Consider the following 57,671-nt stretch of genomic DNA (forward strand, 5'->3'; position numbering starts at 1 on the left):
GGCCGTGCTTGGGCGCGGCTTTGTTTACTTTTGCTGTGGATACGACTTTGACTGATACCGCTTTTTCCTCGCTCGCGTTACCTGCTGATTTACTCGATAACTTAGCGACGCTGGGTTACACCGAAATGACACCGATTCAGGCGCAGAGCTTGCCGTCTGTGCTCGATGGTAAAGACATTATTGCTCAAGCAAAGACAGGTTCAGGGAAAACAGCGGCGTTTAGCCTTGGCGTGTTAGCCAAACTGAACGTGAAGCGCTTTCGCGTGCAATCCTTGGTGCTGTGTCCAACCCGTGAGTTGGCCGAGCAAGTCGCTGAGGAGATGCGCAAGTTGGCGCGTGGCCGCCATAATGTCAAAGTACTGACGCTGTGTGGCGGGGTATCGATTGGCCCGCAAATTGGCTCACTGGAGCATGGTGCACACATTATTGTCGGCACTCCAGGGCGTGTCGACGATCATTTACGCAAGGGTACATTGCGCCTCGATGATGTTGAAACCTTGGTGTTGGATGAAGCCGATCAGATGCTGGATATGGGCTTCCAAGATACCTTGGATGCTATCATTGCGCGTGTTCCCGCTCATCGCCAAACCTTATTATTCAGCGCCACCTTCCCGCGCTCGATCAATGCGATTGCCCAGCGAGTGCTGAGCCACCCTGTCTCCGTTAAAGTGGATGAGGTGAAAACGCAAAGTACAATCTCGCAGCACGTCTATAAAGTTGATGACAACACGCAGCGTTACCAAGCGTTAAAGCTACTGTTATTACACTTTCAGCCGCAAAGTTGTGTGGTGTTCTGTACGACTAAAGTCCAAACACAACAAGTGTGCGACAACTTAGAAGATGATGGTTTTAGCGCCGTTGCCTTGCATGGTGATATTGAACAGCGTGGCCGTGAGCGCACCTTGGTAAAATTTGCCAACAAAAGTGCCTCGGTGCTGGTGGCCACTGATGTCGCCGCGCGAGGCTTAGACATTGATGACATGGATATGGTGATCAACTATCAACTCGCCCACGATCCGCAAACTCACGTGCACCGCGTCGGCCGTACCGGTCGCGCTGGCAAAAAAGGGGTGGCGTGTTCGCTGTATAACGATGCTGAGCACTATAAGCTGGCGATGATTGGAGATCAGTATGACCGCGATTTTCTCCCCGAAGCCCTGCCGCCGCAGCATTTGCTCGACACTACGCCTTATCAGCCTGAGATGGCAACTTTGATGATTGACTCAGGTAAAAAACAAAAAGTACGCGCGGGTGATATTTTGGGCGCGCTGACCGGTCAAGCGGGCATTGACGGTAAGCAAGTGGGCAAAATCAATGTGCTAGATAATGTGGCGTTTATTGCAGTGTCACAATCTTGCGTTAAAGCCGCGTTGCGTAAGCTCAATGAAGGTAAAGTTAAAGGCCGCACTATTCGTGCCCGCCGGGTTTGATCTTTACCGTAAGCTATAAAAGCAGTGCCTAGGTCCTAGGATCCTAGGACCTAGGCACTTTTTCTACAGGGACAGGCACGATACGCTTTTTACTCGTTCCCACGCTCCTGCGTGGGAATGCATACAATGACAAAATTTATACATCGATGGTGCCATTGGCGACGATGACACAAGCCCCAGTACGATGATGGGTATGTGCACATTGTCAACGGGCGCCTGTCACAATCGGTGCCAAATTTACCACCAATGTCGGATGACGCGCGGCCCATATCGTGATAATGATTGGCATTGTGCTGGCGCTTATGCCGACCTACGCCAGGTTTATATATCGATGGTGCCATCGGCGACGATTGCTCGTTCCCACGCTCCTGCGTGGGAATGCATACAATGACAAAATTTATACATTGATGGTGCCATCGGCGTAGGTGACACAAGCCCCGGGACATTGTTGGATAAGTGCACATTGTCAACGGGCGCCTGTCACGATCGGTGCCAAATTTGACATCGAGGTTAATCTTTGGCTTTGATGTCGGATGGCGCGCGGCCCATATCGTGATAATGATTGGCATTGTGCTGGCGCTTATGCCGACCTACGCGTACTTTAATATCAATGATGCCATTCGCGATTGGCACCAATTTGATCTACGATGTCGGAGGCGCCGTGCAGCGGGCGCGCCGGCTGCACCGAGTGACAAGTTTAATATCGTCCCAGCGCTTATGCCGACCTACGCCTGATCTATATATTAACGCGCCTGTTTATCCAACGTCTGTATAGACGATGGCGCGTTACCCCAACAAAGTCTGCAAATCATGGGTCGCTTGGTTGAGCGCCCCAATGTGCTCGCGTACCCAATCAGGGTTGTAATGGGTGTCTAGGTAGCGCTCGCCGCTGTCACATAGTAAGGTGACGATAGAGCCTTTCTCGCCGTTGGCGCGCATTTCATTCGCCAGCATCAAGACGCCGTACAGGTTAGTACCCGTGGACGCACCGGCTTTGCGGCCAAGCTGGCTTTCTAACCAGTGAATGGTGGCGATACTGTGAGTGTCCGGCACTGTGGTCATTCTATCAATCACGCCGGGAATAAAGCTGGGCTCGACACGTGGCCGTCCAATCCCTTCAATCCGACTGCTCTCATCCGTCGTTAAGTTTTTATCGCCGGTGAGGAAGTAATCGTGAAATACCGAGTGCTCAGCATCGGCCACCATCAGTTGAGTGGGTTGGCAGCGATAGCGAATGTAGCGGCCAATGGTCGCTGAGGTGCCACCTGTACCCGGGCTCATCACAATCCAGCGAGGGATCGGGAAGCGCTCGTACTGCATTTGATCAAAAATACGGTTGGCAATGTTGTTATTGCTACGCCAGTCCGTCGCTCGCTCTGCATACGTAAACTGGTCCATGTAATGGCCATTGAGCTCCTTAGCAAGGCGGCGAGACTCGGCATAGATCTGGTCTGACCGCTCGACAAAGTGCGCTTCACCGCCATAAAAACGAATTTGCTCAATCTTCTTACACGCAGTGTTTTTGGGCACCACAGCAATAAACCGTAAGCCAAGTAGGCGAGCAAAATACGCTTCGGAAATGGCAGTACTGCCTGATGAGCTTTCAATGATGGTGGTGTGTTCATCAATCCAACCATTACATAAGCCGTACAAAAACAAAGAGCGCGCCAAGCGATGCTTTAGGCTACCGGTTGGATGGGTACTTTCGTCTTTCAGATAGATATCGATATCCGCGAAGCTAGGGAGGTCGAGCTTGATTAAATGGGTATCTGCAGAGCGTTTAAAGTCCGCTTCAATCAGGCGAATCGCGTTACCGACCCAAGTATGGCAAAGAGGTGGGGTTGTCATCATGCGTCTCCGAATACGTGATTAGTACCAGTTTACGCAAAGCGCAGGATAAAAACCTTGCTATTTTTGCTCTATAATGACGCCAAAAGAGAAAATAAAACTCATATAAAAAGATTAAAGAGAATATATTTTTATGGTTGTCACATTAGATGAGATAGATCGTACTTTACTCGCGGCGCTGCAGGAAGATGCCAACTGGTCTGTGTCCGCGCTGGCCGAACGGGTGAATTTAACCACGACTCCCTGTTGGAAGCGGCTGAAACGGCTGGAATCACAAGGCGTGATCCGTGGTCGGGTGGCATTGCTTGACCCGGAAACCGTTGGCCTCGCATTTACCGCCTTCGTCCATATCAAAACCAATGACCATAGTGAGCAGTGGTACAAGACCTTTACGGAGGTGGTAACCGAGTTCCCTGAGGTGATGGAATTCTACCGCATGGCAGGCGAGTATGATTACATGATGAAGGTGCAGGTGGCTGATATGACTCGATTTGATCATTTTTATAAAAAGCTGGTCAATTCTGTGCCAAGTCTGAATAATGTGACATCAACATTCGCCATGGAAGCGCTTAAGTACACCACCGCCTTACCGATCCGATAGGTCGTTGTGATGATAAAAAGGCGGGGATAAAAAGGAGACCTCATGAAGGTGTTTTGGCAGTTAGGCTGGTTCTTTAAACGTGAATGGCGTCGTTATCTCGGCGCCATGATTATTTTGGTATTTGTCTCTGTCTTCGAGCTGATCCCACCGATGGCCGTGGGTCATGTGGTTGATGGCGTGGTCGCGGGAGAGATTTCTACTGAGCTACTGATGTGGCTACTGGCAGGCATGCTGGCCATTTGGGTAGTAGTGTATGTGCTACGCATTGTGTGGCGAGTGTGGCTATTTGGTGCCGCGGCCGAGCTTGGTACTGTGCTGCGCAATCGGCTTTATGATCACTTTACTCGCCAATCTCCGCATTTTTTCCGTCGCTATCCGAGTGGCGATATCATGGCGCGCTCCACTAATGATGTGAAAGCGGTGGTGATGACCGCCGGAGAGGGAGTCCTGACCGCGGGTGATTCCATTATCACAGGTGCGGCGGTATTGATTGTGATGGTAAGCCAAATCAGCTGGCAGCTGACGCTTTTAGCGCTGCTACCGATGCCGGTGATGGCGGTGCTGGTTAATCGCTTTGGTCGTCGTTTGCATCATACCTTCACCGAATCACAAGCAGCATTTTCTGAGCTGTCAGAGGTGAGTCAGTCCTCACTGTCAGCAGTGCGTATGGTGCGTGCATTCGGCTTAGAGCAGCATCAAATGAATCAGTTTGATCAAGTTGCCGATCGTACTGGGGAGAAAAACCTTGCGGTGGCGCGGGTTGATGCGCTGTTTTCGCCGGTGATCCAAGGCACCATTGGCGCCTCGTTTTTCCTAACCGTGTCTGGCGGCGGCTACTTGGTCGCCACTGGTGAGATTTCGCTTGGGGATCTTACCGCATTTACTTTGTATCAAGGCCTGATGATTTGGCCGATGCTCGCGGTGGCGTGGCTATTTAATATCATTGAGCGTGGGCGTGCCGCTTGGACGCGGATTGATGCGTTGCTGCAAGAGCAGCCAGACATTGTTGGCGGTGACACGTCGCTGCCTGACACCATGCAGCCGTTGACGCTGGCCATTGAGCAGTTTAAGTGGCAACCGGATGACAGTTTTGCCCTCAAAGATATCCATGTGATCCTCCCGCCTGGGGCAATGCTGGGGATTGCGGGCCCGGTTGGCAGTGGCAAATCCACCTTGTTACAACTTCTATTGCATCTGACTAAGTTGGAAAAAGGCGATATTCGTTATGGTGATGTATCGATTGCGAACGCTGATTTGTCGTCGTGGCGACAACGTTTTGCGGTGGTGACGCAAACACCGTTTTTGTTCTCGCGCTCGATTGCGGAAAACATCGCCCTCGGTCGCCCCGACGCAACTCAAACGGAGATTGAACACGCGGCCCATTTGGCTTGTATTGACGAGGATATTCGTCAGTTGCCGCAGGGTTATCAAACGGCTGTTGGAGAAAAGGGGATTACTCTGTCCGGTGGTCAAAAGCAGCGCATTTCGATTGCTCGCGCATTATTGGTGGGTGCCGAGTGCTTGATTTTGGATGATGCCTTGTCGGCGGTTGATGGTGACACCGAACATCGGATTTTGCAGAATCTACAACAGCATCAACAAACGCGTACCACGATCGTGATTGCTCACCGCTTATCGGCCTTGGAAAGCGCCGACGAAATCGTGGTGCTTAGTCATGGCCAAATACGCGAGCGCGGTCAGCATCGTCAATTGATTCAACAGCCAGGATGGTATCAAGAAATGCATCAATATCAGCAGCTGGAAGCGGCACTGGATGCCGATGAGGAGCCGCGCAATGACTAAGCGAGAGATTTTATATCGGCTATTAAGCTATATGCGTCGCGATCGTCGCCAGTTTGTGATTGCCGCCATTTTCTTATTGGTAGCCGCGGTGGCGGAAGTGACCGGCCCTTATTTGGTGCAAATCTTTCTTGATAGCTATGTTGCCAAAGACCATTATCCGGCGATGATCATGTGGGCGCTTGCGGTGGGGTACATTGTATCCACCATTGTTTCGGCCGGCTTCCAGTATCAGTACGAGTTACGCTTTAACACCATGGCGGTGGCGATTATTCAGCGGATTCGAAAAACCGTGTTTGCCAACGTTATCAAACAGCCGTTATCCGCGTTTGACTATGTGCCGATGGGGCGGATTGTCTCGCGCTTAACCAATGATACCGAATCCTTGAAAGAGCTGTATGTGTCGGTGCTTTCGACTTTTTTACGCAACATCGCCTTGATTAGCGTGATGCTGGTGGCGATGCTGCTGCTCAGTATTGAACTGACGCTAGTCGTGCTGGTGTTATTGCCCTGTGTCATCTTGGTAATGGTACGGTATCAAAAACGCTCAGCGCCCGCCTATCGCCGAGCGCGAGACCGACTTGCTGATATCAACGGGGTGATGAACGAGTCGGTACAGGGCATGAATCTTATCCAATTGATGCAGCAAGAGCAGGCGTTTTCTTCCCGCTTTCAAACGATGACCGCGGATCACTTGGATGCCATGGTCACGATTCAGCGTCTCAATGGTATTTATTTGCGTCCCTTGATTGATTTGCTCTCCGGTGCCGCCTTGCTGTCCTTAGTGGCAATTTTCGGCGTCAGTGGAATGGAAGTGATTGGCGTCGGGGTGCTCTATGCTTTTTTGAGTTACCTGGGTCGAATCACTGAGCCGCTGATTGAGATGATGCAACAATTATCACTGTTGCAGCAGGCGATTTCAGCGGGAGAGCGATTGTTTGAAATGATGGATACGCCGCCTGAGCAATATGGTCATGACAGTACACCGATTCCTGACGGTGCCATTGCACTGCGTGATATATCCTTCTCTTATGATGGCGAAACGCCAGTGTTGTCCGACGTGAATGTAGACGTTCCTGCGGGCGGCTTTCTGGCGTTGGTCGGTCATACGGGGAGCGGTAAATCAACCTTAGCGTCATTACTCATGGGGTTTTATCGCCCAGGAGAAGGCACGTTAACGCTGGGTGGTTTGCCGATTGAAACCTTAAGCCATCAAAGTTTGCGCGAGGGCGTGGCGATGGTGCAACAAGATCCGCACATGTTAACCGGCAGCTTAAAAGAAAATATCGCGCTGGGACAGACACTGGACGATGCTGTGATTTGGCATGCATTAGAGCAAGTAGCATTGGCAGAGTACGTGAAAGGCTTACCTGCTGGTTTAGAGACTCCATTGGGCGAGGGGGGGATGACGTTCTCAGCTGGGCAACGTCAGCTATTGGCTCTAGCGCGGGTGTTAGTCCGTCAGCCTAAAATATTGATCCTTGATGAAGCCACCGCCAATATCGATTCCGGTACCGAAGAGCTTGTTCAGCAAGCATTAAATAGGTTACGTCAGCAGATGACAGTGGTAGTGATTGCGCACCGTTTATCGACTATTGCCGAGGCCGATAACATCTTGGTCTTGCATCGCGGCCGCGTGATTGAGCAAGGGCGTCATCAAAGCCTGCTACGCCAGCAAGGGCGTTACTGGCAGATGTACCAGCTTCAGCAAGCCAGCGCTCACTTGGCGGCGCTTGAGGAAGAAGCGCAGGCTTAGTCGTGTCATAGGTAAGAGAATTATAAAGGGGCTGAGGCCCCTTGTTTGCCGCGAATAGCGTCGCTGAGCGCTAGGAGAGCTTACGCATTAACCCTTCTTGAGTAGCAGAAGCTACTAGGTCACCTTGTTGGTTAAAAAGCTCTCCGCGAACAAATCCACGTGCACCACTGGCGGAGGGGCTTTCAATCGCAAACAGCAACCACTCATCCATTCTAAACGGGCGGTGGAACCACATAGAGTGATCAATAGTAGCCACTTTCATGCCTGGGGTCAGTAATGTTACCCCGTGAGGTTGTAGCGCAGTGACCAAAAACCCCCAATCCGCCGCGTAGCCCAGCAAGTATTGGTGGACATGGTAGTCATCGCCGACTTCACCGTTAGCACGGATCCAGAGATATTGCTTCGCTGGGGCCGTCTCTGGCTTCAGTGGATTGATCACAGTCGCAGGGCGAACTTCTATTGGTTTATCACTGCCAAACGCTTTGACAACATTGGCGGGTAGTTTATGGGCAATATCTGCGACCAGTGATTGCTCCGAGCGCAAAGTTTCCGGAGCGGGCACGTCTGTCGGCATCGTGTTTTGATGCTCGAAACTTTCCTCTTCCTCTTGATACGATGCGGTAAGATAGAAAATCGGTTTGCCGTACTGTACGGCTTTTATTCGTCGAGTACTGAAACTTTTTCCATCTCTGAGTATCTCAACATCATAGATGATCGGTTGTTCCGGGTCGCCTGGACGCAGGAAGTAGCTGTGAAATGAGTGCAAAAAGCGATCGGCTTCGATGGATGTTTTCGCGGCAGAGAGCGCTTGACCAATCACTTGCCCGCCATACACTTGTGGCAGTCCAAGATTCTCACTTTGGCCGCGATATAGGCCGGTGTCTAATCGCTCAAGCTGCAGCAGTTGTAAGAGTTCTGTCAGTGGTTGGCTCATAAGTCCTTGATTCATGCTATGCTTCCATTGTTATTGTTCAAGCTATCATAACCTTAGCGTTTTTGCCGCATTCAAACGCGTTTCGGTGAGGATTCTTTAATGAAGAAACTAACGTTTCTGTTGTTCGCCTTATTTACTGCTCTAGTGTTTACCGCTTGCTCTGGTAATAGCCAACCCAATGATTTAGCGAATATTTCTGGTACTTTGGTCTATCGTGAGCGCCTTGCTTTACCCGAGACTGCCAGTGTCACTGTGCGTTTGGTAGAAATAAAAAAAATGGACTCGCCGGGTAAAGTGATTAGCCGACAGTCTTTTGTGACTGAAGGTCAGCAAGTGCCCCTCCACTTCGCGCTAAATTACGATCCAAGCCAAATTTCTGCTTCTCATGATTATGTGATCACCGCGCAAATTGATGTCAGTGAACGCCCGTTATTTATCACCAATACGGTTAATAAAGTGATCACGGATACGAATCACACCTATGATCCAACCATTACGCTGGTACGATCCGACAACTAGTCGCTACACTGGGAATCATGACCACAGCACAAGGAGTGTGCATGCGGATTTCCTCATTAGTTTGGCCCGCGATCGTGCTAGCGATTGCTATTGCTGCGAGTATCAGTGCCGGCGATGCCTTACATGGGTTAGCGATCATGGCGCCTACGTTGTTTTTCTTCTACCCAGACAAATTGGCGAGTTGGTTATTGCTGTTGGGAATGGCGGCCTTGGCCCTTTCTTTACCGCAGTTACCTGCTTTGCTTGCGGCAAGTACTTTGCTGATCTTGCCAGCGTTATCTTTATGGTTTAATCCTGACCGACATCCCCATGTTAAGTGGTTACTTGGGGCTGTGATGCTCGCTATTTTCGCAGGGATAATGGCTTTGCAGTCGGAAGCAAAATTAGGCGGGGCTCCCTGGTTTTTGGCTCTTCAACTTGCGGCGTTATGCGGGTTATGGCTATCGATGCAATATTGGCCGGGCTACCAACCACCTCGCCGTGGCGCTTGGCTAGTGCTTCCCATTCTGGCCGCGGCGGTTGGGTGGCCATCCGCGCTGTGGAGCGTGGCAGTGGTTGCGATGATTGGGCTGTTACAGTGGGTGGCGCTTACACCGCGTTTAGCCGCTTCACGTCACCTTGCGATGCACATTTTGCCGTGCGTGCCGTTTTTAGTTATTGCTTGGCGTGTTCCCTATCAATTAACGATGTCGTTACTGGTGGCGTGGGCCACTATGCTGGCGGCTATCTGGGTAGGTGAGTATTTACTCTTGGAAGACTCAGACGATAATTAAGTGATAATTGCTTATAAGATCAACAGTTAATCGGTAAGAAAACGAATCCTCCTTGCATTGCATCCAGCCTTGCCACATAATGCCCCGCAGTTAAGCAAGCTTAACGACATATCGATGGAGGCCTCCTTGGTTCTCCCGCAACACTATCTTGTGTACTGGGTCAGGTCCGGAAGGAAGCAGCCCGCGCTTGGGACGTGTGTGCCGGGATGTAGCTGGGGAGGTCTCCGCCCTTTCTGTCCCCCCCTAAAATCAAATGCTTCTCGAACAATACACCATCATTTTCCTGTGAATTCCACCGCCTATTTACACGACAAACTGATATGTGCACAACCAACTGATTTTTTGGGATGATATGAGAGTCTGTCTTCTATTATCGTCTGTTGACACCTGGGTGACACAGCTTGGCATGACTCGACTATGATCATTAAATATACAGGCAGCAGTGGGCCCAATGGAGGCGTGACGTGGTGATAAGGCGAATGTGGGTGGCATGGATAGCTATCTTGGTGAGTAGCCAAGTGATGGCGAGCGATCTACAAACGCAGCTTAAGGGGTTTTACGATGAAGCGTGGCAAGCAGGGACCCTGATGGTCGCTCAGCCGGCTTTAAACGCTTATCCTCAAGCGCTTTTAGTGAGCCAGGCACAATATCCAGATTTTGAACATTTTGATTGGCAAGATCTGAGCGCTCTCTACCAGGTCGTTCAAACCTGCCAACCTAATCCGCGCATTGTGGTACCAAGGCTGTTAGTTGCTCAGCGCTTCGAGCTTGCGCTTTGTCGAGAACAGCCTTTACCGGTTGAATGGTTTGAAAAAAATCCGCTGCTTCATCCTGCTGGGGGGAGTTACGCCGAGCGTTATTTAAGCCATTACGCAATAAAGACACCACCGCCTGAACTGGTAGAGCGTGTGACTCTCGCCAATAAAAATCACCCTTTGCATGACGCACTGGCCGCGCTTAGTCAGTCAGGGCGTGATGCCTTGCTTAACGGTTATCGTGCCTATTTGGATGGAGACCGTCTGTGGTTAAATGGGGAAGAAGGGTGGAAAGCGTTACCTCGCACACAATGGACGTCGATCGCCGATAATTATCGTTTGAGCCTATCGACCCACTCAACGGGCTGTGACTACCGATATGGTAATATTTGTAATCAGTTACATCCCGCTTATCGAGGCGTCATGATTGCTATTTTGGTGGCTATTTTTGGGGCGCTAGTGCTGGGGTTAGCGCGCAGTGTTTATGATAGGTACCAACAGCGGCGCGAGCGCCAGTTTATCCTCCAGTTACTCACCCATGAACTGCGAACACCCATTGCCAGTTTGGGTCTGACGGTTGAGATGTTGCGCAATCAATTCGATAAGCTGGATGACTGTACGCAAGATGTGTTGTGGCGTTTATTGGCCGACCATCAACGGCTCAACCAACTGACGGAAACCAGCAAGGGATATTTAAGTACCGATAAAAGCGAGCAGTTTAAAACGCAAACAGCCTCGTTATCCGAGTGGTTAGATAACGTGTGTGACTGCTATGACATTGACTACACGTTAAACCAAGATAAGACATTAACATTGCCTTTCTACTGGCTCTCTATTTGTTTGAAAAATCTGATACAAAATGCGCATCAACACGGTGGCAATAAAGTTTGGATCCGAGTACATGTCGGCAAGCGAATTCGAGTGTGTGTCTATGATGATGGCGCTTTTCCTTCATGGTGGCAACGCGTTTGGCGCCGCTGTAAAGCACCAAAGTCTGAGCACAATATGGGGATTGGATTATTTTTAGTCGCGCGGTTAATGCGGCAAATGGGGGGTAAACTTTTGATTAGACGTCATCCTACTTGCTGCATGTTGGAGTTACCCCAATGAGCCATTTGCTATTGATTGAAGATGACACCTTGTTGGGTGAGGGCCTACGTCAATTTTTTGAGAGCTACGGTTTCCAATGTACTTGGTTAGTTGATAGCCACAAGGTAGAGAAGCACTGGTATCACGCCGATCTCGTTATCTTAGACCGGCAACTGACCGACGGTGATAGCTTGATTCAGCTTCCTCACTGGCTTTCCTTAAAAGCGCTCCCTGTTATTGTACTGACCGCGAAAATTGAAGTAGAACAACGAGTTGAAGGGCTCATGGCAGGAGCAAAAGACTATGTGGTTAAACCTTTTTCACATCAAGAGTTGCTCGCGCGAATTTATGCCCAGCTTCGACCTTTGGGCGAGAGCCAGCTTTTGTATGGACCGATCAAGGTTGAGCCGGGATCGCGGAATGTTTATTGGCAGAATGAATCCGTGATGTTGAAACCGAAAGAATTTGACCTGTTATTATTGTTAATACAAAACCCAGGGCGAGTTTTTCATCGTGAAGAATTACTCAACAAGATTTGGGGTTATCAAGCGTTTCCCACCACTCGTACTGTGGATAATCATGTGTTGCGGTTACGACAAAAATTGCCCGATTTAGCAATAGAGACGCATCGAGGAGTGGGCTATCGATTGGTGATGCTATGACACGATGGGGACGCTTGCTGGTTCTCGGATTCGCGATGCTAAGCGTAAAAGTAAACGCTGAGCAAGCCTGGTTTGGTGATACGCCCATGCAACAGACCTACCAGGCATTAGCCGCCGACCGACCTACTGTTGCTTGGCAGGAGCTTATTTTTGCACTATCGCAAGAACAGATTGCTACCCAGCATTGGGCCGCGCTCAAACATGCGATCATCAATCAAACAGATTGTGGTCAACGCCTGACTGAGCCGAATGGAAAGGATATTCCACAAGGGCTTACCATTTCTTTTGTGCGACGCGCAGGAGCATCAAGCCTAGGTTATGAAATCAAACTATCGGCTGAGCATGTATCGCGTGCAATTTTGGTTACGCTCACTGATCCCAATGGTCAGACGGTGATCAGTGAAATATTAGGCGCTCAAACTGGATTTCAAGAAATTGAATCAGGACAACTTTTTACCCAAGTGGATCCAGGTGTTTACGAACTGCGTTTAGGTGGGCAGCACTACAGCTTGGTCGTTTACGGATTACCGCGGCGCCCTTGGGTGAAACTAATCGGCCATCCTGATCAACAATTAACGGTGGATTTGCCCAACACGCCAACCAGTTGCGCGCCGGCAGCCGCTTATTGGCTATGGCTAGATGATGCGTACCGATGGATCGAGCAAACGCCAATTTATGTGACAAGTAGCGCGGAAAACACACCGAGCCCGGTGAAGGTCTCGCTTCCCGTTAAACGTCCCGCTAAATCGGAACACTTGAGCGCGATCGTGACGCATTTTGAGTACCAAGGCGCTATCAAAGTGAATTACGTCGAACGGCTAGCTTTGCCTTTACCAGAAACACCTTACACCGCTGAATCAGTTAACGCCAGGCGAGTTAAATGACGCTAGGCGAGCGATCTATCAAACGTGTTTAAAGGCGAGAGACATAAAAAAATAGCCCGACAAAGCGGGCTATTTTTACGTTATCGAACAGGTAATTAGTTCAAGTATGCGTTGAACATCCACAGTAATTTTTCTTGTTCGCGGATGTAATCGCTCATTAGTGCTGATGTGCCTTCGTCGTCAGCTTCACCAGCAAGGCTCATAATGTCACGTTGTAGGCTAATTAATACACTAAACCCGTCAACAATGGCGCGTAGACCGGCTTGACCGTTCGCCTCTGGTGCATGCTCTTTGATTTCACTGATTTTCAAATATTCACTGAAGCGGTGTTCAGCGGTACCACCAATAGTAAGAATGCGCTCGGCTACTTCATCGATCTTAGTTTGCAGATCGGTATAGATCTCTTCGAATTTTACGTGTAGCTCAAAGAAGTCGCCGCCTTTGATGTTCCAGTGAAAACCACGCACATTGGTGTACAGCACTTGGTAGTTTGCTAATAGCGTATCTAGGCGAGCTGCTAAATCTGCAGCTTTGGTGCTGTCCAATCCGATCAATGCTGATTGTTTACTCATCTAATGCCTCCTTAGTGGCAAAATCAATGTGTTAAATCGTCGCGCTATCGCGAAAATTGAACACTGGAAACTGTGTTGTTTCGATTGATGAAAATAGAATAACGTCCCGAATTAAAAAAGGAAAATGGAGTTAACCTATATACCTGATAGGTTAAGCCTATGATGTGATCGATGTATCGTCATGAACAATAAAATGCTCAGGAAGACGCTCGAGACCTGCGATTAACGCTTGTAGGCAGCGCGCGTCGATTGCCGTGCCAGTTTCTTCTTTCATGATGGATAAGGCTTTGTTCATTGGGATAGGGCCACGATAGGGACGCTCAGCAGTGATAGCATCAAAAATATCTGCGGTGGTAATAATGCGAGTGAGCAGGGAAATGTCATCGCCCTGCATGCCGTCTGGATACCCTGAGCCATCGAGCTTTTCATGATGGGCGCTAGCGAACTTGGCGAGGTGATCGAATTGGTGGATTTTCGATAAGATGGTTTTACTCAGTGCAGCATGGCGTTTAACGTGCTCCCATTCCTCGTCATCCAGTTTTCCCGGCTTATCGAGCACATTATTGCTTACGCCGAGTTTGCCAATATCGTGCAGTAACGCGCCACGCTTTAGCCATTTTTTATCATGTTCACTGATGTTTAACTCGTCAGCAATTAAGCTAGCGTATACGGAGACACGTTCACTGTGACCCGAGGTGAAAGGGCTTTTGGCATCAACAATACGCCCAAAGGCAGCTGCAATGTCATCCATATAATCATCATCGACCCAAATGCATGTGTTGGCAGGCGTCATCGACAGGACTTCTTCTTTTAATGTGGGGCTATCCAGTTGCCGCCAAAATTGCGGTTCGTGAGCCAGCTGTAAAAAGGTATCGACGAGGTCGGGGTCAAACCAAGTGCCGCGACGGTTTTTCAGCTCGCGGAGTGCGGCGTCGACACCGGACTCGGTTCGGAAGACATCAATGACTTGCGTCATCAATGCGATGCGCGAAAACAAGGGGATCTGATCGGCCTTTAACTGATCAGGACGCCCACCACCATCATAGTGTTCATCCAGCGCGTAGATGGCTTCAGCAACGCTTTCACTAAAACGTAAATCGCGTGCGACATCGGCACCACGGGTACATCGCGTTTCGATCAGCTCTTGCGCATACATGTCGCCATGACGAATGATATCGAGTGTGGTCGAGAGCTTCTGCATAAACCCACGCTTTACGCCGGTATTTTTTAGTACGAAATTCAGTACGCTGGATAAGCTACCGTCCACTACCTTGTAGCTTTGTTTAAATGCTAAATCATTGGTGAGGTATAGTTCGCAAATACGTGCAGCATTACTACTACATCCGGCATCTTTTAGCAGAAGGGAATAAAATAAGTCATGACGCTGTTGGTCGTTGATTTGCAACGTATCTGCGAGCTTCATCCCCATCCATGCACAACGCATACAGTGTTCGGGTGGCTGTCCTTCAGTCATATCGAGCGCCGTACTCAAGGCTAGGATTAGCTCTGACAACTTTAACGAAGTCACGTCATTTATATGGGGTTGCATCTTATTTTCTCATCCACTTTATTCGTCCATTACGCGTTGGTGGTGAAGGTCTACTTTTAATGTGTGAGACCGCGAACGGTTGCCGACACTTCTTCTGCACCTGCGTGAATATCACTCATCACGTTATCGGCTGCGGTGACTTTTTCTTGCCCCATGGTTGATTGTTCAGTGACTCTTTCCATTGCCTCACTCACCCCTTTGATCAGTTGTAGGTTTTCATCGACGACATCGGCAATTTCTGTGGTGGACTTGCTGGTGCGTTGTGATAAACCTCGAACTTCGTCGGCAACAACCGCGAATCCACGGCCTTGATCACCCGCGCGCGCTGCTTCTATCGCTGCATTGAGTGCGAGCAAGTTAGTTTGTTCGGCGATTTGTTTGATCGTGGTGACGATGTTTTCAATGCTCTGTGCATGCTCACTGAGCTGATTTACCTGATTAGCGGCTTCGACAGCTTGGTCGGTGACGTTTTGCGATCGCTGAACGGCTTCTTGTAGTAAGGCGCTACCGTTTTCACTATGCTTGAGTGTTTGTTCTGATGATGCTTGAGCAAGCTCTGCCGCCTGATTAACGGCTTGATTTTTCTTCACTGTATCAGTGATTGCAGTCGCGAACTTGATCACGCGATAGACTTTACCATTGACATCAAAAACGGGGTTATACGTTGCTTCGAGCCAAACTTCATTACCATGTTTATCACGACGCAAGTATTGGCCAGACGTGAATTGGCCGCTGGCTAGTGATGCCCAGAAGTTTGGGTTATCTTCATAAAACGCGTGATCACAAAATATCTCATGATGCTGGCCTGCAATTTCTCGTGCTTGGTAGCCCACCGCGGCCAGGAAATTATCATTTGCACGAACAATTGTGCCGTCAGGTTCAAATTCAATCACCGCCAATGAACGATCGATAGCAGCCAGAATAGATTGTTGTCGTAAGCTCTCTTTGTGCTGTTTAGTGACATCCGCTGCCAATTTTCGAACGCTGACTACTTTGCCGCTGGTATCTTTGATCGGTACATAAGTCGCTTCCATCCAAATTTCTTGTCCATGCTGATGGCGGCGACGAAATACGCCTTTCTGTGGTTTACCTTGCGCGAGTGATTGCCAAAATTGTTGGTAACTTGGGTCATTAACGGTTTCTTCGAAACAAACCGCGCGGTGATGCTGGCCGATAACCTCATCACGACCGTAACCAATAATACTTAGGAGTTTATCGTTTACACTCGTAATGGTGCCGTCAGGCGAGAAGGTAATAGTCGCAATATGTGTATTGATGGCATCGAGCTCAGCTTGGAGTGCGGCTTTTTCCGTTTGGCAGGTATCCAATTCTCGCTGTGTCTTTTTGAACATGGCAGCAAACTTCCTTCTGTTCATTGGTTAGGCATGAGCGTATTCAACTTGTTGTGCATAAAGTTTACGCACATGTGCTTATTATAGAGTGCAACGTTTGTAGCGTTTGATCTTTTCTCTCATGTCATCATGGAATCTAGCGTAGCCTGTGATTTTTGCTGTTTTGAGTCATGTTTAGAAACACAATAATTATGTGTATCTATGCGTCGCCGTGCTTCCTTTTCCCTGCGTTCTTACGTATTCTTTGTGATTAAGATCATGTTCACATATCAGCCTGTGTAACATTTTCATAAAGCATCCTTACAGTTTGTAACTAAAGTCCTTTTCTATTTTCAATAATTTCTGAAAATTCCAAATTTTCATTGATCCCACGCAAAGAAACTCCGTATTATCCCTCAGACGCATTGTGAGGGAGATCAAAATGGAGTTGTCACAAGAATTACGCAACGTCGTGATGCACTTTGGTGAGATGGGAAGCCGTTGGGGCTTTAATCGCTCAGTCGGTGAAATGCTAGCGCTGATTGTGCTAAGCGAACATCCTTTAAGCGCTGACGACATTGTGTCTGCACTCAACATTTCTCGCGGCAACGTCAGTATGGCAACCAAAGAGTTGCAAGGCTGGAATTTAATCCGTTCACAGCGTACCCCCGGAGATAGAAAGGATTACTTCGTGCCCAATGGCACTATCTGGGAGTTGGCGCAGCAGGTGCTTGCTGAAAGGAAAAAGCGAGAAGTCGACCCCACCTTATCGATGTTGCGTTCACATTTTATGCGAAGCGAAGACGACGCAGACAGTCACGCGGTGACGCAGTTACATGAGATTCACGATCTTTTGGAGCTGTTCAACCATTGGTTTGATGATGTGCAGCAAATGAAACCTGAGCATCTGAAAAATTTGATGAAGCTGGGTAGCAGTGTCGGTCGGCTTCTTGAGCTGTCGGGCAAGTTGTTTCACAGCAAGTCCAACGAAGAATCGGGTAAGTAACGTCCTGAGGGTAATGTCATGTTAGATACATTAATGTTGTCGCGAATGCAGTTTGCGGCCAACATCAGCTTCCATATTCTTTTTCCCACCATCACGATTGCACTCGGATGGATGCTGGTGTTTTTCAAATTCAGACACAATCGCACAGGTGAGCAAATTTGGCTCGACACCTATTATTTCTGGGTCAAAGTGTTTGCGCTGACCTTTGCGCTTGGGGTGGTCTCTGGTATCACCATGAGTTTTCAGTTTGGCACCAATTGGCCGGGCTTCATGGAAAAAGTTGGCAACATTGCGGGTCCTTTATTGGGCTATGAGGTGATGACGGCGTTTTTCATGGAAGCGACCTTCCTCGGTGTGATGTTATTCGGTAAAAACCGGGTGCCTAACTGGGTGCATACGCTGGCAACTTTGCTGGTGGCGATTGGTACCACGATTTCTGCTTTTTGGATCCTGGTACTCAATAGCTGGATGCACACACCAACCGGCTTTGAGATCATTGAAGGGGTGGTCCACCCAACCAGCTGGTTCGAGGTTATTTTTAACCCATCAATGCCGTATCGCTTAAGCCATATGTTATTAGCGTCAGGGCTGACCGCGTCTTTCTTAATTGCCGGTATTTCCGCCTATCAGAAATTGAAATCACCCACGTCCGGTGTGTCAGACAAGCCACTGAAAGTGGGGATTACGGCGGCCGCTATTTTGATCCCACTGCAAATCTTTATCGGCGACATGCACGGGTTAAACACCCTAGAACATCAACCGCAGAAAATTGCGGCGATGGAAGGGGTCTGGGAGACCGAGCAAGGCGCGCCATTACTGCTTTTTGCGGTACCTAACGAACAAACACGTTCAAACGACTATGAAATCGGTATTCCGAATCTGGCCAGTTTGATTCTGACTCACAAACTCGATGGTGAAATCAAAGGCTTGGAAAGCTTTGAGTATCATCCACCGGTGAAACCACTCTTCTTTGGTTTTCGAATCATGGTAGGCGTAGGTGTGCTCATGTTGCTGGTGAGCTGGTACACCGCGTACCGTGTATGGCGAAACCAGCCAATGCCTAAGTGGCATCTGATGGGGCTTGTGGCGATGACCTTCTCAGGCTGGGTCGCTACCTTATCGGGATGGTATGTCACTGAGATTGGTCGTCAGCCTTGGCTTGTTCAAGGTGTATTGAAGACGGCGGATGCGGTGACGACAGTCGCCAGTTCTAATGTAGGGATTTCATTAACCATCTATCTCACCCTCTATGCCGTGTTAATGGTGGCCTACATTCGAACCCTGTTCTTCTTGGCGAAAAAACGTTTGCCAGAGTATCAATCTGACGACGCAAACACCGCGCAGTCAACTAAAGAGGTGAACGTATGACCATCACACCACATTTACCTGAAATCTATCTATTGCTCTTTGGGTTTACGGTATTTATGTATGCCGTACTAGATGGCTACGATCTCGGGGTTGGCATGTTGCTCCCGAGCTGTAACCAAGCACAGCGCGATCGCATGATTGCATCGATTGGTCCTTTTTGGGATGCCAACGAAACCTGGTTAGTGTTGGCGGTTGGTATTTTGTTGATTGCATTCCCAACCGCACATAGCTTGATTTTGACTGAGCTATACTTGCCGACCTCAGTGATGTTAGCGGGATTAATCTTGCGCGGGGTCTCCTTCGATTTCCGTGCCAAGGTGCGGCCTGAACGCAAAGATCTCTGGGATCGTTGCTTTAAAGCCGGCTCTTTTATTGCAGCGATGACCCAAGGCTACATGATAGGCCGTTATGTGTTGGCATTTGATGAAAGCATCGGGGCGTACTTGTTTGCCTTATTAAGTGGCCTTTGTGTGACCGCAGCTTACATCTATATCGGCGGAACCTGGCTGGTGATGAAGACTGAAGGCGATTTACAAAAGCGAGCGGCTAAATGGTCGCGTCGTGGTGGTTGGTTAGCCGCGCTAGGCGTCTTAGCCATTAGCATTGTGAACCCACTGGTAAGTGAAACGGTTGCCGCGCGTTGGTTTGGCTTCCCTGAGATCTTGCTGCTCGCCCCCGTTCCATTAGTGTGTCTGGCGATTATGGTGCTGGTCGACCGATATTTACGCCATGTACCGGTTGAAAATGACGTGGGATACCAATTCCCATTCATTGGCGCGATATTCTTGTTCGCATTAAGCTTTTTTGGCTTGGCCTATAGTTTCTTTCCGGACATCGTCCCAGGGGTAATGACAGCACAAGAGGCAGCGAGTGCACCAGGTACCTTATTGATTGTGGGTTATGGTGCCATGTTTGTGTTGCCGATGATCTTCTTGTACACCGTGTTTGTCTATCGTGTGTTCTCCGGTAAAGCAACGGATCTTAACTACGAGTAATCTCTCTCACCGTTAGCCGTTTAACTGTTTTATGAGCGCCCAGTCCATCTTGTGATGGCCTGGGCGCTTTTTTATCCCTACATATTTGTCATTAACGCAAAAAAGATAGTCACCCTAAACATTGGTGACGTTAAATATTACATCTCGCTGGATTAGCTCTCCTGTCTATCAAGCAAAGACTTGATTTTTTCTGAGACCATTACGTTAGAGCTTGGTGCTCGATTCCATTTTTGTCTTGTTTTATCTGATGATCGGCGAGATGAGCGGGTTTTCGTTGGTTTTTTACGCTTTTTAGCGTTTTTGATGATGATGTCGCTGGTAATGAGTGAGGCTAAATCATAGCGCTTCTCTTGTTTATGGCCCTTAATAATCGCTTATGATAGTTGTATTTGTGGTCATTTATCGAGCGATTTGGTGATAAATACTGCTATCAGCACAAACAATTAGGTGACAAAAGAGTGAGGTTAAAATTGACTTAAATCATTGTTTTTGCTTTATCTAGCTGTTTTTTCGTGGGGTGGGGTGTAGCGAATTGGTTAAAAATAATGTTTGAGATCTAATGATTAGCGTGTAAGATTATCTTTAACTAATCGTTCAATTAAAAAAACGAATGGAGACGTAATGCCTAAGGTAGGGATGCCGGAAGTACGGAAACCGCAGCTGGTTAAGGCCACGATGACGGTCATCGGTCGAGTAGGGCTGCATGCAGCCACGATTTCTTTGATCAGTAAGGAAGCCGGCGTATCGACAGGCATTATTAACCACTATTTTGGTGGTAAGCATGGCTTGCTAGAAGAAACCATGCGTGTGGTTCTACGTGAGCTATCGGCGACGGTGATTAGCGCATTGCGCGAAACCCCACGCCACCACCATCAGGCGCGCATTAACGCGATCATTAACGCCAACTTTGAAGGGTTTCAGGCCAAATCTGATGTGGTTAAAACGTGGTTAGCGTTCTGGTCGTATGCCATGCATGACGATGAATTATACCGTTTACAACGCGTGAACGAAAAGCGCCTACTGTCGCATTTGCGCATTGAGCTACGTGCATTATTGCCGCTTGATCAGGCGGTGATGGTCGCTCAGGGGATTGCGGCGTTGATCGATGGTATTTGGTTGCGCGGTGCATTGAACCCTAAAGGTATTGATGCCAACAACGCTCGGACCATCATCAATGATTATTTGGATAAGCAATTGACCTTTTATGGTCGTCCTCAGAGCTAAGGCCGCAAACGCCTGACATATACACTCGAATACAAAAGAATTCAGGATTAATTATGGACGCGAAAACGCTATTTATTAATGGGCAACTGACCGCTGCAACCAGTGGCGAGCACTTTGCAACCGTCAACCCGGCCACGGGTGAAACGCTTGCACAAATTGATCAAGCTTCGGCAGACGATGTACAAGCGGCTGTCGATGCTGCCAAACAAGGCTTTGCAGTTTGGTCGCGTATGACAGCGATGGAGCGTAGCCGCATTCTACTAAAAGCCGTTGCCCTGTTACGTGAGCGTAATGATGAATTAGCGAAGCTCGAAGTACTCGACACCGGTAAGCCGATTCAAGAAGCGGTCGAGGTTGACGTGGTCACCGGCGCGGATGCGATTGAATATTTCGCCAATCTTGTCCCGTCCATGCAGGGCGAGCAACAACCGCTTTCTGAAAACCAATTCTTCTATACCCGCCGTGAACCACTTGGCGTGTGTGCGGGCATTGGTGCTTGGAACTATCCGATCCAGATTGCGATGTGGAAGTCAGCACCAGCATTGGCAGCGGGAAACGCCATGGTGTTTAAACCGTCCGAAGAAACACCGCTAACCGCCTTAAAACTGGCAGAAATTTTTGCCGAAGCAGGGATGCCAGCCGGTGTGTTTAATGTGGTTCAAGGTGACTACCGTGTGGGCCAAATGCTGACTGCACACCCTGAGATTGCCAAAGTCTCGTTCACGGGTGAAGTCGGAACCGGTAAAACGGTCATGGGTGACGCGGCTAAAACACTCAAGTCGGTTACTATGGAGCTAGGCGGTAAATCACCTTGTATCGTGTTTGATGATGCAGACCTTGATAATGCGGTATCGGCAGCTATGGTCGCGAACTTCTATACCCAAGGCGAAGTGTGTACACACGGCACCCGTGTATTTGTTCACGACAGCATTTACGACGCCTTCGTTGAGCAACTGAAAGCGCGTACAGAAAAGCTCGTTATCGGTGACCCAACCGATATGAACACCCAGGTCGGTGCGCTGATCTCGACTGAACACCTTAATAAAGTGATGACGGCGATTGAAACGGCAAAAGCAAGCGGTGCAACCTTGCTGACCGGTGGCTACCGCGTCACTGAGAACGGGCTTGATAAGGGTAACTTTGTCGCGCCAACCATCTTTACAGACTGTGATGACAACATGGCGCACGTGCGTGAAGAGATCTTTGGCCCCGTGATGTCGGTATTGCGTTTTTCTGATGAGGAAGAAGTCGTTGCCCGTGCCAACAATACCCATTATGGCTTAGCGGCAGGTATCTTTACGCAGAATCTATCGCGTGCTCACCGCATTATTCATCAGCTTGAAGCCGGTATTTGCTGGGTCAACACCTGGGGTGACTCACCCGCAGAAATGCCAGTTGGTGGCTACAAACACTCAGGTGTCGGTCGTGAGAATGGTGTCGAAACCCTCACACATTATACCCAAACCAAGAGTGTCCTGATTGAGCTTGGCGACTTCGCCAGCCCTTACGCCTAATTTCTAACGGAGCGACCAATATGTCACAACGCTACGATTATATTATCGTCGGCGCGGGTTCGGCCGGCTGCGCATTGGCCGATCGGCTGACCGAATCTGGCCAACATCAAGTGCTACTGCTTGAAGCGGGCGGTACCGATAAGAGTATTTTTATCCAAATGCCGACGGCTTTGTCGATTCCTATGAACACCAAGCGCTATGCCTGGCAGTTCGAAACATTGCCAGAGCCAGGCCTTGATGGACGTGAACTTCATTGTCCCCGCGGTAAAGTGCTCGGTGGCAGCTCATCGATTAATGGCATGGTGTATGTCCGTGGTCACGCTTGTGACTATGAAGAGTGGGTTGAGCACGGTGCCAATGGCTGGGATTACGCTAGCTGCTTGCCGTACTTTAAGCGTGCTGAAAGTTGGTCAGGCGGGGCAGATACCTACCGTGGTGGTAACGGTCCTGTCGGCACTTGCAACGGTAACGACATGAAATTAAACCCATTGTATCAGGCTTTTATTGATGCAGGGGTGGAAGCTGGGTATCCAGAAACCAAAGATTACAACGGTTATCAGCAAGAAGGCTTTGGCCCAATGCACATGACCGTCGATAAAGGTGTGCGTGCCTCAACATCAAACGCCTATCTGCGCCGTACCTTGAAGCGTAGCAACCTCACCTTGAAAAAAGGCGTGGTGACGCGCCGTATCTTGCTAGAAGGCAAGCGTGCTGTCGGTGTGGAATTTGAAAAAGGCGGCAACATCGAGCATGTGATGGCGGATAAAGAAGTGATCTCCAGTGCCGGCTCTGTTGGGTCGCCTCAGCTTTTACAGCTATCCGGTATTGGTGCGCGTGACGTGCTCGAAAGTGCAGGTGTTGATGTTCAGCACGAGCTGCCGGGCGTCGGTGAAAATTTGCAAGACCACCTCGAGGTGTATTTTCAATTCCATTGTAAGCAACCCATCACGCTGAACAGCAAACTGGGCCTTATTAGCAAAGGCATGATTGGTACCGAGTGGATCCTGACCCGTAAAGGCTTGGGTGCCACCAACCATTTTGAATCTTGCGCCTTTATTCGCTCACGCGAAGGACTGAAGTGGCCAAACGTGCAGTATCACTTTTTGCCTGCTGCTATGCGTTATGACGGTAAAGCGGCATTTGATGGCCATGGCTTCCAGGTGCATGTTGGCCCTAATAAACCAGAAAGTCGCGGCCATGTTCGGATTCAGTCTGCCGATCCGCATGCTAAGCCGGCAATTTTATTTAATTACATTACGACTGAGCAAGACCGCCAAGATTGGCGCGACACCATTCGTTTAACCCGCGAAATTATGGATCAAAACGCGATGAACGCATTCCGTGGTGATGAGATCCAGCCGGGTAAGGATGTTCAGTCGGATGAAGCGATCGATCGTTGGGTGAAAGAGAATGTGGAAAGTGCTTATCACCCATCGTGTACTTGCAAAATGGGCGCCGAAGACGACGCAATGGCGGTGCTCGATGAGCAATGCCGTGTGCGTGGAATTCAAGGGTTGCGCGTGGTGGACTCCTCTGTCTTCCCGACGATTCCTAATGGCAACCTGAATGCCCCAACCATCATGGTAGCGGAGCGCGCCGCTGACATGATCCTTGAGAAGCCACTCTTACCTGCCGAGCAGGTGCCAGTATGGATTGCGGCTGAGTGGCAAGACAAGCAACGCAATCAAAACGCGCAGAGTGACGATGCCACCCAAGGGTGAGCACACACTAGAAACTAATTAGTAAGCATTACAAGGAAACTAATATGTCAATGAATAAACGTAACACCACCAAAACGCTAATGACTGCCGTTGGCCTGAGCTCAATGATGGCGTTCGGCGCTGCAGCGAATCAGTGTGAAACCGTGCGTTTCTCGGATATCGGTTGGACAGACGTCACTTCAACGACGGCTATCACCACGGAAGTGCTTAAAGGCATGGGTTACACCACAGAGACAGATTTACTGTCACTGCCTGTGACCTTCTCATCACTGGCGTCGGGCGACATCGACGTATTCCTCGGTAACTGGATGCCAACACAGACAGGCGATATTAAGAAGTACATTGATAACGGCACTGTCGATAGCGTTCGCGCTAACCTAACGGGGGCAAAATACACCTTAGCTGTGCCTAAATATGTGTACGATGCCGGTGTGACTAGTGTTGCAGATATCGCGGAATATGCTGACAAATTTGATTCACGCATTTATGGCATTGAACCCGGTAACGATGGCAACACGCAAATTCAAAAAATGATCGACACCAACGACTTTGATCTGGGTGATTTCCGCCTAATCGAGTCCAGTGAAGCGGGCATGATTTCGCAAGTCTCACGTGCCGTTCGTCGTGACAAATGGGTTGCCTTCCTCGGCTGGGCCCCGCATCCAATGAACAGCAATTTTGATATGAAATATCTATCTGGTGCCGATGAGTACTTCGGCCCGAACTATGGTGGTGCCACGGTTCATACCAACGTACGTAGCGGCTATGTCGAGCAGTGCGCAAACGTGGGTCAAATGCTCGAGAATCTTGAGTTTAGTCTCAAGATGGAAAACGAAATGATGGGCAAAATCCTCAACGACGGTGAGAAGCCACAAATGGCTGCACGTGAATGGCTACGCAACAACCCAAGTGTGTTGAACAAGTGGCTAGACGGTGTCACCACAGTTGATGGTAAAGACGCTGTTGAAGCGGTCACTGAATACCTAAAAAAGACTGAAGCGTAACTATAAAAGTGTAGAAGGAGAGGGCGGTGTTAACGCCGCCCCTAAGGTTTTATTGTGAATATTATTACAGATAACAAGATCCCACTCGGTCAATGGATGGAAAGCGGTGTTGATTGGTTGACCATGAATGCCGCCGGTTTTTTTGATGCGATTTCAATTGGGTTAGATACTAGCATCACACTATTGGTCGATATTTTTAAATGGATGCCAGCAGCTGGTCCGATTCTTATGACCGCGGCTCTTGCTTGGTACCTGCAACGTCGAATTTCTATCGTGATCTTTGTTGTGAGTGCGCTCTTGTTGATCCTCAACCTGGGCTACTGGCAAGAGATGCTGGAAACCTTTGTTCTGGTTTTTGCCGCGACAACGATTTCCGTATTAATTGGCATACCGCTGGGGATAATGGCGGCGCACCGGCCTTTGGTATACACCTTTATGCGGCCATTGCTCGATTTAATGCAAACTGTACCACCGTTTGTGTATCTCATCCCAACGCTGGTGTTGTTTGGTTTAGGGATTGTTCCGGGCCTTATTTCGACCATTATCTTTGCTATCGCATCGCCAATCCGCCTGACGTATCTAGGGATCACGCGGGTGCCTGAAGAATTGGTCGAGGCGGGACGTGCATTTGGTGCCACTCGTATGAAATTGTTGTTTAAAGTGGAATTGCCGGCGGCATTGCCAAGCATTATGACAGGTGTGACTCAGTGTATTATGTTGTCGCTGTCGATGGTGGTTATTGCTGCGCTGGTGGGGGCTGATGGCCTGGGTAAACCGGTTGTCCGTGCACTGAATACAGTGAACATTTCTCAAGGGTTTGAAGCGGGTCTTGCGATTGTATTGGTCGCCATCATTCTTGACCGCTTGTGTAAAGCACCCAACCAAGGCAACGAATAAGAGGTAACCATGGACGCAATCGCAATTAAAAATTTAGATGTCGTGTTTGGCGATAACGTACAGCCAGCACTTGATCTGTTGGATAAAGGCCTTTCTCGGTCAGAAATTATTGAACAAACTGGACAAGTTGTCGGTGTCGATAATGTATCGCTCAATGTTAAAGAAGGCGAAATCTGTGTGCTCATGGGCCTTTCAGGCTCAGGTAAATCGAGCTTACTCCGTGCAGTTAACGGCTTAAACCCTATTAGTCGTGGTAGCCTCGAAGTCCGCGACGGCGATCAAATGGTCGATATGGCGACTGTTGATTCGCAGACATTGCGTCACTTGCGCACCAGTCGTGCTTCTATGGTGTTCCAAAAATTTGCCTTGATGCCTTGGATGACGGTTGTCGACAATGTGGCGTTTGGCTTGGAAATGAAGGGGATCAGCAAAAAAGAGCGCCGCAAGCAAGCGCTTGAGAAATTGGAGCTCGTTGGTCTAGATGAGTGGGCTAACCAATATCCTCATGAACTGTCTGGTGGTATGCAGCAGCGTGTTGGTTTAGCAAGGGCCTTTGCCATGGACAGCGATATATTGCTGATGGATGAGCCTTTCTCTGCGCTTGACCCACTGATCCGAGCCCAGTTGCAAGATGAGCTGTTAGAAATACAGAAAAAACTCAATAAAACCATTCTGTTCGTCAGTCACGACTTGGATGAAGCGTTAAAGATTGGTAACAACATTGCGATTATGGAATCGGGCCAATTGATTCAGCATGGCAAGCCGGAAGACATTGTATTACGTCCAGAAACTGACTACGTCCGTGACTTTGTGGCTCATACTAACCCATTGAATGTCTTAAAAGGACGCTCAATGATGAAAACGGCTGATAACTTAACGCGCGTTGAGAATCGTTGGAAAATCTGTGATCGACGTGAAATCTGGGTCACGGCTGAGCAAGATGGCACTTTCTCTGCAACCGCAGGCGATCAACCATTGCGTGTGGTTGAGTGGGACAAAGACACGCTCGATTTCTCACAAGTTGGCGATAACACCATTGTTGTGGCCTCACCCGATATTGAGATGCGTGACGCGATTGAAATTCGCTATAACACCAATACGCCTGTATTGCTGGTAGAAAATGGTGAATTTCTCGGTACCTTGTCTGATCATGACTTCTATCATGCTTTATTGGGTAAATTTCAGAAAAAAGACACAGACCAAGCGGCATAACTCACCACGAGTCAGCCCCATGTCTAGCCATACAAAAGGCCTGCTCGAGAGCAGGCCTTTTCTGATCATTGCGAAGTTTGTTGATAACCGAATAAATACTACGGCATGATCACGGTATCAATCACGTGAATCACGCCGTTGGACGCCATGACATCGGGTTTCACCACAGTCGCGTTGTCCACTTTCACATCACCGTAAGAGACTTTGATCATCACATCGCTACCTTGCACCGTGGTTGCTGTTGACATACCCATAACTTGCTCGGCTGTGACCTTACCGGGGACAACATGGTAAGTGAGGATATCTGTTAGTTTGTCTTTATTCTCTGGCTTCAGCAGTGTTTCTACGGTGCCATCTGGGAGCTTATCAAAGGCCGCATTGGTCGGCGCAAACACTGTAAATGGGCCATCACCTTTCAATGTATCAACCAGATCAGCGGCTTTTACTGCTGCGACCAACGTTGAAAAGTCATCATTTTTCATCGCAGTATCAACAATATCATAATCCCCCTTGTGGTGAGCAGCGACCGCGGAGCCCATGCTTGCGAGGAACGTGGCAGTGACTGCAAATTTGGTCATTGTGTGTTTTAACATCATTGTTCTCCCTTTCATTTTTTACTCCCCACCATGACGGCGATGCAACATTGCAAACGCTTGGTGACTTCCTGGGAATGATTAATTGACTGCCTTGTAGAAAACGAAGAGAGAGAGGAAGCCGATCACAGCGCCAAAAATATTCCTGGCCACGATTCCTTCTTTTACGCCTGATTACCTTGATATTCACGTGAAATTTTTCGAACAACTCATTCGCATAATTGTGATTGTCCGCACACTTTTATCGGCGTAATCTCGTGCTCGTTCCAACGCAATAACGCGAACATACTGTCGATTCTAGGGAGTATGCTTTGTGAGCAAGTTTCTGCGAAAAATAGCATTTTCAAAAAAATAGCCATTTTTCAAAATAGAGACAATGAGGTGACAAAGCATCCGCGTTATTGGCGTTTAATAGCAGTCAACCCGATACGAAAGAGGAAATAACCATGAAAAAACTTGCAGCAATTTTCGCCCTGACGCTCGCTTCAACCTCTGTAATGGCTGGTGGTTTAAACCTCGATGTCACCCCAGCTGAAGGCGGCGCTTGGGTAACCGTTACCGAGCAAGGCCAAGCGGTTGAAGGTGCGAAAGTGACCAGCGAATCCGGTCTGGATGCGAAAGTCACTGACGAGTCTGGTCGTGTATTTATTCATGCACAAAACCAGAACAGCCGTTCAGTCAACTATGTCGCTAACACAGATCAAGGCCAGCACGCTGAAAAAGCAGCCTTTGTACGTGGCGACCATAGCTAAGCATTGTTCGTGAGCCATCGTGGACAAATCTTGTCCACGAGTCATTGAGCATAAAAAAAGAGAGCATTACGCTCTCTTTTTTTATGCCTTTCGGTTAACCACAACCACGTTTTTAGAGCAACCACGTTTTCAGATCAACCATGCTTTTAGATCAAAAAGTGACTCGACTTGATGGGTTGGCGTAATGCCTGCTGGTGACGGTGTGTTATCGCTATTAAGCCAGCATGTATCAATCCCTGCACGCATGCCACCCAGCACATCAGAATGTGGATTATCTCCAACCATTAAGATTTTGTCCTTGGGGGGATTTCCCATTTTTTCAAAGGCATGTTCAAAGATCCGAGGGTCCGGCTTGGCGATGCCCACTTGCTCGGATATCACTAAGGTTGAAATCGCAGACTTCAACCCGGTTCTTTCCAGGCGGATATCTTGGAGAGCGGTAAATCCGTTAGTAATGATACCAATATGTGCATGTGGCTTGATCGCACTAATAAGATCGCGCGCGCCTGGCAATGGTTCGCAAATCTCAGCCATTGCATCTAAAAAACCCTGGTTCAATATTGCAGGCGCCACGTTAAGACGCTCTCCCCAACGCGTAAAACGCTCGGTTTGTAGCGTATGAGCATCAATTTCACCATCTTGATATTGTACCCACAAAGGCTTGTTTAGCTCTGAGTATTCCGCAAACGCGTGATGGTCAAAATTGACATTGTAGCGCGAAAACATACGTTGTAGTCCCGCAAACGCATCGAAGTGAAACAGGGTTTCATCCGCATCAAAAAGCACCCAAGGATATCGCATCGATTTAACTCTCTTAATGTAAAGTGAAAGAGTGTAACAGACCCAGAGGTTTGCTAGCGAGCCTCCACAAGCGACTCACCGTCCATGGTGATAAATAACGAAAACACAAAGTAATGTTGCTATTAAAGGGAGAGGTATAGCCCTGCCAAGGTGGCACTCATGAGGTTGGCTAAGGTTGCGGCAAGAATGGCGCGCATGCCTAATTTGGCGATATCACCGCGGCGCTCTGGGACAATGCCGCCCAAGCCACCCATTAACATTGCTATTGAGGTGAGGTTGGCAAAGCCACATAACGCAAACGTAACAATGGCTTGGCTATGGGGAGAGAGCGCTTCTTTTAGGTTCATAAAATCCGCAAACGCCACAAATTCATTCACAGCAATTTTCTTACCAATCAATGTGCCTGCTGTCATCGCCTCTTGCCAGGGAATGCCAATCAGCCAAGCCACTGGTGCAAATAGGTAGCCGAATAGCCACTCAAGGCTTAGTTGCGGCAAGTTTAAAATAGGCCCCAGTTTCCCTAACCCACCATTAATCAGCGCAATCATACTGATCACGGCGAGTAAGCTGGCCCCCACGGCCATCGCAATTTGTAAGCCACTCAAGGCGCCTTGCGTGCCAGCATCAATCACATTCACTGGTTTATCTTGATCGTCTTCGAGCGCTTGGTGTTGAGCATGATTCATGGGGGATTCGGTCTGCGGTACCATTATTTTGGCCATCATTAACCCAGCAGGTGCCGACATAAACGCAGCCGCGATCAGGTATTTCATCTCTACCCCCAAGCCTGCGTAACCCACCATGGTGCCGCCGGCGACTGAGGCGAGCCCGCCTACCATAACAGCAAACAGCTCGGAGCGAGTCATGGTAGAAAGAAAAGGTTTTACAACCAACGGCGCTTCAACGGAGCCAACAAAGATATTGGCCGTGGCAGACATGGACTCAGTGCGAGAAGTGCCAAGTACGCGGCGCAATAAGCCACCAATGAGGCGAATGATCCAAGTCATGACCCCAATGTGGTAAAGCACAGCGATCAGTGCAGAGAAAAAAACGATGGTGGGAAGTACATTAAAAGCGAAAATAAAACCAAGTTTAAACTTAGCCAGATCACCAAACAGAAATTCAGCGCCAATATCGCCAAAACTAATAATCGCCGACACGGCTTCTGATGCGTTAGCTAGAATACGCTGACCAAGCGGAACAGAGATGATAAAGCCAGCAAAGACGATTTGTATTAGGAACGCACCTCCCACTGTGCGCCAATTAATCGCGGAGCGATTTTCCGAAAAGACAACCGCGATAAGGAAGAGGACACTAATCCCCAAAAGGCCAATGCCAAACTGCATGATGTTGCTCCGCAAACGTTAAACTTAGGATGGAAAACGATTGCGGCGGTATTGTACGCGATTTTAATAATGTGACAAGAGTCACTTTTTGCCCTCTTTGTGTTCATTTAATTGCACTTGTGTCTATATTGATAAAAGGTGTGTTGTAGCTCGTAAATGATGCGTGACATCTTGGTTATAAAAGGTGTCGAGACGGGTTCTTCCTATCAGCATTGTGAGTGAAGATTGCGTTGCATCAAAAGTGTTGATGGTGACTGTGTCTATTTTTCATGGGCATCTAGAATAAAACCTGGCTATGATTCGAATAGGCCAAGGATAGTGCTATTTCCTTAGCGACACGATTATTTATAGTTCTGAAATAAAGAGTTCAAATAACTCGCTGAGCGAGTAAGGACGCGGGATTCGGGCTGATTTTTTCTTAGTAGGTGGTCACAAAATGAACATTTAGTTAGGCCCCTAATTAAAAAATTTTCGAGATGTGTTAATGTAGCCGACTGTGTGGTGATGACTGATCTTTTATTGATGTTAAAGATGGCTTAAACATCAATAAATAATGAGCTCGCTACCAACACTCACAGGCTTCCGAATAAACGGACTAAGGAGTTAACTCGTGAGCGATAAAAGCCATGAAGATATGATGACACCAGACGGGAAGGTTAACCCGATCGATACTGACTATCAGGTCGGTCAGGATAACGTAGCGCTGAAACTCGGCCCGTTTGGTTTTGATATTCATAACCGAGTATTTATGATTTCCGGGCTGTCGATTTTGGCCTTCATTTTTGTCACCTTGGCATTTCAAAACCAAATCGGTCCTGTTTTTGGGGATTTGCGTGGATGGCTAACCTCAAATCTAGACTGGTTCTTCCTTTCTGCAGGTAATATTTTTGTTGTTGCTTGTCTAGTGCTGGTTGTGTCACCACTGGGTAAAGTCCGATTGGGTGGTACTGAGGCCAAACCGGATTACGGCTATGCGGGCTGGTTCGCGATGCTTTTTGCGGCCGGTATGGGCATTGGCTTGATGTTCTATGGCGTGTCTGAACCATTGACGCACTTCCAAACCGCGTTAGGTGGAACGGCAACCGGTGCTGACGGTCTTCGCACTGACTGGGCGCCTTTGGGGGCGGCAGCCGGGGATACTGAAGCTGCTCGTCGCCTAGGTATGTCTGCGACTATTTTCCACTGGGGTTTACACCCATGGGCGATTTACGCGGTATTGGCTCTAGGCTTGGCACTGTTTGCGTATAACAAAGGCTTGCCTTTGACCATGCGTTCTGTGTTCTACCCACTGTTCGGTGAACGTGTTTGGGGTTGGACAGGGCACGTGATTGACATTCTCGCGATCATTGCGACCTTGTTTGGTCTTGCCACCTCGCTAGGCTTGGGGGCATCACAAGCATCCGCCGGTCTGCACTATCTGTTTGACACGCCCCTGGGTAATACCACCGAAGTCATGCTGGTGATGGGTATTACGGGCGCGGCGATCCTTTCGGTTGTTGCAGGGGTAGACAAAGGGGTCAAACGCCTGTCTGAAATCAACATGATTTTGGCACTGTTGCTGCTAATCTTTGTTATTGCCGTGGGTCCAACGATTGCCATCTTAACCGGCTTCTTTGGAAACCTAGGGGCATATCTACAAAATCTGCCTGCGCTGTCTATGCCATTTGGCCGTGAAGATGCGAACTTTACCCAAGGCTGGACTTCCTTCTATTGGGCATGGTGGATTTCTTGGTCCCCATTTGTGGGTATGTTTATTGCGCGTGTTTCACGCGGTCGTACTGTGCGTGAATTTATCACCTGTGTGCTTATCATCCCTTCAGCGGCCTGTGTGCTTTGGATGACCGCCTTTGGTGGCACGGCGATTGGTCAGTTCGTTAATGAAGGCTATACCGCTGTTGCTGATGCGGAGCTTTCACTCAAGCTGTTTGCGATGTTGGATGACTTGCCGTTGGCATCAATCACCTCGTTTATCGGGATTATCCTGGTTATGGTATTCTTTGTGACCTCGTCTGACTCGGGCTCATTGGTTATTGATACCATTTCAGCGGGCGGTAAAGTGAATGTGCCTGTACCACAGCGTGTTTTCTGGGCGTCTTTCGAGGGCTTGGTTGCGGTTGCGCTGATCCTTGGCGGTGGCTTGGTTGCCCTGCAAGCGATGGCGGTATCAACCGGTTTCCCATTCACGATTGTGCTGTTGGTCGCGACGGTCTCCTTGTTTAAAGGCTTGATGTCAGAGCCGCGAGGCTAGTTAGCGAAATAGCGTTAATCTAGTCAATGATGAAAGAGGCAGCGCACCATGCGTTGCCTCTTTTTTATTAGCGCTGTTTTATTGCCCTCTTTTTCAGCCCTCCTTTGCCGCTAATGTTCGTCTCTCGAGACGGAGCGTTATGAAGTGGTTAAATATTGACCAAGCTCGCCAGCCCTTTATTCACCTATTCATCTTGTGTGATATTCTTGCTGACTTTTCTGTCATTGCTTCTTTTTGCGTGCTGACGTTTACCTCGATATCGAGTGTCGTCCAGGCAGCGTTTAGCAATAATGACAGGTTGCCGAGTAGACGGAGTAAGGAGTTTACGTGTGAGCGATAAAAGCCATGAAGATATGATGACACCAGACGGGAAGGTGAACCCGATCGACACCGATTATCAGGTCGGTCAGGACAACGTTGCCCTCAAGTTTGGCCCGTTTGGCTTTGATATTCATAACCGCGTATTTATGGTCGCGGGTTTGGTAATTATGGCCTTTGTGTTTGTGACGTTGGCTTTCCAAAACCAAATGGCCCCGATTTTTGAGCAGATGCGTGCTTGGTTAACCGCAAATCTCGACTGGTTCTTTCTTTTAACCGGCAATGTCTTTGTCATCGCTTGTTTGGTGCTAATTGTCTCACCACTAGGCAAGGTACGGCTGGGGGGCACTGAGGCCAAACCGGATTACGGCTATGCTGGCTGGTTCGCGATGCTTTTTGCCGCCGGTATGGGCATTGGTTTGATGTTTTATGGTGTCTCTGAGCCACTAACCCATTTCCAAACGGCGTTACAAGGGACCGCAACGGGTACTGATGGTCTACGTACCGACTGGGCACCTTTGGGGGCTGCCGCCGGTGATACCGAAGCCGCGCGTCGGCTGGGGATGTCGGCAACCATTTTTCACTGGGGCTTACACCCTTGGGCGATTTATGCCGTATTAGCACTCGGTTTGGCATTGTTTGCTTATAACAAAGGGCTTCCTTTGACCATTCGGTCGGTATTTTATCCGCTGTTTGGTGAGCGTATTTGGGGCTGGACCGGTCACTTGATTGATATCTTAGCTATCGTCGCGACGCTCTTTGGTCTCGCTACTTCGCTTGGCATTGGTGCATCACAAGCATCCGGTGGTTTGCATTATTTGTTTGATACACCATTGGGGGCCACCACTGAAGTCTTGCTGGTGATCGGCATTACTGCGTTGGCGATCTTTTCGGTCGTAGCGGGTGTGGATAAAGGGGTAAAGCGTTTATCTGAGATCAACCTAGGCCTGGCGTTCTTACTCCTCCTTTTCGTGATTATCGTCGGGCCAACGTTAGCGATTCTGACCGGCTTCTTTGGTAACCTCGGGGCGTATTTACAGAACCTGCCGGCGCTGGCTATGCCATTTGGCCGAGAGGATGCCAACTTTACCCAAGGTTGGACCGCGTTCTATTGGGCATGGTGGATTTCTTGGTCTCCATTTGTGGGTATGTTTATTGCCCGCGTCTCACGTGGTCGAACCGTTCGCGAGTTTATTACCTGTGTGCTGCTGATCCCATCCGCCGCGAGCGTATTGTGGATGACTTCATTTGGTGGCACCGCGATTAACCAGTTCGTCAATGAAGGGTATACCGCAGTGGTTGACGCAGAGTTGTCGCTGACCTTGTTTGCCATGCTAGAAGGGTTGCCGTTAGCAGAGATTACCTCGTTTATCGGTATTATCTTGGTCATTGTCTTCTTTGTAACTTCGTCTGACTCCGGCTCTTTGGTGCTAGATACCATTTCGGCAGGCGGGAAAATGGACGTACCGGTATCGCAGCGCGTTTTCTGGGCAACCTTCGAAGGCCTGGTCGCGATCGCACTGATCCTCGGCGGCGGGCTTGTTGCGTTGCAGGCAATGGCGGTTTCGACGGGCTTCCCGTTCGCGGTGGTCTTGCTGGTGGCGACGCTCTCCTTGTTTAAAGGCCTTGCTTCTGAGCCGCGTGCAAAATAAAGAAGTGTGCTAACTGCTTGATAGTTAGCTAAGATAGAAAAGGCAGGCTTTCGAGGCTGCCTTTTTTTATGGCAAGTGATACGGCACACTGTGTCACAGCCAACGGACATTCTGATTCACTGTGTCCTACCACGATATTATCGCACGTTTAGGTGAGCGCTATGGAAGCTGAACAAATCGAGATTGCAACATTTCTTGCACAGTACGCCCCATTTGATTCAATGCCCGAAGAGGTGGTCGCAGAAGTGGCAACCAGCATTGAGATCAGTTATTTCCGTGCAGGCACCGATATTTTTGCTTACGGTGATGAAATTCACGACTTGGCGATCATGCGTAGCGGCGCTGTCGAGCTGTTTCGCCGTAATGGCACCTTGTATAACCGCATATCCGAGGGCGACATTTTTGGCCAAATGGGTCTATTGATGAACAATCGTGTGCGGATGCCAGCGAAAGCGATTGAAGACACTTTGATCTATTTTATTCCGGAAGCCACGTTTAATCGCTTGTTTGATGATTTTGAGCATTTTGCCGATTTTGTCGAGGTAGAAGATAGAACACGCTTGCGCCAAGCGGTATCAAGCCACAATGAAGCCAATGATCTCACCACCTCCAAAGTGAAGAAACTGATTATTCGCGACCCGGTGATGATTGCCAGTACTGACTCCGTGCAATATGCCGCGCAGGTGATGTCGCAAGAAACCGTCTCATCGATTTTGGTCATGGGTGATGAGCCCAATCCAGAAACAGGGCTCAAACCGGTACTGGGGATTATTACCGATCGAGACTTGCGTAACCGGGTGTTAGCAGAAGGTTTGCCTTATGAAACGCCGGTTCAGGAGATCATGTCGCCACAGTTGATTACCTTGGATCATAATGCGTATATTTTTGAGGCCATGCTGACCATTCTGCGCTCCAACTTGCACCATGTGCCGGTGCTACAACACGGCAAGCCGATTGGTGTGGTTGCCTTGTCTGATATTGCACGCTACGAGTCGCAAAACAGCTTGTTCTTGGTGGCGAGTATCTTCCGTCAGCAGTCGGTCGAGGATTTGGTGATCTTATCTAAGCAGGTCAAAGATTGCTTTGTACGCATGGTCAATGAAGATGCCAACTCGCATATGATTGGCTCGGCACTGTCGGTGATTGGACGCAGTTTTAAGCAGCGTCTTTTAGAGCTTGCCGAAGAAGAGTTGGGTGAGCCGCCTGTACCGTATTGCTTTTTGGCGATGGGCTCTATGGCGCGTGATGAGCAGCTGATTGTCACCGACCAAGACAACGCAATTATCCTTGATGACAACTACGATCATGGCCAACACAATGCGTATTTTGAAGCCCTGTCTAAGCGCGTCTCTGATGGCCTAAACGCATGTGGTTATACCTACTGCACCGGTAATATCATGGCGACCAACCCCGAGTGGCGTAAAACGCTGAAACAATGGGAGCAATGCTTTGCCGATTGGATAGATAATCCTAGCCCGCGTTCACTGCTCGACAGTAATATTTTCTTCGACTTGGATGGGGTGCATGGTCGCACGAACTGGGCCGAACAACTTAAAGCTTTCGTGGGTCGTCGCGCCCGTCGCAATAATCGCTTTTTGGCGTCCATGGCGCGTAACGCCTTGAACCGCACTCCACCATTAGGCTTTTTTAAAGATTTTGTCATGGAGCAAGACGGTCGCCACAATAATTCGATTAACTTAAAGCGGCGTGGTACCGCGCCCTTAGCCGACTTGATACGTGTTCATGCATTGGCGACCGATTCGCGCTCGCAAAACTCGTTTGAGCGTTTAGACGATATTATCGAAGCAGGGATTTTACCCAAAGGCCGCGGTCCCGATCTGCGCGATGCGATGGAGTTTATTTCGATGGTCAGGATCCGTCACCAAGCATTAGATATAGAAGCGGATCGTGAACCTGATAACAATATTGAGCCGGAGAACTTATCTGACTTTGAGCGCCGTAATTTAAAAGACGCCTTTCAGATTTTAAGTAATGCCCAGAAATTTTTGAAATTCCGCTATCAGCCCAATCGGTCGTAAAGGAAGGATATGTTCCACTTTAATCTTAGGAAAAAAGAGGATGCAGACCAGGTAGACTGGCGTGCGATGCTAGACACGAAACGCGAGACCGTGCAGCACGAAACCTTGCAGGCCTTTTATCAGCAAGGATGGGTGTCACCCGACACGCCCGTTTCGCAAGTGCCGTTTGTGGCGCTTGATTTTGAAACAACGGGGCTCGATAGCCAGCAAGATGCGATTGTCAGTATTGGCTTAGTGCCTTTTACTCTCAATCGTATTCGCTGCCAACAGGCCCAGCATTGGATTGTGAACCCCAACCGACCACTTGCCGAATCGTCGATTGTCATTCACGGCATCACGCACTCCGACATTGTCAATGCACCGGATTTTTCCCATGTGATTGAGCCATTACTCAGTGCGCTGGCGGGTTCAGTGGTGGTGGTGCATTATCGCCGGATTGAACGCGAGTTTTTGGATCGTGCGATAAAAGAGCGGCTAGGCGAGGGCATTATTTTCCCTATGGTCGATACCATGGAATTAGAAGCCTGGAAGCATCGCACCGGCAAGCGTAGCTTCGCTGACTGGATAGCCCGTCGGCCGCCAGAATCGATTCGCTTGGCTGACAGTCGGCAGCGCTATCAGTTGCCATTTTATCAAAGCCATCATGCGCTTACCGATGCAATTGCCACTGCCGAACTACTACAGGCACAAATTGCACACGACTTCTCGCCAGATACGCTCATTAGTGAGTTATGGCGATAATAAACAAAGACACAATGAACGTTTCTCGTGTGGTTTCCGTATTCGTCGACAAGGCGTATAATTTGCGTGCTACAAGCCAGTGACGGAAAGTAAGAGGAACACAAATGACATTGATCCACGTAGTAGAGGGGCTGGCATTCGGTCTCGGGGTGCTGTTGTTATCATCGTCGGTTGGCTTTGCCTATTGGGGATTGACGCTCAAACCGGAAGAAGCAGAAGACATGACAGCGCGTAAAATTGAGTTGGGTTTTTACGCCGGCGCGTGTCTGGTTTTTACGCTGTTAATCGGGTATTGGTTGAGCGTGTAAGTTCATCGCCTTAAAAAGTGAGCCCAATAAAAAACCACCGAATCATCGGTGGTTTTTTTGTTCGATTATCGGCTTGGCATTACCAAACGTCTTTATCGATTTGCTTATCCAGTTTCGGGAATTTGGTACGATCAAAGGTCGGGTTTTTACCCGCACGACGCTGGTCTTCGTAGTCTTTCATCAAGGCGAACGCGACGCCAGACAGCAGCGCAATCGCGACCAAGTTAATCACGGCCATCATCCCCATTGATAAGTCAGCAAAGCTCCAAATCAGTGGCAGATCCATCACCGCGCCCATCAGCACCATTGCGAGCACCGCAATACGATACAACAAGATGGCTTTACGACACTTAAAGATATACTCGATGTTCGACTCGCCATACGAATAGTTGGCAATGATCGAGGTAAAGGCAAACAGCAGAATCGCGATGGCGATAAAGGCAGCGCCCCAATCACCGACTTGGCTGACCAAGGCTTCTTGCGTCAGTGCAATACCTGTCAGGCCGCTCTCAGGCTCAAGCATGCCTGAGATCAAGATAATCGATGCGGTCGCGGTACAAATGACAATGGTATCGACGAAGACACCCAGCATCTGAACGTAGCCCTGCGCGGCAGGATGATTCGGCTTGGTAGTCGCCGTTGCCGCAGCATTAGGGGCTGAACCCATACCTGCTTCGTTTGAGAACAAGCCGCGTTTAATCCCTTGCATCATTGCTTGTGCGATCGCATAGCCCATGGCACCGCCTGCAGCCTGCTCCAAGCCTAATGCGCTTTTGACAATGGTTGTAATCACTGCGGGAAGCTGTTCGATGTTCATGGCAACCACGACCAAGGCAACCAATAAATAAGCCAGTGCCATAAAGGGGACAATCAGCTCTGCAACGCGTGCGACTGAGCGCATACCGCCAAAAATAACCGGTGCGGTGACTAACGCCAGACCAATACCGACAGCGAGATCATTAAAGCCAAACGCGGTGTCCATGGCTGCGGCAATAGAATTCGATTGCACCCCGTTAAAAGCCAAACCAAAGGCGATAATCAAGCAAATGGCAAATGCAATCCCAAGCCAACGTTGACCCAAGCCTTTTTCGATGTAGTAAGCCGGGCCTCCGCGGTAGGTTTTGTCGTTGTGGTTCACTTTGTACGCTTGCGCGAGAGTGGATTCGACAAAGCTGGTGGCCATACCGACCAGGGCGGTTAGCCACATCCAGAAAATAGCACCCGGGCCACCAAGATACAGCGCCACCGCGACACCCGCCATATTCCCGGTGCCGACACGCGCGGCAAGACTGGTACTGAATGCTTGGAACGACGAGATCCCGCCTGATGCGCCATTACGGCTGTCTGCCATCAGTTTAAACATGTGGCCAAAGTTACGGAATTGAATAAAGCCTGATCGCACCGTGAAGTACAAGCCTAAGCCAATCAAAAGATAAATCAGTACGCTGCCCCAAAGGAGGCCGTTACCTGTATCGACTACGGACACAAATAGATTTTTAAGTAGTTCCATCATTAAACTCTGTTTTGTCTGTTGGGAGACGCCTTGCACGGTTGTTGCTCGGGCCATAACCCGATGATTACCGAATGCGAGGGTCGACAACCACTGTCCTTGTGAGATCGCTGCCATCCATGCAGGTGAGCAACGCGTCACTCGAGAAAGTCATGCATCAAGGCCTGATATGACGAGTGGACGTTGAGTCTGCAACAGCATTTTGAATCCATGCTCGGCTGTTGCCAGAGTGCGCTTTGATTAGCCATGCCGATGTTTCAACGCACCGGTACACTAATTGGAGCACGCCGGATAATACCGATATTTGTGAGACAAAACACTATATGATTAGCGAAGTGTTGGTTTTTTAATCGGTTGCATGTGTTAATAACAGCACTAAAAACTGTAACCAAAATGTAATGCTTTGCAGGCTAATTGCTTGATGTTAAAGCAGTCCAGGTTCAAGGAGTTAAATAATATAGCGTAAATAATGACTATTTATTCATATTGTTAAGACTGAACAAAATGTGATCGACAGCACGTAATATCAGCAAAATCGAGTGGTAAGCATGCAAGCCATTCGGAAACGCCAACCGTTTTTGTCAGAAAAAGTAGCGGCCGCATGCCTAATTGATTAGGGAGGTGAGTTTTTTTTCGCCAGCAGATCGCGTCTCACCATCTCAATCGCAGATAAAGCGGTATCTGGATCAATGGCATGGTTTTCGAGCAAGTAAATAAGATCGACAGCGAGTTTGACGTCATCAGGAGCGTTTTCTAAGGCGCTTGGTGTCGACGCGTGCGGGTTAGTCATGATACCTCCGGGCTGGATGCAAAATCAGCAAAGTGAATAAGGGCCGCTTGAATGAGTTGTTCGTGCAACGGCACCAAACTGGTGTGCGAGTCATGGTATCCGCCACCAATCACCGCGGCGACCGGAATATCATGCTTGGCACAGCGTGAGAGTACCCCGCTATCGCGTTGATAAATGCCCTCGGTCGATAACGCCAAATAGCCAAGCGCATCGGCTTGGTGGACATCGACCCCCGCATCATAAATCACCATATCAGGGCGGTATTGTGCGAGGGCGAGATCTAACAAGGGCAAAAAAGCGCTGAGATAGTCCTGATCGCCTGTGCCTGTTGGCAGGGGTAAGTCCAAATCGGAGGGCGGTTTGCGTGAGGGAAAATTTTTCTCGCAATGGACAGAAAACGTCACAATATCGGGGTGGTCGGCGGCCAAGGCGGCGGTGCCATCGCCATGATGTACATCACAATCGACAATCATCACCTTATCAATGCCTGGCTGGGTGAGCGCATGGCGGGCGGCAATCATCAAATCATTAAATAAACAAAAGCCGCTGCCAAAGTCGTAGTGCGCATGGTGATAGCCGCCGGTGAGATGAATAGCAAGGCCTGAATCTAGAGCGTGATCGACCGTCAGTGTGGTGCCGCCGAGCGAGGTTAAACTGCGTGCGATCAGTGCGTCGCTCCATGGAAAACCAATCCGACGCATTTTGACTAAAGGGAGATCCCCTGCCAGCAACTGACTGACATACGCGGGATCATGAACAGCATCAATCACTTTTCGAGTGGCCGGGATCGGTTGATGAAATTCAACCGGTAACGCCAGGCGTTGTAACCGCTCAAACAACAATCGGTATTTTTGCAAAGGGTAGCGGTGGCCGTCGGGAAGGGGAAAGTCCGAGTACACCGGATGATAAATCAATGGCAGCACGTATCTCTCCTGGTTGAGCGCTCGGGTTTGATGCTTGGTGTGAGCTGAACGTGAATCACGATTTTTTTTCTCGGTAACTGATCGTGGTTTCGATACGCTCTCGCGCCTTGGTGCAGCGTGCTAGGCGTTGTTCTAAGGCAAGCACTTGTTTTTGGTACTGCTGACGCGCCGCGGGGGTCGATGCCATTTCGACGCTGGCATTGGCGTCTCGGAGTTTATCGGCCAGTCGACGCTCCCAATCTTGGTGCTTGGCTAAGTCTTGATAAAGCTCACCAATCGCCTGGCGTCGTGGCCCGCGTTTGGCTTGCTCTTGCTTACGTAACGGCTGTGTCGCCAGTTCACGTTGTAGCGCGGTGATTTGCGATAACAAGGTGTCGCAAATATGGGTCGCACGTGCATCGGTCAGCACCCCTTGTTGGTGATCGCGCTGCATCACTGCCAGCAATCCTTGGGCTTCGTTCACACAGGGTGTGAGCAATTTGCCTTTGCAATGAAAAAGCGTTGTCGCGAATAAAGGCGCGCGGGCTTCGCCACGGCGTCGGTCGACCTCGGCGGCTTGATTGGCCAGTTGCTCAAGGTGTTGGGACATTGCATCGATTTGCGCTTTCATTATGGGTCTCTCAGTCACGCACAGCGGCGACGATAACGGCGATTAAAACCAAGCATCAACGGCCAGTTTACCGGCTAAAATCACCACCGCGGTCACAAAAATAGGTCGAATAAACTGACTGCCAAAACGAATCGCGGAGTGGGCGCCAATAAACGCGCCTAGCATTAAGCATACGCCCATGGTCAGCCCGAGTGCCCAGTTCACATGGCCCAAAAGCGCAAACGCCACCAATGAGGTAATATTACTAGTGAAGTTCATCGCTTTCGCCAGTCCGGAAGAGAGCAAAATATTCATCCGATAGAGCGACATGGTAGACACCGTCCAAAACGCGCCCGTACCCGGACCGGCAACGCCATCATAAAAGCCCAACGACAGGCCTTGGCTCCATTGCTTCATCGGTAGCTTGGAGCAGCGCGCGGGGAGCTGGTTGTTATCTCCCTTAGGGTGGGGATGCCAAACGGTGTAAATCGCTGCCACAAGCACCACCACGGGGATCGCTTTTTCTAACCATTCAGTGCTTAGCACATCAACCAGTAAAGTCCCTGCGGTTGCGCCAATCAAGGTGCCCCAAAACGCGTGTTGCCAAAATAAAGGCGAAAAAAGACGTTTTTTATAATAGGTAAAGGCGGCGGTGCTGGAGGCAAAGGTCGCGGCCAGTTTGTTGGTACCTAACGCCACATGGGGCGGCAAACCCAGTGATAACAGGGCTGGAACAGTCAGCATGCCGCCACCGCCGGCGACGGCATCGATAAAGCCGGCGACAAAAGCAGTCAGCCCTAGGATCACTAAGGTCGAAAGATCAATCAATTCAAGCATAGTCACTCGTTAATTTAAGGTTCGATCACGCGTTTGAATGGCGGCAGCGAGTCGAGTAAAGATTGGCCATATCTGCGGGTGATAATGCGCCGGTCAAGAAGCACTACCTTACCAGAATCTTCCTCTTTGCGCAGTAGACGACCGACTGATTGCACCAGCTTTTTACTCGCTTCTGGGACCGCGATTTGTAAAAACGGATTGCCACCGCAGCGTTCAATATACTCCGCGTGAGCTTCTTCCACTGGAGAAGTGGGGACCGCAAAGGGAATTTTCGTAATAATGAGATTAGTCAATAAGTTACCGGGCAAATCTAAGCCCTCGGAAAAACTGCCGGTGCCAAAAATTATACTGGTTTTGTCCGCACTGACTGCTTGCTGATGGGCCTTTAATAGCGCCGTGCGTGATTGTGTGCCCTGACAGAGCAGTTGCCAGCCGCGTTGTGTGACCGTTTGCTCAATGGCTTGGGTGACTTGTTTCATCTGCCAATAAGAGGCGAACAATACCAAGGACGCTCGCTCGCCCTCTAGGTGCTCAATAATTTTCTCGCTCAGCGCCGCCGTAAAGGCACTGGCTTGCGGCTCACAAGGCATAGTTGGGATCACCAAGCGCGCTTTATTGGCGTAATCAAATGGCGAGGGTAAGGCTAAATAACGCGAACCGTCGCTTTCACTGAGTCCGACTTGGCGGCAAAAATAGCTAAAGCGATTCAGGGCGCGCAAGGTCGCAGAAAACAGTCCAACCCCGGCGGCGCGAGACCAGAGCATTTGATCCAGACGCCAGCCTACTTCTAAGGGAGAGACATGCACCCAAAGATCCCCCTCGCGCTCACGGCAGGCTTGCACCCAACGGGCAAGCGGTGCGCCTTTATCGGCATTCGGTTGGGCCATTAAGGTCCAGACTTTTTCTAAATTTTCTAACCGTTGGAGGAAAAACGCGGTTTCGGCGAGCGCCGGATCAGCCAGTTTGGCAGAAATGTCATTTTCTTTCAGACGCTCATTGATCAAATCATGGATCTTTCCCAATGCCTGATGGGCTTTTTTGCTCGCGGTTTTAAGCTGTTCACTGGGCGCAATCAGGGCTTCGGGCAGTTCACCGTCGGCAAAGCGATAACAACCGTCGTCGTTGAGCGACAGTTGACTGAGCATGTTTTTTGCCTCGCGTAACCCTGGGATCAGGGTTTGTATCGCCTCGAGTAAGCTATCAACAAAGCGGTGTGCGCGCGTCATATCCGCGGTATTTCCCAACTTGGTAGCGGCTTGGTTCAGCTTTTCTAGCCAACCGACCACGCCGAGCAAACTGGCACTGGCCGCTGAGAAGTCACGCGCCACCGTGGGAAGGTGGTGCGCCTCGTCAATCATATACAGGCACTGCTCTGGCTCGGGCAAGATCACCCCGCCGCCGAGTTCGAGATCGGCGAGCAGCAAGCTGTGATTGACCACCACCACATCGGCTTTATCCATTGCCTCGCGTGCTTTGGCAAAGGGGCAACCACGGTGAGCGGGCAGGCCAGCATGGCAGGTGTGTTTGTCAGAGGCGATCGCTTGCCATAGGTGATCGGCAATCGGTTTGGGCCAGCTGTCGCGGTCGCCATCCCATTTTCCTCGACTCAGGGCAACGTAAAGATCATTCAGCAACAATTGCTCGCTGCGCTTGGGTTTTTGAGCAAATAGCGCCCCTTGGATGCTCTCGGTCTCTGCCACTGCACTCAGCTTGTGTGCACAGCAATAGCGCTGCCGCCCCTTGGCCAAGATAAAATCAAACGGCTTGGGGCAGATACGATGAAAAAACGGGATATCTTTATCGGCGAGCTGCTCTTGCAACGCCACGGTTGCGGTCGACACCACCACTTTTTTATTGTTGTTAAGCGCAAACGGAATCGCGCCCATCAAATACGCCATTGATTTGCCCACCCCAGTGCCGGCCTCGGCCACCAGTAGCCGACGCTTGGGGTCATAATCACCCGCCAAGGTTTTGGCCAGCTCTGCCACTAAATAGTTTTGAGCTTTGCGCGGAATAAAGTGGGGAAGTTGGTCTTGTAGCGTCTGGTAGCACGCGCGAATGTCTGATTTTACGGCAGGGCTGAGCATCAACAGGTCCGAGTAGTAAAGGATAAGCCCCAGTATAACACGGGGAAAAAACGTGAAAACGATCGCGAAATGTAAGTTTTCCTTACAGATATGAGATCTTGGTCACGAATTTAATTTGAACCATTCGCTGCTATCTTGCTGATCTGCCGTTTGATTAACAAAAAGCCGTATTTAAGCTATTGATTAGTTTTTTATTCTAAAAATTAAATAATAAAAAGCAGTAGTCAGAATTTTATATCGCAAAGAGTTGTTGTTAAATTTCATCAACGCACACTGCTAACGAGGTTTAAACTGTGATCTTAGTTCATTAATGTTTACTATCTGTTTGTTTTTAAGTGTTTTTTGTCTATTTTGTAATGCGCTTCCAGCCAGTTGACAGAACCTCAAATGTTCTGCACGATTAGCCACGAAGTTTCAGTGAACTGGCATTTTGTGCTTCGCAGCGTTTGCTGCTGGTAACAGAGTGACAGTCACCATAAAACAGAGTTCCATGAAGGAACTCATAATGACTAAATAGAAAAGGCAGTGGATTAACCATGAAAAAGACTATTCTAGCAATGGCAGTACCAGCTCTGCTGGCTGCTGGCTCAGCATCAGCAAGCATCAACCTGTATGACGCAGAAGGCGTGAAAGTAGACGCATCAGGTGCTGCTGAAGTTCAGTACATCCAAGACATCGGTAACAACCAAGACGGCAAATGGCGCTTGGACGATGGCGATTTCGCTATCAATACTGAAGTAGCGGTTTCAGACAAGCTTTCTGTCATCGGTGCAATGGCGTTTGAATTCGATAATCTAGACGCAGACAGCAATACCGATGAAAACCGCGGTGATGTTGAAAACGACGAACTCTATGTCGGTTTTAAAGGTGATTGGGGTCAGTTCACTGCAGGTCGTCAGTACCTATTGATGGATGATTCAGGTATCACTAAAGATTACGAGTTGTCAGTAAATAGCTTTGGTGTAGATATCGAACAAGCTGCTCAAGTTGGTAAGTATATTTATGATGATGGCTCTCTCTACGGTGCAGTGACTTACACTGACTACAGTGAAGGTGATGATACTACTGACGATCAAACAATCTACGAAGGTCGTTTAGGCTATCGTTTCGCTGACGTAGATGCGCGTGTTTACTATCAGTTGGCTGAAGATTTGAACCGTGTTGCTGATGCAGATACTGAAGCTTATAACTTCGAAATCGAATACGCAGGTATCGAGAACGTCGGTATCGCTGCATCATATGGTCGTACTACCGATAAAACTGGTACCACTGATGTAGATACTGATTATGTATCTCTTGCCGCTGATTACACCATGGGTAAAACCACCTTTGGTATTGGCTACGATAACCAAGATGTTGACGGTGAAAGCTCAGATCTTAACGGTTACTACGCTAACGTGACTTATGCACTGCACAGCAACGCGCACGTGTACGCAGAAGTTGGCGACAGCGACGGTGATGACCAAGACTTTGGTTACGTAGCGGGTATGGAAGTTAAGTTCTAATTGAGCTTAAACCCTATTGCTAAGTTGTAGCACTGATTATAAAAGCCGCCTTAGGGCGGCTTTTTTCGTCTTACCGTTGGAGTGACAATGAAGAAGTTAACAAAAGCCGCATTGGTACTGGGTGCACTGATGGCATCAAGTACCATTCATGCAGCGGAAATTACCTCCGCCCGTCATATTGAATTTTTGGTGGTGGATGGCAGCAAAGTCAGTTTTGACAACTGGGCGCCGCAGCAGACCATTGAACTTGCTAATGGCACCCACCAGTTGGTGATGCGCTTTGATGGCGAAGTAAAGCGAGGAAGTAAAGAGGTGATTTTTACCTCGCGCCCGTATTTGTTTGAGCTGGACGTTGATGGCCGCGATGCCACCATTAACATTGATACCAACCTAAGGGTGAAAACCCAAGCGACCAGCTATTTTGATGATAACCCACAATGGCAGGCTGAGTTTGATAATGGCGAGGTAATGCCGTTAGAGGCCGTCGAGCTTAAAGGTGATGGCTTTGGCGCCTACGCCGATATGGAAGCGCTGGTGGCCGAGTACAACCGCGAGAACGGTATTATTATCGACCAAGGTGAAAGCAAAAACCTTAACGACGTGTTAGTCGAGGTGGACGACCAAGGACAAGCCTCTATTAAAGGCGATGCCTTGTCGCAGCTTAAGCTTTGGTACACCAAAGCCAGCGACCAAGAGCGTAAAACCTTCCGTCGTTGGATCATTGATCAAGATTAAGCGCGTGTTCGAGGGAGGCGTGGTAGTCAGTATCACCCACTTGACAGCTTTACACGGTCAATAAAAAAACGCGCCCAGCTGATGCTGGGCGCGTTCCGTTTAAGCCACGGTGAGACAAGCGAAAGTCGACCTGGGCTCACACCGATTTACGGGGGCCCGTTGTCGCGCGGCGAGTGGCCGGATCGTGGTGATAATAGTTTGATGCGCGGCACTGCGGACAGCGCTGCTCCGCGGCATCCTTGATTAAATCATCGAGTGGAATGTCACTCTCACAATCGGCACACAATCCGTAAATTTCCAAATCCATGGCACACAAAGCCGCATCGACTTTTTCCAGACGTTCACCGAGGCAACGAATTGCGCCAGGTAGGCCTTGGCTTTCTTTGATCAGCTCTGTGACAGTTAGGGTGTCGCAATGCTTGTCCCAGTCTTCACGCAAACGCGTGGTTAAGGTGGCGATCAGCTCGGCACGCTCACGAGTGAGCTTACGCCGCAGCTGCGCAAGAGTATTTGTATCCATGGTCAGTTCGCTTGATTGGCTAAATGACGTTTATCATGACCCAATGCACCAAGTTGTTACCCTGATGTAAATCAATAATCGGATTAAAACCTTACAAAACGTCCGTTTTTAGCGGGGCCAAGCTAGGCTATAGTAGATGCTCACTGATGTTATGTTGTTGTGAGCGTTGTAACTTATGAGTCACGAATTTAAAGAACCTTATAACCTAAAGTATTTTATCGGCTTTTTGTTGGTCTTACTGATCCCCACCTTACCCGCAAGCCTTACTTGGCTCGGGATTGTATTTGGCGGTTAATCACCGCCTTATTCCATACTGCCTCATTTTTCCTAAGCTCGTCCTGTACCCATCGCGGCTGGATCACTACACTAGGGTAAGAGGGTCACCCTGGTGACGCGCAGCAATAAGGGCAAATTGGCTATGCAGTCAAAAGCGGTGCAGTCAAACGCGCCACAGTCAAAAGAGCGACAAAGAACACCCGCGCCGCCAGCGCCATCCGTCGCTTGGCGTTGGGCGTGGAACGGTTTGGGTTGGTTTTGGGTCGCACTCGGTGCCGCCGGGGCGTTTTTGCCTGTGTTACCAACAACCCCGTTTTTGTTGCTCGCAAGCGGCTGTTTTATGCGCGGCTCTCCCCGTATCGCCAATTGGCTTCATGCCCATCCAACGTTCGGGCCAATATTGACTGACTGGTATCAACAACGCGCCATCAGCCGGCGGGTCAAAAAGCGGGCAACGGTGATGATCGTGGCCAGTTTCTCATTCTCAATGTACATGGTGCCAGCGCTCTGGTTAAAAGGCATGCTACTGCTTTGCCTGATTGTGCTCTTATGCTGGTTTCTCCGCCTGCCTGAGACGGAATCTGTTGCTGGTACGGCCGAAAATTCATAACATGGCGGTTTGCGTTTTTTACCGATGAGAATTGGCCATGAGCAACGACAACTTGGATGTGATTAAACAAAGCATTCAAACCATTCCTGATTACCCTAAGCCAGGCATCTTATTTCGTGATGTCACCAGCTTGATGGAAGACCCGACCGCCTACCAGGCCACCATTGATGCCCTGGTAGCAAAGTATCGGGATCAAGGCTTTACCAAGGTGATTGGCACCGAATCGCGCGGCTTTTTATTTGGCGCGCCCTTGGCCTTAGCGCTGGCATTGCCATTTGTGCCGGTGCGCAAGCCAGGCAAATTGCCACGGGCGGTGATCAGCGAAAATTACCAGCTAGAATACGGTGAAGATACGCTTGAGATCCACAGTGATGCCATTGATGACGGTGATAAAGTGCTGGTGATCGATGACTTGCTCGCCACCGGTGGCACCATTGAAGCTACGGTCAAATTAGTGCGTCGGTTGGGCGGCACCGTGGAACACGCTGGTTTTGTCATTAGCTTACCGGATATTGGCGGTGAGGAAAAACTGACGGCGCTTGGCGTTAGTGTGTACAGTCTGTGCGAGTTTGCCGGCCATTAATGGTGAACACGACGCTGGGCCTTGGGTCATTTATCAGCCACTAGGAAGCCAATTGACATGAGTTATCAAGTTCTTGCACGCAAATGGCGCCCCCATAACTTTGACGCGGTGGCGGGGCAGAGCCATGTGCTGACGGCGCTCGCCAAWGCGCTCGATCATGACCGCCTGCACCATGCTTACCTGTTCAGTGGAACACGGGGAGTGGGCAAAACCACCATCGCACGTATTTTTGCCAAAGGCTTAAATTGCGAGCAGGGCGTGTCGTCCTCACCGTGTGGCCAATGCGCCACCTGCCGTGAAATTGATGAAGGGCGTTACGTTGATTTGTTAGAAATTGATGCGGCGTCACGCACCAAGGTAGAAGATACGCGCGAGCTGCTTGATAACGTCCAGTATAAACCCGCACGCGGACGGTATAAGGTGTACCTGATTGATGAGGTCCACATGCTGTCGCGGCATAGTTTTAATGCCTTGCTTAAAACACTGGAAGAGCCACCCGAGTATGTGAAATTTTTGCTGGCGACCACGGATCCGCAAAAGTTGCCGGTGACCATTTTGTCGCGCTGCTTGCAGTTTCATTTAAAACATTTTGACGCCAGCCAGATCCAAACCCAGCTCGATTACATTCTTGGCCAAGAGGGCATTGAAGCTGAGGCGCGCGCGCTGATGCTACTGTCACGTGCGGCAGAAGGCAGTATGCGCGATGCGCTGAGCTTAACCGATCAAGCGCTTGCGCTCGGTAACGGTCAGATTAGCACCCGCGCAGTAGCAGAAATGCTAGGGACCTTAAGCAGTGACAATGCGTTGTTGTTACTGGAAGCATTAGTGAATCAAGATGCGGTTGAGCTGATGAATGGGCTGGCGCAGATTGCACAAATTGGCGTCGAATGGGATGGGTTGCTTAAAGAGCTCGCAGGCCAGCTTCATCAAATTGCGTTGGCGCAAACACTGCCTCAAACCCGCGATGATGCAGAGGGTGATCACGCGCGCATACAAGCTTTAGCGTCGCGCTTAACGCCGCAAGATGTGCAGCTATGTTACCAAATAGCGCTGCAGGGTCGACAAGATTTACCCTATGCCCCCGATGGACGTGCGGGACTAGAGATGGTATTGCTGCGGATGTTGGCGTTCCAGCCGGTTAAAACGGTGCCTTATGAGCCGGTGACTATTGCCGTGCCCGAACACGCCCCAACGTCGCAGGCGCAGCCAAGCGCCTCAAGTATGGCGTCAGGCGCACAGCCCAAAGCGGCGAGCGAAAACCCTGATCCAACTCAAGCGATTAGCGCATTAAAAGCGCAAGTTACCGCGTCGGATCGCCGTGGGCCTACCTCATCCGAATCATCTATCTCGGCGACACCCACGGCGCCTAACACCAGGCCGGCCGATCCTATCGCATCTGTGCCTGATCACGCTTCGTCCGCTGCTGATCACGATGACAGCACACCGATATCGCCTGCATCGGCTCCCGCGACAGATGCGACGCCAGCTACGGACGCGGCTCCAGCAACGGACGCATCAGACGTGCCAGCCAGTGAGGCACCCGCGTCTGCGGCATCGAGTTTGATTCAAGCCCGCAACCAGCTGCGTAGCAGGATGAAGCGACAAACCAGTCAGACAGAGTCTGGCGCAAAAAAGGCGAGACAGACACCGGCCAAGAGTGATGCATTATCTGTGTTGGATCGCGTTGCGACCGCTGCAGAATCGACATCGCCTGTGTCTGACGCCAACTCAGTCGCGACCTCCACCGCAACGCCATCTGAGCCGGTGCCCGCACGGCAACGCGACACATCGTTGGCGGCGACGGAGCCTTATCAATGGCGTCCTTCTCAGCCCCAAGCCAAGGCGCCAGCCACCGCGTCGTCGTTGACGCCAAAGGCGCTCAAACAAGCGCTTGAGCATGAGAAAACGCCAGCAATGCGCGACAAGTTGGTGCACGAGACCAATCAACAAGATCCTTGGTGTGCGTTGGCTGATAGCCTTGAGGTCGAGCGGCTGGTGAAACAAATGGCGCTCAATGCCGCTATGGTGCGTGAAGGCGACCAGGTTCGGCTGACATTAAGGCCTGATCAATCACACCTGAATACCGAAAAAGCGCAGCAGCAATTAACGCAGGCCTTGACGACGGCCTTGGGCGCCCCCATAACCTTGGAGGTACAGCTCGGCACGTCGGGAATCACACCGTTAGAGCGGCGCGAGCAACTCTATCAACAAAAATTAGCGCAGGCGACACACAGCCTGCATAATGATCCGAATGTCACTTTTATGCTTCAACGTTTTGCGGCGGAGTTAGAAGAAGACAGCATTCGACCAATTTAAGACACCTAACCAAGAGAGAGAATTATGTTTGGTAAAGGCGGAATGGGCAACATGATGAAGCAGGCGCAGCAAATGCAAGAGCGCATGCAAAAAGTACAAGAAGAAATTGCCAGCATGGAAGTGACAGGCGAAGCGGGCGCAGGCATGGTGAAAGTCACCATGACAGGCAGCCATAGCATCCGTCGTGTCGACATCGATGATAGCTTGATGGAAGATGACAAAGACATGCTGGAAGACTTGATTGCAGCCGCATTCAACGATGCTGCACGTCGTGTTGAAGAGCAACAGAAAGAAAAAATGGCAGACGTGACAGGCGGTATGCAGTTACCACCGGGCATGAAAATGCCGTTTTAATCTATGCGCACCAGCCAGTTACTTGAACAGCTGATGGACTCGCTGCGTTGTTTACCTGGGGTGGGTCCCAAGTCGGCGCAGCGAATGGCGTATCATCTTTTGCAACGTAATCGCCAAGGGGGGCTTGCCCTGGCGCAGTCACTGAGCACGGCAATGACCGACATTGGCCACTGCAGCCAGTGCCGGACATTTACAGAGCAAGACGTGTGTGCCATTTGTGATAACCCGAAACGACAAGCAACCGGACTGATTTGTGTGGTTGAAAGCCCGGCCGATATTGCCGCCGTTGAAGCGACCGGCCAATATGCCGGGCGCTATTTTGTCTTAATGGGGCACTTGTCGCCATTAGATGGGATTGGGCCGGCAGATATCGGTTTAGACGTTTTGGAAAAGCGCTTGCAAAGTGAACCGATTGAAGAGCTTATTCTGGCGACCAATCCTACGGTAGAAGGGGAAGCCACGGCGCAGTACATCGCCGAGCTTTGCCAAGAACACCAAGTGGGCGCGAGCCGTATCGCCCATGGTGTTCCCATGGGTGGTGAGCTTGAATTGGTGGATGGCACCACGCTGTCGCACTCCATTATTGGCCGCCAACAGCTTAAATATCGCTAACGGCGTCAATATTGCTAACCGCTTATCAAGCCTAACCGCCCGGTTAGGCTTTCTTTTTCTCAACTGATGTTTATTTGACCAGTCACACCTTGAAAGCGACTGATGTGGCCCTTATATCCTGGGGTACTGAATATGAATTCTTCGTGACGTGGGTCGATTACCCACTCAGCCTTTAAACATCATAGTGTTAGGTAGATTGACATGAGCGTGAAAACCCCAGAAAAACACCAGTTTGGTTCAGATACCTCCAAATTGCTGCAGTTGATGATCCATTCTCTCTACTCAAACAAAGAGATCTTTCTTCGAGAGCTGGTCTCAAACGCGTCGGACGCCGCGGATAAGCTGCGCTTTAAAGCGCTATCAGCGCCTGAGCTGTATGAAAACGACGGTGATCTGCGTGTTCGTTTGTCTTTTGATAGCGAAGCCGGCACACTCACCGTGTCTGACAACGGCATCGGCATGAGCCGTGACGATGTTATTGCCAATCTCGGCACCATCGCCAAATCAGGCACCGAAGAGTTTTTAAAACAACTGAACGAAGACCAAAGCAAAGATTCCAACTTGATTGGCCAGTTTGGTGTCGGTTTTTACTCCGCCTTTATTGTCGCAGATAAAGTGACGGTGCGTACCCGTGCTGCAGGGCTTGGGGCTGACGAAGCGGTGCAATGGGAATCGACCGGTGAAGGTGAATATACACTTGAGCCTGTTAGTAAAGTGGAACGTGGCACCGATATTACGCTGTACCTCAAAGACGATGAGAAAGAGTTCCTTAACGACTGGCGCCTGCGTGAAGTGATCGGTAAATATTCGGATCACATCGGTATTCCGGTTGAAATGTGGACACAAGAGAAAGACGAGGAAGGCAACGAGACTGGCGAAGGCAAATGGGAGCAAGTGAACAAAGCGCAAGCGCTATGGACCCGTGCCAAGTCCGATATCTCTGCTGAAGAATATAAAGAATTCTATAAGCATGTTTCGCATGATTTTGCAGAGCCGCTAACCTGGAGCCATAACCGGGTTGAAGGTAAAAATGATTACACCAGTTTGTTGTATATCCCCTCTAAGGCGCCGTGGGATCTTTACAACCGCGAGCACAAACATGGACTGAAACTCTATGTACAGCGCGTGTTCATCATGGATGATGCGTCACAATTTATGCCAAGCTACTTGCGCTTTGTACGTGGTTTGATTGATTCTAACGATTTGCCGCTCAACGTATCGCGCGAGATCTTACAAGATAACAAGATCACCCAATCGCTACGGGGGGCGTGCACCAAGCGTGTTCTGTCGATGCTAGAAAAACTGGCCAAAAATGATGCCGACAAGTATCAAACATTTTGGCGTGAGTTTGGCTTGGTGATGAAAGAAGGCCCAGCGGAAGATTTCAGCAATAAAGAAAAAATTGCTGGCTTGCTGCGTTTTGCTTCAACCCAAGAAGACAGCGCTGAGCAAACCGTGTCGCTGGCCGACTATGTGTCGCGCATGAAAGAAGAGCAAGACAAGATCTACTACATCACGGCAGATAGCTATAACGCCGCGAAACACAGCCCACACTTGGAGCAGTTTAAAGCCAAAGGCATTGAAGTGATCTTGATGTACGATCGCATCGATGAATGGCTGATGAGCTACCTGACCGAGTTCGATGGCAAATCGTTCCAAGCGATCACCAAAGCGGATCTCGACCTCAGTCAATTCGACGATGAAGAGGCAAAAGCAGAGCGCGAAGAAACCGAAAAAGCGTTTGAATCTGTGGTTGAGCGGGTGAAATCTCACCTAGGTGAACGGGTGAAAGATGTGCGCACCACGTTTAAGCTTTCAGACACCCCAGCTGTGGTTGTGACTGATCAGTTTGAAATGGGCACACAAATGGCGAAGTTGCTAGAAGCCGCTGGCCAGCAAGCGCCTGATGTGAAATACATTTTTGAGCTAAACCCAGAGCATGATCTCATCAAGCGCATGGCGGATGAAAGCGACGAGCAAAAATTTGGTACTTGGGTAGAAATGTTGCTCGGCCAAGCGATGTTGGCAGAGAAGGGCAGCATGGATGATCCGTCAGAGTTCTTGGCGTCGGTCAATCAACTTCTGACCAAGGTATAATCGACACAGGTCGAGTCAATCAACATACTCAGTGACGAACGACAAGCCCGGCCGGATGCCGGGCTTGATAGCGTTTGGCTAAGCGTGTATGTTTCGGGTCTTTGCGGCGATAGACGCAGTTTAACGAAACCTAAATAATCATAAAGGGGATCACTATGCGCATCATTCTTTTGGGTGCACCGGGCGCGGGTAAAGGGACGCAAGCGCAGTTCATCATGGAAAAATACGGGATTCCGCAAATTTCTACCGGTGACATGTTGCGCGCCGCGATTAAAGCGGGCACTGAGCTTGGTTTAAAAGCCAAAGCAGTTATTGATGCGGGCGAATTGGTGTCTGACGACATTATTCTTGGCCTAGTTAAAGAGCGTATCTCGCAAGATGATTGTGCCAACGGCTTCTTGCTAGATGGGTTCCCACGTACGATTCCGCAAGCGGATGGCCTTAAAGAGATCGGTATCGCGATCGATTACGTACTCGAATTCGACGTTCCGGACGACGTTATCGTAGAGCGTATGAGTGGTCGCCGTGCTCATCTGGCCTCTGGTCGCACCTATCACCTAGTTTATAACCCACCGAAAGAGGAAGGGAAAGACGACGTGACGGGCGAGCCGCTGGTGGTGCGTGATGATGATAAAGAAGAGACAGTGCGTGCGCGTCTAAACGTGTATCACAATCAAACGGCACCACTGATTGCGTACTATAAAAAAGAAGCCGATGCCGGCAATACCCAGTTTGTCACTTTTGACGGCACCCAAGCGGTTGAGCAGGTTAGCACCGAGATTCAAAAAGTACTCGGCTAATCAGCGCCACGCCCGATGCGGTGTAACCCTATGACGTCATCGGTATGACGGATAGCAGAAACCGGAGCAGACGATTAGTCGCTCCGGTTTTTTTATGGCAAGCTGCATGTCACTCATTACTATTATTCGCTCTTTGACTGAGCCGATGCCAAGGACAACCATAATGACAGAAAATAAACACCAAGTTGGCGTGCTATTGGTCAACTTGGGGACGCCAGATGAACCGACGCCCGCCGCGGTAAAGCGCTTTCTCTCTGAGTTTTTGCATGATCACCGAGTGGTCGATTTAACCCGCTGGTTATGGTGCCCATTATTGCACGGCGTGATTTTGCCGGTACGGTCACCCAAGGTCGCCAAACTGTATCAAAGTGTATGGATGGAGGAAGGCTCACCGTTAATGGTGTATGCCAAACGTCAGCGTGATGCGTTAGCAAAACAAGTAGATATGCCAGTTGCGTTGGGAATGACGTATGGTACACCGTCAATCATCCAGGGCATTGAGACGCTAGAGCAACAAGGCTGTGAAAAGGTTCTAATCGTACCGCTTTACCCACAATACTCGGCCACCACCACGGCGGCGGTCTTTGATAAGGTAGCTAAATCACTCAAAGGGCGACCACGTATTCCCGAATTGCGCTATGTGCATCATTATCACGATCACCCTGCTTATCAATCCGCGTTGGCGGCGTCGGTGAAACGCCACTGGGAGCAGCATGGAAAAGGGGATCGCTTGTTATGTTCGTATCATGGGATCCCGCAGCGTTTTGCCGATAATGGCGACCCGTACCCGCAGCATTGCCAACAGACTACCGCGTTGCTCCAAGCCGAATTAGGTTTGCCAGATGATGCCATTATGATGAGTTATCAATCACGGTTTGGCCGTGAAGAGTGGCTGAAGCCTTACACCGACAAAACCTTGGAAGGGTTGCCAGCCCAGGGGGTCAAAACGTTAGATATCATGACTCCCGCGTTCTCATCTGATTGCTTGGAAACCTTAGAAGAAATCGCCGGAGAGTGTCGTGATATCTTCTTAGAAGCCGGTGGCGAAGCCTTTCGTTTTATTCCATGCTTAAACGATGACAAGGCCCACATTGATTTACTTGCCGCGCTGGTGGCAGACCATACGCAAGGCTGGTAGGCGAGAAAATTCGTAGGCCAGACGCTACGCAGGCGCAAATTCTGTGATAGAATTCGCGCCTTCCTTCCATTAGCCAAGTTACACGAACCATGAAATTTCCAGGACAACGTAAGTCTAAACACTACTTTCCGGTTCATGCCCGGGATCCTTTGCTCAATCCTGCCACGGACCGCGGCTTTAAGCGCCCTCATGTCATCGGCATTGACCAAACCTTGGTCGATATAGAAGCGAAAGTAGGTGATGAGTTTCTGGAACGTTATGGTTTAAGCAAGGGCCACTCATTGGTGATTGATGATGAGCGTGCCGAAGCCTTGTATCAAGAGCTAAAAGATAACAACTTGGTGACGCATGAGTTTGCCGGCGGCACCATTGGCAATACCTTACACAATTATTCCGCATTGGCCGACGATCAGTCGATCTTGCTAGGGGTAATGAGCCAGGATATTCGTATTGGTAGTTATTCTTATCGGTATTTGTGTAACACCTCCAGCCGAATGGATCTGAACTACCTGCAACCGGTTCAAGGCCCGATTGGTCGTTGCTATGCGCTGATTGGCGATTGCGGTGAGCGTACGTTTGCCATCAACGAAGGCTTGATGAACCAACTCCATCCTGATTCGATTCCTGAGCATATCTTTGAAAACGCCTCGGCGTTGGTACTGACTGCGTATTTGGTCCGTTGTAAAGAAGGCGATCCGATGCCAGATGCGACCATGCGTGCGATCAAATATGCCAAAAAGCATAATGTGCCGGTAGTCATGACATTGGGCACCAAATATGTGATTGAACAAAATCCACAGTGGTGGCGCGATTTTCTCGCTGAACACGTCAGTGTGGTTGCCATGAACGAAGATGAAGGCGAGGCGTTGACCGGAGAAAGTGATCCGCTATTGGCGGCTGACGCGACGCTACAATGGGTGGACATGGTGCTTTGCACCGCAGGCCCGATTGGCCTATACATGGCCGGCTACAGTGAAGACAAAGCCAAACGTGAAACGTCACTACCGCTGCTACCTGGTGCGATTCCTGAGTTCAATATGTATGAGTTCAGCCGTCCAATGATCAAAGCCGATTGCGAAAATCCAATAAAAGTATATTCGCATATTGCCCCTTATATGGGTGGACCGGAACGGATTAAAAATACCAA

At 49.6% G+C, this 57,671-nt stretch carries 50 protein-coding genes, 1 other RNA gene and 1 pseudogene (1 of these 52 only partly in view); 36 read left to right on the top strand and 16 right to left on the bottom strand.

The window, feature by feature from the left end:
* Positions 1–47 precede the first annotated feature (47 nt).
* A complete protein-coding gene (gene dbpA, locus BZG76_RS03080) occupies positions 48–1,430 on the top strand; it encodes an ATP-dependent RNA helicase DbpA (RefSeq protein ID WP_077460239.1) in 1,383 nt (460 codons plus the stop codon).
* A gap of 786 nt (positions 1,431–2,216) precedes the next feature.
* Here the strand turns inward: dbpA and BZG76_RS03090 are convergent.
* On the bottom strand, positions 2,217–3,278 hold the full coding sequence (locus BZG76_RS03090; protein ID WP_077460124.1) for a PLP-dependent cysteine synthase family protein: 1,062 nt from the start codon (positions 3,276–3,278) through the stop codon (positions 2,217–2,219).
* Positions 3,279–3,411: 133 nt separating this feature from the next.
* On the opposite strand from BZG76_RS03090, the gene BZG76_RS03095 reads away from it, so the two are divergent.
* From BZG76_RS03095 to BZG76_RS03105, 3 genes are read left to right on the top strand one after another with little or no spacing between them, the layout of a single operon-like run.
* Positions 3,412–3,879: an Lrp/AsnC family transcriptional regulator gene (locus tag BZG76_RS03095; protein ID WP_077460125.1), complete on the top strand. Its 468-nt coding sequence runs from the start codon at positions 3,412–3,414 to the stop codon at positions 3,877–3,879.
* Between the two features lie 42 nt (positions 3,880–3,921).
* Positions 3,922–5,682, top strand: a complete 1,761-nt coding sequence (locus BZG76_RS03100; protein WP_077460126.1) for an ABC transporter transmembrane domain-containing protein — start codon at positions 3,922–3,924, stop codon at positions 5,680–5,682.
* The gene (locus BZG76_RS03105; protein ID WP_077460127.1) at positions 5,675–7,435 is read left to right on the top strand and encodes an ABC transporter transmembrane domain-containing protein; all 1,761 of its coding nucleotides are present in this window, start codon (positions 5,675–5,677) and stop codon (positions 7,433–7,435) included. Before BZG76_RS03100 ends, BZG76_RS03105 begins: the two co-directional genes overlap by 8 nt.
* A gap of 70 nt (positions 7,436–7,505) precedes the next feature.
* Here BZG76_RS03105 and tesB read toward each other — a convergent pair whose 3' ends face one another.
* Positions 7,506–8,369 (bottom strand): acyl-CoA thioesterase II, encoded by an 864-nt coding sequence (gene tesB / locus BZG76_RS03110; protein WP_077460240.1) that lies wholly within the window; start codon positions 8,367–8,369, stop codon positions 7,506–7,508.
* Between the two features lie 99 nt (positions 8,370–8,468).
* On the opposite strand from tesB, the gene BZG76_RS03115 reads away from it, so the two are divergent.
* From BZG76_RS03115 to BZG76_RS03140, 6 genes are all read left to right on the top strand, one after another.
* On the top strand, positions 8,469–8,888 hold the full coding sequence (locus tag BZG76_RS03115; protein ID WP_021023827.1) for a YbaY family lipoprotein: 420 nt from the start codon (positions 8,469–8,471) through the stop codon (positions 8,886–8,888).
* 41 nt (positions 8,889–8,929) lie between these two features.
* On the top strand, positions 8,930–9,661 hold the full coding sequence (locus tag BZG76_RS03120; protein ID WP_077460128.1) for a hypothetical protein: 732 nt from the start codon (positions 8,930–8,932) through the stop codon (positions 9,659–9,661).
* Between the two features lie 124 nt (positions 9,662–9,785).
* Positions 9,786–9,882, top strand: an RNA gene (gene ffs / locus BZG76_RS03125) — signal recognition particle sRNA small type.
* Positions 9,883–10,146: 264 nt separating this feature from the next.
* Positions 10,147–11,526, top strand: a complete 1,380-nt coding sequence (locus BZG76_RS03130; RefSeq protein ID WP_241824036.1) for an ATP-binding protein — start codon at positions 10,147–10,149, stop codon at positions 11,524–11,526.
* Positions 11,523–12,167, top strand: coding sequence for a response regulator transcription factor (locus BZG76_RS03135; protein ID WP_077460130.1), 645 nt, complete (start codon positions 11,523–11,525; stop codon positions 12,165–12,167). The genes BZG76_RS03130 and BZG76_RS03135 overlap by 4 nt, the downstream gene beginning before the upstream one ends.
* Positions 12,164–13,051: a DUF2861 family protein gene (locus BZG76_RS03140; protein WP_077460131.1), complete on the top strand. Its 888-nt coding sequence runs from the start codon at positions 12,164–12,166 to the stop codon at positions 13,049–13,051. The genes BZG76_RS03135 and BZG76_RS03140 overlap by 4 nt, the downstream gene beginning before the upstream one ends.
* Positions 13,052–13,146: 95 nt before the next feature.
* On the opposite strand, the gene BZG76_RS03145 is transcribed toward BZG76_RS03140, so the two are convergent.
* The 4 genes and pseudogenes from BZG76_RS03145 to BZG76_RS15645 form a co-directional block, all read right to left on the bottom strand.
* Entirely contained in the window at positions 13,147–13,623 is a 477-nt protein-coding gene (locus tag BZG76_RS03145) for a Dps family protein (RefSeq protein ID WP_021023831.1), read from the bottom strand.
* A gap of 157 nt (positions 13,624–13,780) precedes the next feature.
* Entirely contained in the window at positions 13,781–15,172 is a 1,392-nt protein-coding gene (locus BZG76_RS03150; protein WP_077460132.1) for an HD-GYP domain-containing protein, read from the bottom strand.
* A 56-nt stretch (positions 15,173–15,228) separates the two neighbouring features.
* A complete protein-coding gene (locus BZG76_RS15640) occupies positions 15,229–15,762 on the bottom strand; it encodes a methyl-accepting chemotaxis protein (RefSeq protein ID WP_443216258.1) in 534 nt (177 codons plus the stop codon).
* Positions 15,757–16,548: pseudogene (locus BZG76_RS15645) on the bottom strand (PAS domain-containing protein); the annotation flags it as partial. The gene BZG76_RS15640 and the pseudogene BZG76_RS15645, both read right to left, overlap by 6 nt.
* A 397-nt stretch (positions 16,549–16,945) precedes the next feature.
* Between BZG76_RS15645 and BZG76_RS03160 the strand changes: the two are divergent.
* The 9 genes from BZG76_RS03160 to choV all read left to right on the top strand — a co-directional run bounded on the left by BZG76_RS03160 (position 16,946) and on the right by choV (position 27,444).
* Positions 16,946–17,509 carry a GbsR/MarR family transcriptional regulator gene (locus BZG76_RS03160; RefSeq protein ID WP_021022513.1) on the top strand — a complete coding sequence of 188 codons (564 nt, stop codon included), beginning with the start codon at positions 16,946–16,948 and terminating at the stop codon, positions 17,507–17,509.
* Between the two features lie 18 nt (positions 17,510–17,527).
* Positions 17,528–18,877, top strand: coding sequence for a cytochrome ubiquinol oxidase subunit I (locus tag BZG76_RS03165; RefSeq protein WP_021022512.1), 1,350 nt, complete (start codon positions 17,528–17,530; stop codon positions 18,875–18,877).
* Entirely contained in the window at positions 18,874–19,872 is a 999-nt protein-coding gene (gene cydB, locus BZG76_RS03170; RefSeq protein WP_021022511.1) for a cytochrome d ubiquinol oxidase subunit II, read from the top strand. The genes BZG76_RS03165 and cydB overlap by 4 nt, the downstream gene beginning before the upstream one ends.
* 621 nt (positions 19,873–20,493) lie before the next feature.
* Complete coding sequence (betI, locus tag BZG76_RS03175) at positions 20,494–21,096, top strand: transcriptional regulator BetI (protein WP_021022510.1); 603 nt, start codon at positions 20,494–20,496, stop codon at positions 21,094–21,096.
* A gap of 53 nt (positions 21,097–21,149) precedes the next feature.
* Entirely contained in the window at positions 21,150–22,610 is a 1,461-nt protein-coding gene (betB, locus tag BZG76_RS03180) for a betaine-aldehyde dehydrogenase (protein ID WP_077460134.1), read from the top strand.
* A gap of 20 nt (positions 22,611–22,630) precedes the next feature.
* A complete protein-coding gene (gene betA / locus BZG76_RS03185; RefSeq protein WP_077460135.1) occupies positions 22,631–24,331 on the top strand; it encodes a choline dehydrogenase in 1,701 nt (566 codons plus the stop codon).
* A 44-nt stretch (positions 24,332–24,375) separates the two neighbouring features.
* Positions 24,376–25,335 carry a choline ABC transporter substrate-binding protein gene (locus BZG76_RS03190; protein WP_241824037.1) on the top strand — a complete coding sequence of 320 codons (960 nt, stop codon included), beginning with the start codon at positions 24,376–24,378 and terminating at the stop codon, positions 25,333–25,335.
* 54 nt (positions 25,336–25,389) lie between these two features.
* On the top strand, positions 25,390–26,232 hold the full coding sequence (gene choW, locus BZG76_RS03195) for a choline ABC transporter permease subunit (protein ID WP_021022506.1): 843 nt from the start codon (positions 25,390–25,392) through the stop codon (positions 26,230–26,232).
* A 9-nt stretch (positions 26,233–26,241) separates the two neighbouring features.
* Positions 26,242–27,444 (top strand): choline ABC transporter ATP-binding protein, encoded by a 1,203-nt coding sequence (gene choV / locus BZG76_RS03200; protein WP_077460136.1) that lies wholly within the window; start codon positions 26,242–26,244, stop codon positions 27,442–27,444.
* 98 nt (positions 27,445–27,542) lie between these two features.
* On the opposite strand, the gene BZG76_RS03205 is transcribed toward choV, so the two are convergent.
* Positions 27,543–28,040, bottom strand: coding sequence for a fasciclin domain-containing protein (locus BZG76_RS03205; RefSeq protein WP_077460137.1), 498 nt, complete (start codon positions 28,038–28,040; stop codon positions 27,543–27,545).
* A gap of 443 nt (positions 28,041–28,483) precedes the next feature.
* Here BZG76_RS03205 and BZG76_RS03210 point away from each other — a divergent pair, with 443 nt between their 5' ends.
* Entirely contained in the window at positions 28,484–28,789 is a 306-nt protein-coding gene (locus tag BZG76_RS03210; protein WP_021022504.1) for a hypothetical protein, read from the top strand.
* A gap of 129 nt (positions 28,790–28,918) precedes the next feature.
* Here the strand turns inward: BZG76_RS03210 and yjjG are convergent, their stop codons facing one another.
* Positions 28,919–29,590 (bottom strand): pyrimidine 5'-nucleotidase, encoded by a 672-nt coding sequence (yjjG, locus tag BZG76_RS03215; RefSeq protein ID WP_077460138.1) that lies wholly within the window; start codon positions 29,588–29,590, stop codon positions 28,919–28,921.
* A 122-nt stretch (positions 29,591–29,712) separates the two neighbouring features.
* Positions 29,713–30,936, bottom strand: coding sequence for a NupC/NupG family nucleoside CNT transporter (locus BZG76_RS03220; protein ID WP_077460139.1), 1,224 nt, complete (start codon positions 30,934–30,936; stop codon positions 29,713–29,715).
* 634 nt (positions 30,937–31,570) lie between these two features.
* On the opposite strand from BZG76_RS03220, the gene BZG76_RS03225 reads away from it, so the two are divergent.
* From BZG76_RS03225 to BZG76_RS03245, 5 genes are all read left to right on the top strand, one after another.
* Positions 31,571–33,184 (top strand): BCCT family transporter, encoded by a 1,614-nt coding sequence (locus BZG76_RS03225; RefSeq protein ID WP_198532296.1) that lies wholly within the window; start codon positions 31,571–31,573, stop codon positions 33,182–33,184.
* 353 nt (positions 33,185–33,537) lie between these two features.
* Entirely contained in the window at positions 33,538–35,154 is a 1,617-nt protein-coding gene (locus BZG76_RS03230) for a BCCT family transporter (RefSeq protein WP_236719489.1), read from the top strand.
* Positions 35,155–35,315: 161 nt separating this feature from the next.
* On the top strand, positions 35,316–37,193 hold the full coding sequence (locus BZG76_RS03235) for a DUF294 nucleotidyltransferase-like domain-containing protein (protein ID WP_021022499.1): 1,878 nt from the start codon (positions 35,316–35,318) through the stop codon (positions 37,191–37,193).
* Positions 37,194–37,202: 9 nt separating this feature from the next.
* The gene (locus BZG76_RS03240) at positions 37,203–37,934 is read left to right on the top strand and encodes a 3'-5' exonuclease (RefSeq protein ID WP_077460142.1); all 732 of its coding nucleotides are present in this window, start codon (positions 37,203–37,205) and stop codon (positions 37,932–37,934) included.
* A gap of 104 nt (positions 37,935–38,038) precedes the next feature.
* A complete protein-coding gene (locus tag BZG76_RS03245) occupies positions 38,039–38,242 on the top strand; it encodes a hypothetical protein (protein ID WP_021022497.1) in 204 nt (67 codons plus the stop codon).
* Positions 38,243–38,321: 79 nt separating this feature from the next.
* Here BZG76_RS03245 and BZG76_RS03250 read toward each other — a convergent pair whose 3' ends face one another.
* The 6 genes from BZG76_RS03250 to dinG all read right to left on the bottom strand — a co-directional run bounded on the left by BZG76_RS03250 (position 38,322) and on the right by dinG (position 44,978).
* Complete coding sequence (locus BZG76_RS03250) at positions 38,322–39,752, bottom strand: alanine/glycine:cation symporter family protein (protein WP_077460143.1); 1,431 nt, start codon at positions 39,750–39,752, stop codon at positions 38,322–38,324.
* 613 nt (positions 39,753–40,365) lie between these two features.
* Positions 40,366–40,542, bottom strand: coding sequence for a pleiotropic regulatory protein RsmS (gene rsmS, locus BZG76_RS03255; protein ID WP_077460144.1), 177 nt, complete (start codon positions 40,540–40,542; stop codon positions 40,366–40,368).
* Entirely contained in the window at positions 40,539–41,465 is a 927-nt protein-coding gene (locus BZG76_RS03260) for a histone deacetylase family protein (RefSeq protein ID WP_077460145.1), read from the bottom strand. Before BZG76_RS03260 ends, rsmS begins: the two co-directional genes overlap by 4 nt.
* Before the next feature lie 55 nt (positions 41,466–41,520).
* The gene (locus BZG76_RS03265; RefSeq protein ID WP_241824038.1) at positions 41,521–42,075 is read right to left on the bottom strand and encodes a primosomal replication protein; all 555 of its coding nucleotides are present in this window, start codon (positions 42,073–42,075) and stop codon (positions 41,521–41,523) included.
* 42 nt (positions 42,076–42,117) lie between these two features.
* The gene (locus BZG76_RS03270) at positions 42,118–42,891 is read right to left on the bottom strand and encodes a sulfite exporter TauE/SafE family protein (RefSeq protein ID WP_077460146.1); all 774 of its coding nucleotides are present in this window, start codon (positions 42,889–42,891) and stop codon (positions 42,118–42,120) included.
* Between the two features lie 14 nt (positions 42,892–42,905).
* Complete coding sequence (gene dinG, locus BZG76_RS03275; RefSeq protein WP_077460147.1) at positions 42,906–44,978, bottom strand: ATP-dependent DNA helicase DinG; 2,073 nt, start codon at positions 44,976–44,978, stop codon at positions 42,906–42,908.
* Between the two features lie 536 nt (positions 44,979–45,514).
* Between dinG and BZG76_RS03280 the strand changes: the two genes are divergently transcribed.
* Together BZG76_RS03280 and BZG76_RS03285 are read left to right on the top strand one after the other, a co-directional pair.
* Complete coding sequence (locus tag BZG76_RS03280; protein WP_077460148.1) at positions 45,515–46,483, top strand: porin; 969 nt, start codon at positions 45,515–45,517, stop codon at positions 46,481–46,483.
* An 87-nt stretch (positions 46,484–46,570) separates the two neighbouring features.
* Positions 46,571–47,218, top strand: a complete 648-nt coding sequence (locus BZG76_RS03285; protein ID WP_077460149.1) for a YccT family protein — start codon at positions 46,571–46,573, stop codon at positions 47,216–47,218.
* Between the two features lie 136 nt (positions 47,219–47,354).
* Here BZG76_RS03285 and BZG76_RS03290 read toward each other — a convergent pair whose 3' ends face one another.
* Entirely contained in the window at positions 47,355–47,738 is a 384-nt protein-coding gene (locus tag BZG76_RS03290; RefSeq protein ID WP_021022488.1) for a conjugal transfer protein TraR, read from the bottom strand.
* Between the two features lie 418 nt (positions 47,739–48,156).
* Between BZG76_RS03290 and BZG76_RS03295 the strand changes: the two genes are divergently transcribed.
* The 9 genes from BZG76_RS03295 to BZG76_RS03335 form a co-directional block, all read left to right on the top strand.
* Positions 48,157–48,624 (top strand): YbaN family protein, encoded by a 468-nt coding sequence (locus BZG76_RS03295; RefSeq protein ID WP_077460150.1) that lies wholly within the window; start codon positions 48,157–48,159, stop codon positions 48,622–48,624.
* Between the two features lie 37 nt (positions 48,625–48,661).
* On the top strand, positions 48,662–49,207 hold the full coding sequence (gene apt, locus BZG76_RS03300) for an adenine phosphoribosyltransferase (RefSeq protein ID WP_021022485.1): 546 nt from the start codon (positions 48,662–48,664) through the stop codon (positions 49,205–49,207).
* Between the two features lie 57 nt (positions 49,208–49,264).
* Positions 49,265–51,523: a DNA polymerase III subunit gamma/tau gene (gene dnaX / locus BZG76_RS03305; RefSeq protein ID WP_077460151.1), complete on the top strand. Its 2,259-nt coding sequence runs from the start codon at positions 49,265–49,267 to the stop codon at positions 51,521–51,523.
* 24 nt (positions 51,524–51,547) lie between these two features.
* Positions 51,548–51,877 carry a YbaB/EbfC family nucleoid-associated protein gene (locus BZG76_RS03310; protein ID WP_021022483.1) on the top strand — a complete coding sequence of 110 codons (330 nt, stop codon included), beginning with the start codon at positions 51,548–51,550 and terminating at the stop codon, positions 51,875–51,877.
* A gap of 3 nt (positions 51,878–51,880) precedes the next feature.
* Positions 51,881–52,489 carry a recombination mediator RecR gene (gene recR / locus BZG76_RS03315; RefSeq protein ID WP_021022482.1) on the top strand — a complete coding sequence of 203 codons (609 nt, stop codon included), beginning with the start codon at positions 51,881–51,883 and terminating at the stop codon, positions 52,487–52,489.
* A gap of 201 nt (positions 52,490–52,690) precedes the next feature.
* The gene (htpG, locus tag BZG76_RS03320) at positions 52,691–54,586 is read left to right on the top strand and encodes a molecular chaperone HtpG (protein WP_077460152.1); all 1,896 of its coding nucleotides are present in this window, start codon (positions 52,691–52,693) and stop codon (positions 54,584–54,586) included.
* Positions 54,587–54,741: 155 nt separating this feature from the next.
* On the top strand, positions 54,742–55,386 hold the full coding sequence (adk, locus tag BZG76_RS03325) for an adenylate kinase (RefSeq protein WP_021022480.1): 645 nt from the start codon (positions 54,742–54,744) through the stop codon (positions 55,384–55,386).
* 163 nt (positions 55,387–55,549) lie between these two features.
* Positions 55,550–56,524, top strand: coding sequence for a ferrochelatase (gene hemH / locus BZG76_RS03330; RefSeq protein ID WP_021022479.1), 975 nt, complete (start codon positions 55,550–55,552; stop codon positions 56,522–56,524).
* Between the two features lie 89 nt (positions 56,525–56,613).
* Positions 56,614–57,671: the 5' portion of an inosine/guanosine kinase gene (locus BZG76_RS03335; RefSeq protein ID WP_077460153.1), read on the top strand. It continues 244 nt past the right edge of the window; only the first 1,058 of its 1,302 coding nucleotides appear in the window; its start codon is at positions 56,614–56,616; its stop codon lies off the right edge, out of view.

It is taken from the genome of Salinivibrio sp. AR647, from assembly GCF_001995415.1.
In the GTDB taxonomy this organism is placed as follows: Bacteria; Pseudomonadota; Gammaproteobacteria; order Enterobacterales; family Vibrionaceae; genus Salinivibrio; species Salinivibrio costicola.

Excerpts from the sequence above, each read along its gene's own strand:
- BZG76_RS03230 (WP_236719489.1), top strand. The coding sequence starts at position 33,538 with ATGATGACACCAGACGGGAAGGTGAACCCGATCGACACCGATTATCAG.
- BZG76_RS03265 (WP_241824038.1), bottom strand. The coding sequence starts at position 42,075 with ATGAAAGCGCAAATCGATGCAATGTCCCAACACCTTGAGCAACTGGCC.
- tesB (WP_077460240.1), bottom strand. The coding sequence starts at position 8,369 with ATGAGCCAACCACTGACAGAACTCTTACAACTGCTGCAGCTTGAGCGA.
- BZG76_RS03090 (WP_077460124.1), bottom strand. The coding sequence starts at position 3,278 with ATGACAACCCCACCTCTTTGCCATACTTGGGTCGGTAACGCGATTCGC.
- htpG (WP_077460152.1), top strand. The coding sequence starts at position 52,691 with ATGAGCGTGAAAACCCCAGAAAAACACCAGTTTGGTTCAGATACCTCC.
- BZG76_RS03235 (WP_021022499.1), top strand. The coding sequence starts at position 35,316 with ATGGAAGCTGAACAAATCGAGATTGCAACATTTCTTGCACAGTACGCC.
- recR (WP_021022482.1), top strand. The coding sequence starts at position 51,881 with ATGCGCACCAGCCAGTTACTTGAACAGCTGATGGACTCGCTGCGTTGT.
- betB (WP_077460134.1), top strand. The coding sequence starts at position 21,150 with ATGGACGCGAAAACGCTATTTATTAATGGGCAACTGACCGCTGCAACC.
- BZG76_RS03205 (WP_077460137.1), bottom strand. The coding sequence starts at position 28,040 with ATGATGTTAAAACACACAATGACCAAATTTGCAGTCACTGCCACGTTC.
- BZG76_RS03145 (WP_021023831.1), bottom strand. The coding sequence starts at position 13,623 with ATGAGTAAACAATCAGCATTGATCGGATTGGACAGCACCAAAGCTGCA.
- betI (WP_021022510.1), top strand. The coding sequence starts at position 20,494 with ATGCCTAAGGTAGGGATGCCGGAAGTACGGAAACCGCAGCTGGTTAAG.
- BZG76_RS03115 (WP_021023827.1), top strand. The coding sequence starts at position 8,469 with ATGAAGAAACTAACGTTTCTGTTGTTCGCCTTATTTACTGCTCTAGTG.
- BZG76_RS03310 (WP_021022483.1), top strand. The coding sequence starts at position 51,548 with ATGTTTGGTAAAGGCGGAATGGGCAACATGATGAAGCAGGCGCAGCAA.
- adk (WP_021022480.1), top strand. The coding sequence starts at position 54,742 with ATGCGCATCATTCTTTTGGGTGCACCGGGCGCGGGTAAAGGGACGCAA.
- BZG76_RS03150 (WP_077460132.1), bottom strand. The coding sequence starts at position 15,172 with ATGCAACCCCATATAAATGACGTGACTTCGTTAAAGTTGTCAGAGCTA.
- BZG76_RS03095 (WP_077460125.1), top strand. The coding sequence starts at position 3,412 with ATGGTTGTCACATTAGATGAGATAGATCGTACTTTACTCGCGGCGCTG.
- BZG76_RS03135 (WP_077460130.1), top strand. The coding sequence starts at position 11,523 with ATGAGCCATTTGCTATTGATTGAAGATGACACCTTGTTGGGTGAGGGC.
- BZG76_RS03290 (WP_021022488.1), bottom strand. The coding sequence starts at position 47,738 with ATGGATACAAATACTCTTGCGCAGCTGCGGCGTAAGCTCACTCGTGAG.
- BZG76_RS03120 (WP_077460128.1), top strand. The coding sequence starts at position 8,930 with ATGCGGATTTCCTCATTAGTTTGGCCCGCGATCGTGCTAGCGATTGCT.
- yjjG (WP_077460138.1), bottom strand. The coding sequence starts at position 29,590 with ATGCGATATCCTTGGGTGCTTTTTGATGCGGATGAAACCCTGTTTCAC.
- apt (WP_021022485.1), top strand. The coding sequence starts at position 48,662 with ATGAGCAACGACAACTTGGATGTGATTAAACAAAGCATTCAAACCATT.
- BZG76_RS03220 (WP_077460139.1), bottom strand. The coding sequence starts at position 30,936 with ATGCAGTTTGGCATTGGCCTTTTGGGGATTAGTGTCCTCTTCCTTATC.
- BZG76_RS03240 (WP_077460142.1), top strand. The coding sequence starts at position 37,203 with ATGTTCCACTTTAATCTTAGGAAAAAAGAGGATGCAGACCAGGTAGAC.
- hemH (WP_021022479.1), top strand. The coding sequence starts at position 55,550 with ATGACAGAAAATAAACACCAAGTTGGCGTGCTATTGGTCAACTTGGGG.
- BZG76_RS03295 (WP_077460150.1), top strand. The coding sequence starts at position 48,157 with ATGCAGTCAAAAGCGGTGCAGTCAAACGCGCCACAGTCAAAAGAGCGA.
- BZG76_RS03140 (WP_077460131.1), top strand. The coding sequence starts at position 12,164 with ATGACACGATGGGGACGCTTGCTGGTTCTCGGATTCGCGATGCTAAGC.
- dinG (WP_077460147.1), bottom strand. The coding sequence starts at position 44,978 with ATGCTCAGCCCTGCCGTAAAATCAGACATTCGCGCGTGCTACCAGACG.
- choV (WP_077460136.1), top strand. The coding sequence starts at position 26,242 with ATGGACGCAATCGCAATTAAAAATTTAGATGTCGTGTTTGGCGATAAC.
- BZG76_RS03285 (WP_077460149.1), top strand. The coding sequence starts at position 46,571 with ATGAAGAAGTTAACAAAAGCCGCATTGGTACTGGGTGCACTGATGGCA.
- BZG76_RS03225 (WP_198532296.1), top strand. The coding sequence starts at position 31,571 with ATGATGACACCAGACGGGAAGGTTAACCCGATCGATACTGACTATCAG.
- BZG76_RS03280 (WP_077460148.1), top strand. The coding sequence starts at position 45,515 with ATGAAAAAGACTATTCTAGCAATGGCAGTACCAGCTCTGCTGGCTGCT.
- BZG76_RS03190 (WP_241824037.1), top strand. The coding sequence starts at position 24,376 with ATGTCAATGAATAAACGTAACACCACCAAAACGCTAATGACTGCCGTT.
- BZG76_RS03165 (WP_021022512.1), top strand. The coding sequence starts at position 17,528 with ATGTTAGATACATTAATGTTGTCGCGAATGCAGTTTGCGGCCAACATC.
- BZG76_RS03160 (WP_021022513.1), top strand. The coding sequence starts at position 16,946 with ATGGAGTTGTCACAAGAATTACGCAACGTCGTGATGCACTTTGGTGAG.
- betA (WP_077460135.1), top strand. The coding sequence starts at position 22,631 with ATGTCACAACGCTACGATTATATTATCGTCGGCGCGGGTTCGGCCGGC.
- cydB (WP_021022511.1), top strand. The coding sequence starts at position 18,874 with ATGACCATCACACCACATTTACCTGAAATCTATCTATTGCTCTTTGGG.
- BZG76_RS03250 (WP_077460143.1), bottom strand. The coding sequence starts at position 39,752 with ATGGAACTACTTAAAAATCTATTTGTGTCCGTAGTCGATACAGGTAAC.
- rsmS (WP_077460144.1), bottom strand. The coding sequence starts at position 40,542 with ATGACTAACCCGCACGCGTCGACACCAAGCGCCTTAGAAAACGCTCCT.
- BZG76_RS03210 (WP_021022504.1), top strand. The coding sequence starts at position 28,484 with ATGAAAAAACTTGCAGCAATTTTCGCCCTGACGCTCGCTTCAACCTCT.
- BZG76_RS03245 (WP_021022497.1), top strand. The coding sequence starts at position 38,039 with ATGACATTGATCCACGTAGTAGAGGGGCTGGCATTCGGTCTCGGGGTG.
- BZG76_RS03105 (WP_077460127.1), top strand. The coding sequence starts at position 5,675 with ATGACTAAGCGAGAGATTTTATATCGGCTATTAAGCTATATGCGTCGC.
- BZG76_RS03270 (WP_077460146.1), bottom strand. The coding sequence starts at position 42,891 with ATGCTTGAATTGATTGATCTTTCGACCTTAGTGATCCTAGGGCTGACT.
- BZG76_RS03100 (WP_077460126.1), top strand. The coding sequence starts at position 3,922 with ATGAAGGTGTTTTGGCAGTTAGGCTGGTTCTTTAAACGTGAATGGCGT.